Origin of the sequence: Aestuariivirga sp. (assembly GCF_020252405.1) — a bacterium.
Lineage (GTDB): Bacteria > Pseudomonadota > Alphaproteobacteria > Rhizobiales > Aestuariivirgaceae > Aestuariivirga.
Genome location: NZ_JADCDA010000065.1, coordinates 1 through 46,484, shown reverse-complemented (window position 1 = coordinate 46,484; position 46,484 = coordinate 1). Strand labels below are relative to the sequence as shown.

The following is a 46,484-nucleotide window of genomic DNA, read 5'->3' as shown; positions in this document are numbered from 1 at the left end:
GAGCATCGCGTTGAGCGTCTCCTCCACCGTTCCACGGACTATCTCGCCGAGATGGTCGCGGATCCGGGCCGCGTCGATCTTGATAACTTGCCCCATCGATCTGCCTTCGTTCTCTTCCTTCATGGCCTCTTTCCTTCTTCAATGTGAAAGATGCCGCCGTCTTTGAAAAGTGCGAAAGATTGTGTACGTTATCCTGCCTCGTCAATTTCTACCGGGGTGGGGCCAGGATGGGCCTGCACCGCGATGCGGACGAGGAGGATTTCGCGGCCCCCGTGCTCTCCATCTCGCTGGGCGACACGGCGGTGTTCCGCATCGGCGGCCCGGAGCGCGGCGGGAAAACGGAGACGCTGAAACTCCGTTCCGGCGACGTGCTGGTGATGGGCGGGGCATCCCGCCTCTGCCACCACGGCATCGACCGGGTGCTCTCCGGCACATCCAGCCTGCTGAAGGACGGCGGGCGCATCAACCTCACGCTCAGGCGGGTGACCAAACCATGAGCCACCTGCCCGATCCCGCTCTTCTCAACCGTCCACGGCGCGCACCTCTCCGGAACCGCGGAGGCGGAAAAGGCTGTGAAACTGCTCCAGCCGAGACTACTTTGGCGCTCCAGAATGCGATGCCGAGGCAGTCCTTTCCACGAGGCGGTAGTGCGCTTTTGAATCGCGCGTATAGGTCCCTGAAACGAATTCGAGAACGCCTTTTCTAACCAACCTGTCCAAGTCCTTTTTTGAAGTGGCCCATGTTCTCCCTGTCAGTCGTGAAGCATCGGACACATGGATTACTTTATTCCGATAGGCATGAGCAGCAATAGTTATCTCATAGTCTTGCAACAACTTCCAAACCTCAACACCAAAATAGACCGCCACATCTCTGTCAGATGCCCGCTTTCTTGTAAGATAATCATTGAAAAGAGTAACCTTTACGACGACCCCGTGCAGCGCCTCCTGCTTAAACACAGGTTCTGGCAAGCGGTACTTTGCCATACTTTCCCTTATGCGTCTGGTCCCCTCTCGAGCCATTTGCACATATCCGAGGTACCGCATTGCGTCCATTAAATGCGGGTTTCTAGAAGCACGCGTATGATATAGATTCATTTCATTTACGGGAGGAACAAAACCTCCAGGGCTCTCAATCTCCATTCTGTTGGGGAACAGCTTGACGGTCACGTCCGTGCCCGCAAAACTGTAGGAACGATGAACGCATGCGTTTACAAGAGCTTCGAACCAGGCCCACTTGGGATACTCCGGCGTAGTCTCAAATTTGCCATCGGAATTCAACCAAGTCACATCGTAAACCAATTCATCCAGTTCTTGAGAAGCAGACCTTATTATGGACACAACGTTTCCTTCAAAGAAACGATCCCGCAATGGTGCATAAGTATCTCCTGAACCCTCTTGTTCCGCTCCAAATCTCTGAATTCGCACTCTGCATCCGGGAATGCTCTTGCGGGGATTTAAGGCGGCAAGAAGCACAAATGCATTAGTGGGCTTCAGCTTTCCTCCATGTTCAGCAAGAAGAAACCTATCTCGCAAGATTTCTTGGTCACTCCAATTGTCCCGACGCTCTCGAGTGCGGAAACCGTCGCAGAAATCCTTCACAATCTCGGAATCAAACTCTGAGGGAAACTCGTATGGGGCATGCAAGAATTCGAAACTCAACTCATGACGTGTCGAGCGAAAGTCTTGACGCTCTTCATCACTCATCTTGTGTATCGTGTCTCCGTACCGAATGTAGGATTCCTGTTTGTTGGTCTCAACCAAGCGGCCAATACATGGCACGTATACCGCAATACAGAAGTCCGGTTTCCCTTCGACTGAGACCTCAATTCTTCTGAACTCGGGACGGGCTTCCGGGCATAGTTGCGTATGACAGGATTCGATCCTGTTCTGCACATCGACCGAAAGCAGATTACATCCGGTAGGATGTCCATGAGAGTTTGCCCCGAACACCAACACTCCGCCTTCGGGGGTATTGGAAAAAGCGCTGAGGTATTTCGCCATGTCAGCGAAATCGATCCGGGACCCGCCTTTGTAGTCGATACGCCGACCTTCCGCGAAGTACGGCATCATTTGGGGAGTAAGACGAACCCAAATCTCGCGCGGGGTCCATAATGATGGAGAATCCGACGCCGAAAAGGGTCCCTCAAAAGGCAGTTCAATCTGGCGCATTTTCCTACATGTAGTATGTCGACGCCCGTCTCGACACACTATATATAGCGGTGTACGGGGCTGACCACGACATATTACACACAAAGATTCAAAGTTTAACCCAAAATGCCTCTTCGTCTTGGAGCTACCCCTTACCACCCATTTCCGGCGTCATCCAGCCGATCATCGCGCCAAGCGGGTCCTGAAGGATGGCGATGCGGCCCACCGTCGGCACCCCGAACACCGGCATGCAGAGTTCGGCCCCGGCTTCCAGCGCGGCTGCCACTTTCGCATCGACATCATCGACCGACATATAGGTGAACCAGCCGGACGGGCCGCCGGGCTTTCCCGCCATGTCCATGATGCCCCAGGCCGGTCGGCCATCGATCTTGGCGATCCAATAGCCCGGATTGCCCGCGCCGGTGGCCTCGAAGCCGAGACCCAGGGTTGCGCCGCAGAAAGCCATGGCCTTGTCCACGTCACGGGTCATCAATTCCGACCAGACGACCGCGCCGTTCTCGATCATGGGAACCTCCCGGATGAAACCGCAAGATTAACACAAGGCCTGTGACGGATCCATTGCGGGGCGGGCTGCCCCGCACGCGACGTCTGCGCGGCCGCCGTCAGCCCTCGGCCTTGGCCACGCCCACCATGGCGGGTCTGAGGCAGCGGTCGCCGATGGCGAAGCCGGACTGCATTTCCTGGGTGACGGTGCCCGGCGGATATTCGCTGGTCGGCATTTCGAACAGCGCCTGGTGGAAGTTGGGGTCGAACCTGGCGCCCACCGTCTCCACCTTGCGGATGTTGTAACGCTGAAAGACCTTGAGCAGTTCGCGCTCGGTCATCTCGATGCCGGCAAAGAGGTTCTTCGTCTCCTCGCTGGCGGTTTCCTCGGGCTTGTGGGCCAGCGCGCGCTGCATGTTGTCGGACACGCTCAGGAGGTCACGCGCGAAATTGGTGGCGGCATAAAGCGTTGCCTCCGCCTTCTCGCGCTCGGCGCGCTTCCGGAGATTGTCCATCTCGGCGGCGGTGCGCAGCAGCCGGTCCTTCAGCAGGGCGGCCTCTTCCCTGAGCTTCGCGATCTCGAGGTCGCGTTCGTCCAGTTCCTCGGCCAGCGCCTGCTCAAGGGCGAGGTCGATATTCGGCTCGTCGCCGGGGTTCCTGTCTTCGGCCATTCCAAGGGCTTTCCAGTTCTCTGGAGCTGTCAGTTGGAAGCCATATCGGCTGCCCGGCGGCAAAAATCAAGTGAGCAGCCGCCCGATGGCCTTGGCGGTGTAATCGACCATCGGGATGATGCGGGCATAGTTCATCCGGGTCGGCCCGATGATGCCCATGACGCCCACGATCTTCTCCTCGGCGTTGCGGAAGGGCGTCACGATGATCGAACTCCCCGACAGCGAGAACAGCCGGTTTTCCGAGCCGATGAAAATGCGCACCCCCTCGCCCACCTCGGCTGCGCCCAGAAGCTGAACCAGCTCCTTCTTGTTTTCGATGTCCTCGAACAGCTTGCGGATGCGCTCGAGATCTGCGGTCGCGGTGGCGTTCTCGATCAGGTTGGCCTGGCCGCGCACGATGAGCGTCTTGTCCTCGCTGTCGCCCCCGCCGGACCATTGCCCGATGCCGGCTTCGACGATGCGGGCCGAGATTTCGTCAAGCTCGGACCGGAGCTGCGCCATCTCGCCCCGCACGAAGCGCTGCACTTCGTCGATGGTCTTGCCCTGGAACCGCGTCGAGAGATAGTTGGACGCCTGCGCGAAGGTGGAGGGCGGCAGCCCGCGCGGCACCTCGATCACCCGGTTTTCGACGCTGCCGTCCTCGCCCACCAGGATGACCAGCGCCCGGCCCGGCCCGAGATTGACGAATTCGATGTGCTTCAGCCTGGCATTCATCTTCGGCGCCAGGATGACGCCGGCGCAGTGCGACAGGCCGGACAAAAGCGTCGTCGCCTCGCCCAGCACGTCCTCCACCCGGCGCTGGCGGTTCGATGCCGCGATCTGCGCGTCGATCCTGGTGCGCTCGTCGGCGGGCATGGCGCCCACCTCCATCACGGCATCGACGAAAAAGCGCAGGCCCTGCTCGGTGGGCATGCGCCCGGCACTCGTGTGGGGCGAGAAGATCAGCCCCGCGTCCTCCAGGTCCATCATCACATTGCGCACGGAGGCCGGCGACAGGTTCTGGGGCAGGATGCGCGAAATGGTGCGCGAACCCACCGGCTCGCCGGTGGCGAGATAGGTGTCGACGAGGCGGCGGAACACATCGCGCGAGCGCTGGTCGAGCCCGGCGATGCCGGAAAGCCGCTCCTCGGAGACTGTTTTGGGCGGGATCACGCTCATGGCCGCAATGTAGGAATCAAGTTGGCGCTGGTCAATCGGCGGGGTAGAAGCCCCGCTTTCGGACAAGGAATGAGCAGAATGCGTCCCTCCGGACGGAAACCCGACGAATTGCGCCCCGTCAGCTTCACCCGCGGCTTCACCCGCCATGCCGAGGGCTCCTGCCTCGTGCGCTTCGGGGACACGCACGTCCTGTGCACCGCCTCGCTGGAAGAGCGGGTTCCGCCCTGGCTGAAGGGCGGCGGCAAGGGCTGGGTCACCGCCGAATACGGCATGCTGCCGCGCGCCACTCACGAACGCACAAGGCGGGAGGCGGCATCGGGCAAACAGTCCGGCCGGACGCAGGAAATCCAGCGCCTCGTCGGCCGCAGCCTGCGCGCCGTGGTCGACCTCGTGGCGCTGGGCGAACGCCAGATCACGCTCGACTGCGACGTGCTGCAGGCCGATGGCGGCACCCGCACCGCCGCCATCACCGGCTCGTGGGTCGCGCTCTTCGACTGCCTCAGGTGGATGGAGCAGCGCGCCATGTTCAAGACCTGGCCGCTCAAGGACCATGTCGCCGCCGTCTCCTGCGGCATCCACGGCGGCACGCCCGTTCTGGACCTCGACTATCCGGAGGATTCCTCCGCCGGCACGGATGCGAATTTCGTGATGACCGGCTCCGGCGGCATCGTCGAAATCCAGGGCACGGCGGAAGGCGAGCCCTTTTCCGAGGCAACACTCGCCGAACTTCTGGCGCTGGCGAGGAAGGGCATCGGCGAACTCGTGGCCAGGCAGAAAGAGGCCATCGCCTGATGCGCAGCCTCCGCGGCCAGAAGATCGTCATCGCCACCCACAACAGGGGCAAGCTCGCGGAATTCGCGGCACTGCTGAAGCCCCATGGGGTCGAAGCGGTGGGCGCCGGTGCGCTTGGCCTGCCCGAACCCGCCGAGACGGAGAACACCTTCGCCGGCAATGCCCGCATCAAGGCGCTCTCCGCCATGAAGGCGAGCGGGCTCATCGCGGTGTCCGATGACTCCGGCCTCTGCGTCGAAGCGCTCGATGGCGCGCCGGGCGTCCACACCGCCGACTGGGCGGGGCCGGACCGCGACTGGAACCGCGCCATGCGCCTTGTGGAAGAAATGCTGCAGGCCAGGGGCGCCACCAGGCCGGAGCAGCGCCGCGCCTGTTTCTCCTGCACGCTCTCGGTCATCTGGCCCGATGGCGGGGAGCGCCTCTACGAGGGACGCGCACAGGGAACGCTTGTCTGGCCGCCGCGCGGCGTGCTGGGCCACGGCTATGACCCGATGTTCGTGCCCGACGGCGGGACGCGCAGCTTTGGCGAACTCGCACCGGAGGAGAAGAACCGCATCTCGCACCGTGCGCGGGCGCTGGAACAGCTGGTCCGTGACCTCTTCTGACGCCTTCGGCATTTATGTCCACTGGCCGTTCTGCAAGGCCAAGTGCCCCTATTGCGACTTCAACAGCCATGTGCGCCACGAAGGCGTGGACGCGCTGTCCTTCGCGCGCGCCCTGGGCAAGGAACTCGCCTGGTTCGCGGAGCGCACGCCGGGCCGCACCGTCTCATCCATCTTCTTCGGCGGCGGCACGCCCTCGCTGATGCCGCCGCTGGCGGTGGGCCACGTGCTCGACAGCATCGCCAGGCTGTGGCCGGTGTCTCCGCAAGCCGAGATCACGCTCGAAGCCAACCCGACCTCGGCCGAGGCCGAAAACTTCCGCGGCTATCGCGCGGCGGGCGTCAACCGCGTGTCCGTCGGCGTGCAGGCGCTGAACGACGCGGACCTGAAGGCGCTTGGCCGCCAGCATTCGTCCGGGGAGGCCATCGCCGCCTTCCGGCTTGCGGCGCGGGTCTTCGCGCGCTGCTCCTTCGACATGATCTATGCCCGGCCCAACCAGACGCCGGAGCAGTGGCGCGCCGAACTCACCCGCGCGCTGGCCGAGCAGCAAGGCCACATGTCGCTCTACCAGCTCACCATCGAACCCGGCACCGCATATTTCGACCTCTTCGAGAAGGGCCGATTGCAGACGCCGGACGATGACCGCGCCGCCGATCTCCATGACCTCACGCAGGAGCTCACCGAAAAGGCGGGGCTTGCCAGTTACGAGGTTTCCAACCACGCCGTGCCGGGCCAGGAATCGCGCCACAATCTGCTCTACTGGCGCTATGGCGAATATGCCGGCGTGGGTCCCGGCGCGCACAGCCGCCTCGCCGGGGCCGAGAACCGCCGCGCGCTCATCGCCGAACGTCACCCGGAAACATGGCGCGCGCTGGTGCGCAGCCAGGGCCACGGCATCGTCTCCGACTCCGTCGTTGTGCCCGCGGATCAGGCCAGCGAATATCTGCTCATGGGCCTGCGCATCGCCGAAGGAATCGACATGGACCGTTATGCCGCGCTGGCGGGGCGCGAGATCGACCCGTCGAGGATCGCGGGCCTGAAATCCATGGGCCTCGTCCGGCGCCACGGCCAGCGGCTGATGGCGACGGCGGACGGCCGCAAGCTGCTCAATGCGGTGATTGCGGAACTGGCGAGCTGACACTACGCTTCGTTCAATGGCGTCACCCCGTCCCAACTGTTCCGTCACCGCGGCGAAAGCCGGGGCCCCGCTTTGCCGGCCCCAAGGAAGCGGGGTCCCGGCTTTCGCCGGGATGACGGCTTGTTTGGGGAGGCGGCACACATGACCGCCGCCAGCCCCACCTACATCATCGGCGCGCACCGCTTCGAGGCGGAGCCTCTGGCGCCGGGGCTCTATGTGGTGGCGACCCCCATCGGCAACCTGGGCGACATAACGGTGCGCGCGCTTGCGACGCTCGCCGCCGCCGAGACCGTGCTGTGCGAGGACACACGCACCTCCGGAAAGCTGATGGAGCGCTACGCCATCAAGACGAGGCTCGCACCCTACCATGAGCACAATGCGCGGGATGTGCGGCCCGGGATTCTCGCGCGCCTCGAACAGGGCGCCGCCATTGCGCTCATCAGCGATGCCGGCATGCCGCTCGTCTCCGACCCCGGCTACCGGCTGGTGCGGGAGGCAGCGGAGCTGGGCATTCCCGTCACCGCCTGCCCCGGCGCCTCGGCCGTCCTCGCGGGACTGGCGCTCTCCGGCCTTCCCACCGACCGCTTCCTCTTCGCCGGCTTCGTGCCGCAGAAGCAGGGCGAGCGGAAGCGGCTGTTTGCGGAGTTCGCGGCGCTCAAGGCCACGCTGATCTTCTTCGAAAGCCCGCACCGCATCGCCGGGACACTGCGCGATCTGGCGGCGGCGCTTCCCGGCCGCCACGTGGCGGTGAGCCGGGAGCTCACCAAGCTGCATGAGGAGGTGTTGCGCGGAACGGCGGATGACATCGCCGCGCAGCTTGAGGCGCGCGCCAGCGTCAAGGGCGAGATCACCCTGCTTGTCGGCCCGCCCGGAGGCGGGGACGAAATATCCGAAGCCGATCTTGACGCCGCCATATCGGATGCTCTTGCGGGCATGCCTGCCAGCAAGGCCGCCTCCGAGGTGGCCAGGCGCTTCAACCTCGGCCGCTCCGTCGTCTATCAGCGCATTCTCGCACGCAAGGATGGTTATGGCGAATGACCGCCGCCGCCGCGAGGAGCATGGCCGCGCGGCGGAATTGATCGCGCTGTGGGCGCTGCGGCTGAAGGGCTGGCGGCTGCTGGCCCGGCGCTACAAGGCGCATCAGGGCGAGGTGGACCTGATCATGCGCCGCGGCGCGGTGACGGCCTTCATCGAGGTGAAGTCGCGCAAGAGACTCGACGAGGCGATAGCCTCCGTCACGCCGCGGCAGGCCCGGCGCATTGCCGCCGCGGCGCGCCAGTTCATGGCGGAGGACCGCAAGGCTGCCCAGCAGTTCTGCCGTTTTGACATCGTGGCGGTGACCCCCTACCACTGGCCCCGGCATGTCGAGAACGCATTCGAGGGAGACGGCTAGATGGCCCTGAAGGTTGCCGTGCAGATGGACCCCGTCCAGTCCATCAACATCGCGGGCGATTCGACCTTCGCCATGATGCTCGAAGCGCAGCGCCGCGGGCACCGGCTGTTCTATTACCAGACCAGGACGCTGGCGCTGGGCGGGGGCTCTCTCTTCGCGACGGGCAACGCCATCGCCGTGCGCGACGAGCAGGGCAATCACTTTGCCCTGGGCGGCGAAGACCGCTGCGATCTGGGCAAGCAGGACGTCGTGCTGATGCGCCAGGACCCGCCCTTCGACATGGCCTACATCACCGCCACCCACATGCTGGAGACGATCCACCCCGGGACTCTGGTGGTGAACGACCCGAAGGAAGTGAGAAACGCGCCGGAGAAGCTCTTCGTCCTCAACTACCCGCAGTTCATGCCGGAGACGCTCGTCACGCGTGACCCCGTGGAGATTGCCGCCTTCCGCCGCGAGCATGGCGACATCATCCTGAAGCCGCTTTACGGCAATGGCGGTGCGGGCGTGTTCCGGCTGGGCGAGGGCGACCAGAACTTCTCCTCCCTGCTCGAGCTTTTCACGCAGACATTCCGCGAGCCCTTCATCGCGCAGAAATATCTGCCCGATGTGAGGAGGGGCGACAAGCGCATCATCCTTGTCGACGGCAAGGCGGCGGGCGCCATCAACCGCGTGCCGGCGGTGAACGAGAACCGTTCCAACATGCATGTGGGCGGCAAGGCCGAGCCCACCACCATGACGGCGCGCGAACACGAGATCTGCGAGGCGCTGGGGCCGGACCTCAAGGCGCGCGGCCTGATCTTCGCCGGCATCGACGTGATCGGCGGCTGTCTCACCGAGATCAACGTGACCTCGCCCACCGGCATCCGCGAGGTGAAGAGGTTCGGCGGCGCGGACATCGCGGCGCTGATCTGGGATGCGATCGAGGCGCGGCGGTAGTTCAGACGATTCCCGCCAACCCGCTCAGGTCCTTCACCAGCGCCGCGGGCTTTCCCGGCAGCCGTTCGTCCTTCAGCCCGAAGCGGTCGACCCGCACCGCCTGGAAGCCGAAGGTGGCAGCACCGTGGGCGTCCCAGGTGTTCGACGTCAGGAAGCACACCGACGGCGCATCGGAAATCTGCAGCTTCTGCATGGCGTGGCGGTAGACGCGGCGCGACGGCTTGTAGATGCCGACGTCCTCGACCGACAGCACCATGTCGAACAGCCTGTCGAGCCCCGCATGGCGCACGGCTGCCTTGAGCATCGACGGACTGCCGTTGGAGAGGATGGCCGTGAGCTTGCCCCTGGCCTTCACCGCGGCGAGCGCGTCCGCCACCTCCGCATAGGCATCGAGCTTGAGGTAAAGCGCCATGATCTCGTCGCGCAGGCCAGGCCCGCTCACGCCAAACTGATCCAGCGCATAGTCCAGCGCGTCACCCGTCACGCGCCAGAAATCGGCATGCACCCCCATGAGGCTGCGGAGCCAGGAATATTCGAGCTGCTTCCGCCGCCACAGCGCGGAAATTTCTTCCGCGTGAGGGCCGATTTCCGGAGCCAGCCTGGCGATCGGGGCCTGAATGTCGAACAGGGTTCCATAGGCGTCGAACACGCAGGCCCTGATGCCCGGGAGCTTCTCCATGCCGCTTCCTCTTGCCGGAACTGCCGCCCATGATGGGCGGAATTCACGGGGCTGACAAGAAGCCGGGGGCCTCGCCCGCGCCGCGGCCTGGAACCGCGCGGCCAGGGCCATGCCGCATGGGGTGCCGGTCGAACTCAGCCGAGGTTGAGAAGCACCGGGAAACGCTCGATCAGCCAATAGGACACGGCCTGCACGCCGCCGGTGATGAACATGACGCCGGAAAGAACGAGCAACGCGCCGGCGATCTTTTCCACCATCCCAAGGTGCTTCCGGAATCTGGCGAAGAAACCCATGAATGCGCCAATGCCGGCGGCCGCCAGCAGGAAGGGAATGCCGAGGCCCAGCGAATAGACGGCAAGCAGCCCCGCCCCTATCATCACGTCCTGCTCGCTCGCCGCGATGGTGAGGATGGTGCCGAGCACCGGGCCGATGCAGGGCGTCCAGCCGAAGGCGAAGGCAAGGCCGATGACATAGGCGCCGGCGAGGCCGCCGGGATGCGACTGGTGGTGGTAGCGCACCTCGCGCGAGATCCAGAACATGCGGAAGACGCCCAGGAAATGCAGGCCCATGGCGATGATGATGAGTCCGGCCACCGCGGTGATCGGGTTGAAGGAGAAACCGAAGAGTTCCGCCTGGCGGCCGAGTTCGGTGCGCAGCATGCTGCCCAGCCAGGAGGCGCTGGCGCCCAGGGCCACGAAGACCGTGGTGAAACCGAGGACGAACAGCAGGGCCGCCAGCAGCACCTGGCGGCGCTCCTCCTTCGGCTTCATCTTGTTGTCCACCAGGTCCTCGAGCGAGGCGCCGGTGATGAAGCACAGATAGGGCGGCACCAGCGGCAGCACGCAGGGGCTGAGGAAACTGATGGCGCCCGCGACCAGCGCGGCGCCCACGGAGACATCAAGGCTCATGGACCTCCTCTGGCAGGTTGACGGCGGAATCGCAATTCGCAGCGGGGCCGCAGGCGATCACCTCTCCGTCAGGCTTGACCCCTGGGCGCAATCTCCATATGTTATATTATAACATTACATAACGAGGTCCCCATGCGCCAGTTGCCCGCGTTGCTCGCCGCCGCCCTGCTGATGGCCAGCCCCGCCCTGGCCGGGCCGAGGGTGATAGCCTCGGTGGCGCCGGTCCAGTCCATCGTCGCCGCCGTGATGGGGGACACGGGCACACCGGAACTGCTGCTGCAGGGCAGCATGCCGGAGCACCGGGCGGTGTTCACGCCTTCGCAGATTGCGGCCCTGGGCGATGCCGATCTCGTGTTCATCGCCGGCCGCGGGCTGGAGGCGAAGCTCGCGCAGATCAGCGGGTCGGACGCGGTGAACGGCAAGACCTTCATCGCGCTTTCGGATGCACCGGGCATCGGCAAGCTTCCGGTCCGGGAGGGCGGCGCCTGGGAGCACGGCGATCACGATCACGATCACGATCATGACCACTCCCATGACGCCGAGGGCGTGCTCGCCTTCGACCCCCACATCTGGCTCGACCCCGGGAACGCCAAGGCCATGGCGCGCGAAGTCGCGTTCCGGCTCGCCCGGGCGGACCCCGCCAACGCCGCCACCTATGCCGCCAACGGAAAAGCCTTCGCAGCGGAGATCGACGCCACCACGGCCGCCATCGCCGCGGAACTGGCCCCGGTGAAGGACAAGCCCTTCATCGTCTTCCATGACGCCTACCAATATTTCGAGAAGCGGTTTGGCCTCGCCGGCGTGGGCTCGATCTCGGATGTTTCCGCGAGGGCCCCCTCGGCGGAGCGGCTGGCGGCGGTGCGCGACAAGATCGTCTCTGCCCGTGCCGCCTGCGTGTTCCGCGAGCCGCAATATGACGGCAAGTTGGTGCAAACGGTGATTGAGGGCACGGACGCCCGCGACGGCGTGCTCGATCCGCTGGGCGCCAGCCTCACACCGGGGCCTGAGGCCTATCCGCAGCTCCTCCGGGACCTTGCGAAAGCGCTGAAGGATTGCCTGTCCGGCGGCTGACGCCTTCACGATTTTGCCGCATTGGCGCAGCATTCCTCCAGCGAATCGGAAGGACAGTCGATGCGAGCTGCCTGTCTCAAAGCACTCCCCGCCGTGGGGCTTCTCTGCCTGGCAGCGCCGGCACAGGCCCACCCGCATGTGTGGATCCAGATGCAGTCCGGCCTGGTGTTCAACGATCAGGGCTTGATCTCCGCCGTGAACGTCTCATGGACCTTCGACGATGGCTATGCGCAGATGGCGCTCGACGGTTTGGACAAGAACGGCGACGGCGTCTACGACCCCGCCGAGCTCGAGCCGCTGACCCGCGAGAACCTCGACTCGCTGAAGGACTATAATTACTTCACCTATGTCCGCTACAACAACAAGCCGCAGGCGATCGGAACGCCCGTCGATGCCGGGCAGATCTATTCCGGGAACAAACTTCGGCTTCAGTTCCGGGTGCCGCTGGCGGCGCCGGTCGACCCCGCCAGGGGCGAATTCGTGCTCAAGACCTATGACCCGGAATTCTTCATCGCCTTTGATTATGTGAAGGATGAGCCGGTGTCGGTGATCGGCAACATGCCGAAGACCTGCGCACTCAACGTGAAGCCCGTGCCGGGCGATGCGGAGATCGAACAGACCAGGGCCATGCTGGCCACCAAAGGCGCCGACTGGAAGCCCGCGGAGGACGAAGAGTTCGGCTCGCTCTTCGCCCAGCCCGTGACCATCCAATGCAAGGCGTGAGGAGCACCCTCCTCACGCTTCTGGCGCTGCTCATCCTGTTGCTGACAACGGCGCCGCGGGTGATGGCCCAGCCCACCGATGGCGCCGCCACCCGGCAGGCCCAGCCCGAGGTGACGATCAAGCGCAGCCAGCTGCTGGCGCCGAAGAAGAATGCCGACGGGACCATCGCCGTGACGCCCTTCACCGAGGATCCGGTGATGTGGGCGCGCGACGAGCAGCAGAATTTCTATGGCCGCATGTCCTCCACCCTCAAGGCCATGCGCGGCCCAAATGCCATGGCGGCGGGCTGGATGCTGATGCTGCTGAGCTTCGCCTATGGCGTTTTGCATGCCGCGGGGCCGGGTCATGGCAAGGCGGTGATCTCCACCTGGCTGCTGGCCACGGAGAGCGAACTCAGGCGGGGCGTGCTGATCTGCTTCATGAGCGCCATCATCCAGGCGCTCACCGCCATCGTGCTGGTGAGCGCGCTCTTCCTCGTCGTCGCCAGCGCCGGCTCCACCGCGCGCGACGCGGCGGGCGTCCTCGAAAGCGCCAGCTATGCGCTGATCGGCCTGCTGGGGCTCTATCTCATCTGGACGGCGCTGCGCCTGCTGGCCGCGCGGCGCGCCGCCGCCGCGCCGGCGCCTGCCTTCGTCGCCACGCGCCAGTCGATCGCGCTGTCCGATTTCGCCAGCTTCGAGCCGGTGAGGAACGAAGCCGCCGGTCACGTGCACGGCCCCGGCTGCGGCTGCGGACACACGCATCTGCCGGAGGCCAGGGACCTCGCGGGCGATGTCTCCTTCGCCAGGGCTTTCTCGCTGGCCTTCGCGGTGGGGATCAGGCCGTGCACGGGGGCGATCCTGGTGCTCGTCTTCGCCAATGGCCTGGGGCTCTACTGGGCCGGCATTGCATCGACCTTCGCCATGGCGCTCGGCACCTTCATCACCGTCTCGGCGATCGCCGCCATGGCCGTTTATGGCAAGAAGATCGCGGCAGGCATGTTGCGCGGCAAGTCCGGCCTGCCCGGCTGGGCGGGGATCGGCTTGCGCCTGGCGGGCGGAACCGCGATAGCTTTTCTCGGAACGATTCTGTTCCTCGGCTCGTTGGGCTCCACCAACGCAATGATGTAGGCGCCATGCGGACTGACGCTCCACGCCGTCACCAATGGTTCGTTCTGGCGGGCTTCATCCTGCTCTGCCTCGCCGTTGGCTCGATCGGCGGCTTCGCGACCCAGGGTTCGATCGACACCTGGTATGCCACCCTCAACAAGCCCAGATGGAACCCGCCCAACTGGGTTTTCGCGCCGGTCTGGACGCTGCTTTACGTGATGATGGGCGTCGCCGCCTGGCTGGTGTGGCGAACGCGTGACCGGATCGGGCCCGCCATGCTGCTGTTCTCCGCTCAGCTGGGTTTCAACCTGCTGTGGTCGCTGGTTTTCTTCGGCCTGCGCTCGCCCGGCTGGGCGCTGGTCGAGGTGGTGTTCCTCGTCGGCTCCGTGGCGCTCACCATGCTGGCCTTCTTCGGCCGTCAGACCGCCGCGGGCTGGCTCTTCGTGCCCTATCTCGCCTGGGTGAGCTTTGCGGCCATCCTCAACTTCGCGATCTGGCGGCTGAACAGCTGATCAGTGAAAATCCCGGCTTTTGGGGATCACCCGCACCTGGCGCGGGTGGCGCGCCGGGGGTTGCTGCTGGTGCGGGTCCGGCCCCGGCCTTGCCACCTCGTCGGCGCGGGCCAGGGGGTTCCTGAGCAAGGCCCCCTCCTCCGTCAGGAGCGCCAGCCAGTCCGAACGATCCTCGATGGCGCCGGCCACCACATGGATGATGTCGCCCGTGCGCTGCACGCGGCCCCTGATGAGCATCAGCCGCGCGCCCATCACCACGGCGCGGTGGGTTTCCAGCACCTGCGGCCAGATGACCGCGTTGCAGACGGAGAACTCGTCCTCCAGCGTCAGGAAGACCACGCCCTTGGCCGAGCCCGGCCGCTGCCGCACCAGCACCACGCCCGCCACCGTCACCGGTGCGCCATTGCGCAGCGCCTTGAGCCCCGCCGTGTCCGTCACCTTGCGCCCGGCGCAGAGCCCGCGCAGGAACTGCATCGGGTGCGCCTTCAGCGACAGTTTCAGCGTCTGGTAATCGTGCACCACATGCTCGGAGAGCGGCATGCCGGGAAGCGCCACATGCGCCTCATCCCCCTGCTCGCGCGCATCGGCGAAGGCGAAGAGCGGCAGCGCACTGGCCTTGGTCAGCGCCTTCACCTCCCACAGAGCGGCACGCCGGTCGAGGCCCAGCGAGCGGAAGCAGTCGGCGGCGGCGAGCTTCTCGAGGCCACCGGCAGGAACGCCGAAGCCATGGAGACCGGCAATGCCGAGCGGTTTCTTCTGCGCGCGATACTGCAACAGCAACGCGGCATCCTGCGCCTTCAGCCCATCGACCTCGCGCAGGCCCAGACGGATCGCGGCGCGGTCACCCCGTGAGGATGTTTCCAGGATCGAGTCCCAGCGCGAGAAGCTGACGTCCACCGGCTTCACCTCCACGCCATGCTCGCGCGCATCGCGCACGATCTGCGCGGGGGCATAGAAGCCCATGGGCTGCGAGTTGAGGAGGGCCGCCGCGAAGACCTCCGGATAATGATGCTTGAGCCAGGACGAGACATAGACCAGATGCGCGAAGCTCGCGGCGTGGCTTTCGGGAAAGCCATATTCGCCGAATCCCTTGATCTGGCTGAAGCAGCGCGCCGCAAACGCCGCATCATAGCCGCGCTCCACCATGCGGCCCACCATCTTCTGCTCCAGCCGCCCGATGGTGCCGCGCCGCCTGAAGGTGGCCATGGCCTTGCGCAGTTCGTTGAGTTCGCCCGCGGTGAATTCGGCGGCCACCATGGCGAGCTTCATCGCCTGTTCCTGGAACAGCGGCACGCCCCTGGTGCGGCCGAGCACCTGGCGCAATTCATCCGGCGGCCCGAAATCCGGGTGCGGAGCGGGATAGTCCTCGGGTTCCAGCCCGTCGCGCCTTCTCAGGTAGGGATGCACCATGTCGCCCTGGATCGGGCCGGGCCTGACGATCGCCACCTCGATGACGAGGTCGTAGAAGCAGCGGGGCTTCAGCCGCGGCAGCATGTTCATCTGCGCCCGGCTCTCGACCTGGAAGACGCCCACCGAATCCGCCCTGCACAGCATGTCGTAGACGGCTGCATCCTCGCGCGGCAGGCTGGCCAGCGAATATTTGAGGCCGTACCAGGCCTCCATCATCCCGAAGCTCTTCTGGATGCAGGTGAGCATGCCCAGCGCCAGCACATCGACCTTCAGGATGCCCAGCGCGCCGATGTCGTCCTTGTCCCATTCGATGAAGGTGCGGTCCGCCATCGCGGCATTGCCGATGGGCGCCATCTCGTCGAGCCGCCCCTTGGCGAGGACGAAGCCGCCCACATGCTGCGAGAGGTGGCGCGGGAAGCCCTGGATGCCATCGGCGAGCTCGATCACTTTCGCCAGCAGCGGATCGTCGGGGTCGAGCCCCGCCTCCTTCAGCCGGCCATTGTGCATCTCCTCGCGCATCTGGCCCCAGACGATGCCGGCGAGCGTGGCCGTCACGTCCGCCGACAGGCCCATCACCTTGCCCACCTCGCGCATGGCGGAGCGGCCGCGGTAGGTGATGACGGTGGCGGCAAGCCCCGCCCGCTCGCGGCCATAGCGCCGGTAAATGTACTGGATCACCTGCTCGCGCCGCTCATGTTCGAAGTCGACGTCGATGTCGGGGGGTTCCCTGCGCTCCTCCGAGATGAAGCGCTCGAACAGGAGCTCGATCTGGTTGGGGTCGACCGCCGTGATCCCAATGGCGTAACACACAGTGGAATTGGCGGCCGACCCCCGCCCCTGGGCGAGGATCGGGGGATCCTGCGTCCGGGCGTAATGGACGATGTCGTGCACGGTGAGGAAATAGGGCGCATAGTTGAGCCGCTCGATCAGGGCGAGCTCCTTGGCGATGTTCTCCTTCACCTTTGGCGGAATGCCCTCCGGATAGCGTTCCTTCGCGCCCTCCCAGGCGAGGTGCGCGAGGTGCTGTTGCGGCGTCGAACCCCGCGGGACCGGCTCTTCCGGATATTCGTATTTCAGCTCCTCCAGCGAGAAGCGGCAGACCCTGGCGATGGCCAGCGTGTTGGCTATTGCCGAAGGATGGCCGCGGAACAGGCGGGCCATCTCGTCGGGCGTCTTGAGGTGGCGCTCGGCATTGGCCTCCAGCAGGTAGCCTGCTTCCGCAATGGTGACGCCCTCGCGGATCGCCGTCACCACGTCCTGCAGCACGCGGCGCGAGGCATGGTGATAGAGCACGTCATTGGTGGCCAGGAGCCCCGTCCGGTTGCGCTCCGCCAGCTCGGCAAGGCGGTTGATGCGTTCCCTGTCGTCCCCGCGATACTGGTGGCTCGCCGCGAGGTAGAGCGGCGCCCTGAGGCGCCTGCGGATTTCCGCGAGGCGATCGGCTCCGTCCGGGAGCAGCGCAAAGATCATGCCCGGGGCATGGGCATAGACATCCTCCAGCGTGATCAGGCACTGGCCCTTCTCCGCCCGGCGCTGGCCGAGGCTCAGCAGCCGGCACAGCCCGCCATAGGCCTGGCGACTGGTGGGCCAGGCGAGAAGCGAAATGGCGGGCCCGGACAGGTCCAGTCTTGCGCCAACGATGAAAGGCAGCTCCGCATCCTTCGCCGCCGCATGGGCGCGGACCACGCCAGCCAGCGTATTGCGGTCGGTGACGGCGATCGCGGCCAGCCCGAGGCGCCTGGCCTGCATGGCGATCTCCTCCGGATGCGAGCCGCCGCGCAGGAAGGAGAAATTCGTGGTGCACTGGAGCTCGGCGTAGCCGGTCATGCCGACAATCCGTGTACGTACCATTTGGGCTGCTCCTCGACGGGCTCGCCGTAGAGCCCCTCGCGATAGAGCCAGTAGCGGCGGCCCTGCTCGTCCTCGATCGCATAGTAATCGCGCGGCCGCCCGCCGGCGGCGGGCCGCCACCATTCCGGCGCCACGCGCTCCGGCCCCTGCGCCCTGACCACGCGGCGGGTGACGCGCCGCCATGTCAAGCGCATCGGCGGCCCGTCCGGCACGGCGGCCACGACCTTCGCGGGCTCCGGGGCTTCGAAGATGAGGAGCGGGCGCGCTGTGGGTGCGGGGCGGGATGGCCTGGGCTTCAGCGGCCGCGCAGAGGGCTTCATGATTTCGGCGCGCTCGGGGATGTGGCTTTCGGCGTCCTCCAGCGCCACGAAGGGCTGCTCATGCCGGTTCAGCACGCGGTCGTTCAGCTGTTCCAGCGCCAGCGTGCTGTCATCCTCGAGGAAGCCGTGCTGCTGCACGGGGCCTTCCGCCGTCTCGCGCGCCTCCAGCGTCATGGCGTCGATGCCGAAACCGGCGTCGATCGATTCCAGCTTCGGTTTCAGCACGCGCAGCATGTGGCGCGGGTCATGGGTGGGGGCGGAGAATCCCGCCGGCAAATTGGCGCGCGAGCCATCGGTGCGGAACAGCCTGAGGATCAGCCGCAGCGCCCCCTTGCCCTTGCTCTCCAGATCGCGGCAGAGCTGGTTGACCAGCCCCTCAAGAACGATCTCCAGTCCCTCCGCGTGAATGACCGGCTCCATCAACGCGCGGTGCGCCATGAAGGAGGTGGGCGGATTGAGCGGGTTCAGCGGCTCGTCCCTCACCCCCATCATCTCGTCGAGCCTGATCAGCACATTCTCGCCGATGGTCTCGCCGCGGAAGCGCCGGGCCAGCGAGGCGCGGGGGATGGCGGTGAGCGATCCCAGCGTCTTCAGTCCGAGACGCCTGAGCGTCTTCGCCGCCGTGCCGTCGATGCGCAGGGCCTCGACGGGAAGCGAGTGCAAATCCTTCGCCCCATAGCGGGCGAGCGCCCAGGCCGCCCCCACCGTGGCGCCCTGCCCGATCCTGACGCTGAAGCCATATTGGCTGAGCCGCTGGCGGATCTCCGCCATCATGCGCTGTTCGCCGCCGAAGAGATGGGGAACGCCGGTTACGTCCAGCAATATGCCGTCGGGCGCATCGGGCGCCACCCAGGGGCTGTAGCGCTCCATCCAGCGGCACAGGCCGAGCAGACTGTTCATGTCCTCCTCCGGCTCGTGCGGCTCGGTGAGGAGTTCCGGCAATTGCGCGCGCGCATCCGCCAGCCGCATGCCGCGCATCAGGCCGAAGCTCCTCGCCGCGGCATTGACCGCGATGAGCCGCAGGCCGGACTTTCCGCTTTCAACCAGCGCGAAGGGCAGGTTCTTGGCGGGCGGCTTCCGGCCCGTCTTGATCCGTGCCCGGATGAATCGCTCGACGGGAAAATCCGGGAACCAGAGAGAAACGAGACTGCGCATGATGCCATTCCAAAGTCCAGGCGCCGGGGCGGCCGCCCCTGGCGCGGGTGAGTTCGACGCTCCAGCACGGCGCGCCGGGTGCGCCCGCGTCATGGGCGGGGCTGAGCGAGGGCACGGCGGCCGCCGTCCAGCGCGTGTGGCTGGCGGTGGCGGCGCAATCCGGCCTGGCGAAGGTGAGGATGGCGGCGCATTTGCCCGCCGCCGCCGCGAGCGACAGCCGCCTTGTGGCGGTCAGGTCCGCATGCGCGGCTTCCGCATCGCCCAGCACGGCGGCCACCGCGCCGGATTTCAGCGCCTCCTCCATGGTCCACAGCAGGCTCGCGGGCTTCCTCAGCGTGATGGTCACGAAGCGGTGGCGGGGAAGACCGAGACGCTCCAGCCCATGGCCATAAAGCCGCCCATGCTCGCGCTCATGCGCCGCCAGCCGGCACCACAGCAGCGGGCGGCGTTCGCCCATGTCGTTCAACCGCCGCAGCGCCAGCGCCAGCGCGAAGCCCATGGCCGCCGGCTGGTCGCCATAGGCGCGCGGGGAAACGTCATGCAGCCCCGCCCGCCGCAGCCCTTGCGCCGGCAGATGCCGGTCGAGTTCGGGAAGCCCCGTGAGCCAGGGGGCCGCCCGGCTCTTCTGGCGCTCGAACTGAGAATGCCCCTGCTCCAGCCGCGCGATGTGGCCGCGCAGCGTGGCGAGCAGCCGGGCGGAATCTCCGCACTCTTCAGGAGTGGCGGGGCGAAAAGGCGTGACCGCGGCGCCAGCGCCCCCGCTCCGCGCAGCCTGATGTGCCGGTCCCGTACGCATGACAAGAACATGATCCAGATTGTTCACTTTTTGTTCCATAGACTGCGAACAGAGTCAAGCGGAACGGAATCGGAGAGTGGCCACGCCGTGATGGCGGGTAAAATCTGCCGAACGAAAACCCCCTTCCCCTTGCAAAAGGGGAAGGGGCGCGGATTTGCTTATCTGCCCGTCACAAATTGCCGGTGACGCATTTTTTCGCCAGCGCCTTGTACTGCCTTTCGGTGAACTGGATCGGGTTGCCGCCGGCCGACGGGTCCTTGACCGCCATCGCCGCCACCTCGTCGAGGCGCTTCGTATCGATGCCGATGTCCTTCAGCGCATGCGGAATGCCGATTTCCTTGCGCAGCGCCAGAACCCACTTGAGGAAGCCGTCGAAGCCGCCCTTGATGCCGAGATAGGCCGCGGCGCGCCCGATGTCTTTCTCGATCCTGCGGCGGTTGGCTTTGAGCACATAGGGCATGATGATGCCGTTGAGCAGGCCGTGATGCGCGTCGTAGAGGCCGCCGAACGGGTGCGCCAGCGCATGGATCGCGCCGAGGCCGCGCTGGAACGCCGTGGCGCCCATCGCGGAGGCGACCAGCATGTTGCCGCGCGCGTCAAGGTCCTTTGGCTTCTTCACCGCCTTGACCAGATTGTCCTTCACCAGCCGCATGCCCTCCAGCGCGACACCCTGCGACCAGGGGTGATAGAAGGGCGCGCAATAGGCTTCGAGGTTGTGCGCCAGCGCGTCCATGCCGGTGGCGGCGGTCAGCTTCGCCGGCAGGCCGACGGTGAGCTCAGGGTCGAGCAGCGCCACCTTCGGCATGATGGCCGGATGGAAGATGATCTTCTTCTCATGCGTGATCGGGTGGGTGATGACGCCGGCGCGGCCCACTTCCGAGCCCGTGCCCGCCGTCGTCGGCACCGCGATGATGGGCGAGATCAGCGAGGCATCGGCCCTGGTCCACCAATCGCCGATGTCTTCCAGTTCGAACACCGAAATCTTCTGCGAATGCATGAGCGCGATCATCTTGCCGGTGTCGAGGCCGGAGCCGCCGCCCAAGGCGACGACGCCGTCATGCCTGCCGTCCTTGAACACCTTGCAGCCCGCGAGAACGTTCTCCTCGACCGGGTTCGGACGCACGTCGGCGAAGAGCGCGGCCTTGAGGCCCGCGGCCTTCAGGTCCGCCATGATCTCCGCCACCATCGGCATGGCGGCGAGGCCCTTGTCGGTGACGACCAGCGGCCGCTTGATGCCATTGGCCTTGCAGAACTCCGCGAGTTCCTTGATGCGCCCGGCACCATATTTGATGGCGGTCGGATAATTGATGTTGCGGTTCGGAATGGCCATGGCGTGTCTCCTGAGTGCCGTCTGCTATGTCTTAAAGCCCAATTCCCCACCCACCTGCCGTCATCCCGGCGAAGGCCGGGATCCAGCTTTCCGCGCGTCCGATGCCCGAAGCTGGACCCCGGCCTTCGCCGGGGTGACGCAACAGGAGGTGCGGGAGCAGGGTCATGGAGTGATTCTACTCAATACCGCTCAAACCCGCGCTTCAGCTCGAGGTCGGTGATGCGGCGGTCGAATTCGAATTGTTCCCACTGCGCGGTGTGGACGTAATGGTCGATCACGTCATTGCCCATCGCCTGGCGCAGGAAGTCCGATTCGTCGAGCAGCCTGGCCGCCTCGCGCAGCGTCTTGGGGATTTCGCGTAAGCGTCGGGACGTGTCGTAGATGTCGCCCGAGACGGCGGGCTCCAGCTCCATCTTCTTCTCGATGCCGTCAAGGCCCGCCGCGACGAGGGCCGCGAAGGCGAGATAGGGGTTCAGGTCGGCGCCGCCGATGCGGCATTCGACGCGGATCGCCCTGGTCTCGGCCCCGCAGATACGGAAACCCGCCGTGCGGTTGTCGAAGCTCCACACCGCGCGGGTGGGCGCGAAGGTGCCGGCCATGAAGCGCTTGTAGGAGTTGATGTAGGGCGCCAGGAAATAGGTGATCTCGCCGGCATGCGCCAGCTGGCCAGCCAGATACTGCTTCATCAGCAGCGACATGCCGTGCTCGCCCTTTTTGTCCATGAACAGCGGCTTGTCGTCGGCGGACCACAGCGACTGGTGGATGTGGGACGAGTTGCCCGCCATGCCATAGTCCCACTTGGCCATGAAGGAGACGGACTTGCCGACGTTGTAGGCGATCTCCTTGGCGCCGTTCTTGATGATGACGTGACGGTCGGCCATTTCGAGCGCCTCGGCATAGCGGACGTTGATCTCCTCCTGGCCCGGCCCCCATTCGCCCTTGGAGTTTTCGACCGGAATGCCGGCGCCCGCGAGGCCATTGCGCAGGGCGCGCATATAGACCTCCTCCTTTGAGGTCTGCAGGATGTGATAGTCCTCGATGTAGTAACCCGCCGTCTTGAGGTTGCGGTAGCCCTTCTGGTGGGCCGCCTCGTAGGAATCGTCAAACAGAAAGAACTCGAGCTCGGAGGCCATATAGGCCTTCATCCTCATCTTCCCGAGGCGCTTCAGCTGCTTCTTGAGGATGGCGCGCGGCGAATGCGGCACGTCCTCATGGCTGTGATGATCGAGCACGTCGCACAGCACGAGCGCCGTGCCCGGCAGCCAAGGCGTGCGGCGCAGGGTCGCCATGTCGGGCTTCAGAACGAAGTCGCCATAGCCCTTTTCCCAGCCCGTCGCCTTGTAGCCGGGCACCGGCTCCATCTCGATGTCGACGCCGAGCAGATAGTTGCAGCCATGCGTCTCCTCATAGCCGCCGTCGGCGAAGAACCTGGCATGGAAGCGCTTGCCGATGAGGCGGCCCTGCAGGTCCACCATGGCGGCGACCACGGTGTCGATCGTTCCGGCCCTCACCTCGGCCTTCAGCTGTTCGAGTGTCAGCATGCCTTCGCTCATGGTCGTTCTCCCTCAATCGCTTTATGTCGTTGCGGCCTGGATCAGCGGCACGGACAGGCGCTGGGCCCATTCGTCCTGCCCGCGTTCGGTGGCGACCAGGTCATTGCGGATCTCGATCATCGCGTGCTGCAGGCCGCGGGCAAAGCCGTGCAGGTTCAGCGTGTGCAGCACGCCGTCCTTCGGGCCATAGGGCTCGTTCAAACGCGCATCGACATTGGGGAAGCTCTTGATGAGCTTCGCGGACAGCGTGGCATCCCGGTCATGCAGGATGCCAAGCTCGACGCTGCGCGGCTTGCCCTTGTAGACGGGCGTGAAGGAATGGATGGAGACGACCAGCGAGCGCTGGCCGCCGGCGGCGCGCCGGTCGAGCACGGCGGAGACGCCGTCATGAAAAGGCCGGTAGATCTCGCGTGCCCGCGCCAGCTTGTCCTCGGCGGACAGCTTCCTGTTGCCGGGAATGGCGGTGAGCTCGCTCACCTCCGGAATGGCATCGGGCGATTCCGGCGGGCGGTTGCAGTCATAGGCGAGGCGCGAATAGCGCTGCAGCAGCAGCGGCGCATCCGTGAGGCGCGAGAGGAGGCGCGCGACCTTCTCCGCGCCGATGTCCCAGGCGATGTGGCGGGCGAGATCGGCCCCGGAAAGGCCCAGCGTGCCCAGCGCCTTCGGCATGGTGTTGGAGGCGTGCTCGCAGATCAGTACGAAGGGCGAGCGGCCCTGCCCGTTGACGGCGATGAACGGGCGCTCCTCGCCCAGCTGGAGCAGCGCTCCCATGCACGAAAACTCCAGAACTTCGGTCTGTTGAAGCGATGATTTCAGATTGTCGGAAGACTGTCAAATTCGTTACAGTGGAGGTCCAGCAGGGAGAGACAGATGCCGCCGCAGCGCGCCGCCACGGTTGCCGAAAGACTGCGCCTGATGTCGGGCAAGCTGACCGCGGCCGAGCGCAAGCTGATGGCCGCGCTCTTCGCCAACTACCCCATGGCGGGGCTGGGCTCGATCACCGGCTTCGCGCGCGAGGCGGATGTCTCCACCCCTTCCGTGCTGCGCCTCGCCAAGAAGCTGGGCTTCTCCGGCTTCCCGGCCTTCCAGGACGAGCTGCGCTGCGAACTCTCCGCCCAACTGCAGAACCCGATCGCGAAGCATGACCGCTGGGCAGCCGAGGCGCCCGACACCCACATTCTCAACACCTTCGCCACGGCGGCGATGGAGAATCTCTCGGCCTCGCTGAAGCTGATGGACCACCGCGCCTTCGACGCCATCGTGGCGCTGCTGGCGGACCGCAAGCGGCAGGTCCACATCGCCGGCGGCCGGATCACCGGGGCCATTGCCGCCTATCTTTATACCCACCTGCAGATGGCGCGGCCGGGGGTGAGCCTCGTTCCCCCCACCCAGTCCTTCTGGCCGCAATATCTGCTCGATATCGGCAAGAACGACCTGCTTCTGTTTTTCGACATCCGCCGTTATGACGCCCGCATGCTCGATCTTGCCGCTTCCGCCAGAGAGCGCGGAGCGAGGGTCGTGCTGATTACCGACCAGTGGATATCCCCAATCGCGAGACTTGCCGTGCATTCGCTTCCGCTCCGCATCGAGGCCCCGTCGAGCTGGGACTCGAACATCGTGCCGCTGTTCCTGGCCGAGGCGCTGGTCGCCGCCACCGTCAACGCAACCTGGCGCGAGACGGAGGCCCGCATCGCCGAACTTGAGGCGCTGTCCGGCGCGGGAAAGCGCGGCAAATGAGCGAGGCCTTCGACTTCGTCATCGTCGGCGCCGGGTCCGCCGGCTGCGCCATGGCCTATCGCCTGTCGGAGGACGGCAGGAACTCGGTCTGCGTGCTGGAATATGGCGGCAGCGACCGCGGCCCCTTCATCCAGATGCCGTCGGCTCTCTCCTACCCCATGAACATGAAGCTCTATAACTGGGGCTTCGAATCCGATCCCGAGCCGGGCCTTGGCGGCCGCAGGCTGGCCACGCCGCGCGGCAAGGTGGTGGGCGGCTCCTCCTCGATCAACGGCATGGTCTATGTGCGCGGCCACGCCAGGGACTTCGACAGCTGGGAGGAGATGGGGGCCAGGGGCTGGGGCTTCCGCCACGTGCTGCCCTATTTCAAGCGCCAGGAATCCTGCCCCGATGGCGAGGACGGCTGGCGCGGCATAAAGGGCCCCCTTCATGTGCGGCGCGGGCCCCGCAACAACCCGCTCTACCAGGCCTTCGTCGAGGCCGGGCGCGAGGCGGGCTACCCGGTGACGGAAGACTACAACGGCCGCCAGCAGGAGGGCTTCGGCCCGATGGAGATGACCATTCACAACGGCATCCGCTGGTCCGCCGCCAATGCCTATCTGAAGCCGGCGCTGAAGCGCGGCAACGTCAGGCTGATCACCAGGGCCCTGGCGCACCGCGTGATCCTCGAGGGCAAGCGCGCCGCCGGCGTCGAATATGACGTGGGCGGACAGAAGCAGGAGGTCAGGGCGCGCCGCGAGGTCATCATCGCGGCCTCCGCGATCAATTCGCCGAAGCTCCTCCAGATGTCGGGGATCGGCGCGCCCGATGTGCTGAAGGCGGCGGGCGTCGGGGTGGCGCACGCACTGCCGGGCGTGGGCGAGAACCTGCACGACCACCTCGAGATCTATTTCCAGATCAGGTCCAGGGAACCCGTCACGCTCCATTCGAAGCTCAACTGGTTCTCCAAAGGGCTGATCGGCGCTGAGTGGCTGCTCTTCAAGACCGGGCTCGGCGCCACGAACCATTTCGAAACATGCGGCTTCATCCGTTCCGCGGCGGGCGTCGAATATCCGGATATCCAGTATCACTTCCTGCCCGCCGCCATGCGCTATGACGGCACGGCGGCCTTCCCGGGCCACGGCTTCCAGGTCCATGTGGGGCCGATGCGGGCCAAGTCGCGCGGTTTCGTCCGTGTGCGGAGCAGGCAGGCGCGGGAAGCGCCGCGGATCCTGTTCAACTACCTCACCCACCCGGACGACCTGCCCGAATGGCGGCGCGCCGTCAGGCTCACGCGCGAGCTGTTCCGGCAGCCCGCCATGCGGCGCTTCGCGGCGGAGGAAATCCAGCCGGGGCCGGCGGTGAACGCGGATGACGAGATCGACGCCTTCATCCGCGAACACTGCGAGAGCGCCTACCACCCCTGCGGCACCTGCAGGATGGGCGCGGCGGATGACCCGATGGCGGTGGTCGACCCCGAATGCCGGGTGATCGGAATCGAGGGCCTGCGGGTGGCCGATTCCTCCATCATGCCGCGGGTGACAAACGGAAATCTGAACGGCCCCACCATCATGATCGGCGAGAAGGCGAGCGATCACATCCTCGGCAGGCAGCCGCTGGCGCCCTCGAACCAGGAGCCGTGGATCAATCCGGACTGGAAGGTCAGCCAGCGGTAGGGCATGAACCGCAAAAGCGGAACCCGCTTTTGCGGTAAATCATGTTCCAGCCTGTATTCCGCGCATGTTTGTCTTCTCCCGTTTCTTTAACGGGCGAGGAAGGCCCCCGGTGCGGGCGGGATGACGGCGTCGCCCTGTGCTCCCGCGGGATGGTTGAGGTCCATGCAGTGGCGGTTCTTGATGCCGCCCAGGCCATCGCCCCCTCCACATGGCGTGAGTGAAAGGCACGATTGGCTCCCGGCCAAAAACAATCTCAAATCGAATTCCTAGAGCGGCGGGCGGTCATATAGAATCGCGATCTTTTTCCCTCCCCCTTGTGGGGAGGGAAATCCTAATGGAGGCAATTGACCGCCCGCCGCTATAAAGCATTTTCAGGTCAAGTGGACACCGGTTGACCGTCGAAAATGCGACAAAATAAATAGGTAAAGCTGGTTTCGATTCCACTGAAACGAAACCTGCTCCAATCAACAAAGCAGAAGGCCTGGAGAAACCTCCGGGCCTTTGCCTGTCAGGACTCGGTATCGGCTCAGAACAACCCGGCGATCTGGCCCTTTTCGTCCAGCCCGATCACCTCGGCCGACGGGACCTTGGGCAGGCCCGGCATGGTCATGATGTCACCGCAGATGACCACGATGAATTCGGCACCCGCCGACAGGCGCACTTCGCGCACCGGGAGCACGTGGTTGGTGGGAGCACCCTTGAGGTTGGGGTCCGTCGAGAACGAGTACTGCGTCTTCGCCATGCAGATCGGGAACTTGCCATAGCCCGCCGCTTCCCAGGCCTTGAGCTGGTCCCTCACCGATTTGTCGGCCACCACGTCGTCCGCGCGGTAGATCTCGCGGGCGATGGTCTTGACCTTGTCGAAGAGCGGGACGTTCTCGTCATAGATCGGCTTGAACTGTGCCGGGCCCTTGTCGGCCAGAGCCGCCACATGATGGGCCAGCGCCTCGACGCCCTTGCCGCCATCGGCCCAATGGGTGCAGCGGAAGGCTTCCACGCCATGGGTCTTGCAATAGTCGATCACGGCCTGCACTTCCGGCTCCGTGTCCGAGATGAAGTGGTTGATGGCCACCGCGATCGGCACGCCGAACTTCTTCACGTTCTCGATATGGCGGCCCAGATTGGCGAGGCCCTTCTTGAGGACTTCGACATTCTCGACTTTAAGCTCCTCCTTCGCCGCGCCGCCATGCATCTTCAGTGCACGGACGGTCGCCACGATGACGGTGGCGGATGGCGCGAGGCCGGCCTTGCGGCATTTGATGTCGAAGAACTTCTCAGCGCCCAGGTCGGCGCCGAAGCCCGCTTCGGTGACGACATAGTCGGCAAGCTTCAGCGCGGCCCTGGTGGCCATCACCGAGTTGCAGCCATGGGCGATGTTGGCGAAGGGACCGCCGTGCACAAAGGCCGGGTTGTTTTCCAGCGTCTGGACGAGGTTGGGCTGCAGCGCATCCTTCAAGAGCACCACCATGGCGCCCGGCGCCTTCAGGTCCCTGGCCAGCACCGGCGACTTGTCCTTCCTGTAGCCGATGACGATCTGGCCGATGCGGCGCTCGAGGTCCCCGATCGAGGTGGCGAGGCAGAGGATGGCCATGATCTCGGAGGCGACCGTGATGTCGAAGCCCGTCTCGCGCGGATAACCGTTGGCCACGCCGCCCAGCGAGCAGACGATCTCGCGCAGCGCGCGGTCGTTCATGTCCATGACGCGGCGCCAGGCGACGCGGCGCGTGTCCAGCCCAAGCTCGTTGCCCCAGTAGATGTGATTGTCGATCATCGCGGAGAGCAGGTTGTGCGCCGAGGTGATGGCGTGGAAATCGCCGGTGAAGTGCAGGTTGATGTCTTCCATCGGCACGATCTGGGCATAGCCGCCGCCCGCCGCGCCGCCCTTCATGCCGAAGCAGGGCCCGAGCGAAGGCTCGCGCAGGGCCACCATGGCCTTTTTGCCGATGCGGTTGAGGCCGTCGCCGAGGCCCACGGTGGTCGTGGTCTTGCCTTCGCCGGCGGGGGTGGGGTTGATGGCGGTGACGAGGATGAGCTTGCCGTCCGGCTTCGACGTCAGGCTGTCGATGTAGGAGAGCGCGACCTTGGCCTTGGTGTGGCCATAGGGGATCAAGTCCTCCCCGGGAATGCCGAGGCCCTTGCCGATCTCCATGATCGGCTTCATTTTCGCCTCGCGGGCAATTTCGATATCGCTCTTCACCGTGGCCATTCGTGCAGTTCCCTTGTGTGCATGAGATTTCCCATCAGTAAAAATACATTACTGCGGGGAAAAGTCGATCAGCTTTTTGGCGGCCTCGCGAAGCGGACGGGGTCCGGCACGGAACCCTGATCGGCAGGCGCGGCAGTCATGACGGCGAGTGTCTTGCTACAGGGCTCCGCGCCATGCGATGCCTTTTGCGACGTTTCCCGGAATATTCTTCCAGCGTCCCTTGTTCTCAGGATGATGAAGCATGCGTAATTTCGAACGCCCCGGCCGCTCGGCCGCTTATGGCAGCCGCGGCATGGCCGCCACCTCGGCCCCGCTGGCGACTCTCGCCGCCATCGACACGCTGCGGGCGGGCGGCAATGCAGCCGATGCGGCCGTCGTCGCCTCTGCCGTGCTGTGCGTGGTGGAACCGGCCATGACCGGCATAGGGGGAGACTGCTTCGCACTCGTCGGCGCGCCGGACGGCAAGGTTTCCGGCCTAAGCGCCTCAGGCCGGTCCGGCCTGGCGGCGGATGCCGACTGGCTGAAGACCTCCGGCCTCACCGGGATTGCGCTGCGCTCCATCCATGCCATCACCGTGCCGGGCGCCATCGACGGCTGGGACCAGCTTCTCAGGAAATTCGGCACCATGGACTTAGGCGAGGCGCTCAAACCCGCCATCCGGCTGGCCGAGGAAGGCGTTCCCGTCACCCCGCGCGTCGCCTGGGACTGGCCGGAGGACACGCCCTTCCTCGCGGCCGACGAGGGCGGCCGCATCCACTGCCTGAAGGATGGCCGCGCGCCCAGGGTGGGCGAGATCATGCATTACCCGGCGCTGGCGCGGAGCATGCGGCTGATTGGCAGGGAAGGCCGCGACGCCTTCTACCGGGGCGCCATCGCCGAGGACATCGTGGCCACCGTGCGCGCCAGGGGATCGCTCCTCACCATGGAGGATTTCGCGGCGCATGAATCGACCTGGGTGAAGCCCATCGCCACCGAATTCGCCGGCCACGAGGTGCTGGAGATCCCGCCCCCGGGGCAGGGCCTCACGGCGCTGATCGCCATGAACGTTCTCTCGCAATTCGGGCTGCGCCGCCTGGCGCCCGACTCGGTCGAGCGCCACCATCTCGAGATCGAGGCCATGAAACTCGCCTGGGAGCTGAGGAACCGCCACATCGCCGACCCGGACTTCCACGAGGCGCCGGTGGATGAACTCCTGTCGGCGAAAACCGCGCAGAAGCTGGCGGGAATGATCGACATGAACCGGGCCCTCGACTTCGGCACGGCAATGCGGTCCTCCGGCACGGTCTACCTCAGCGTGGTGGACGAGAGGCGGCTGGCCGTGTCCTTCATCAACTCGGTCTATGACGGTTTCGGCTCCTGCGTGGTGACGCCGGGGACGGGGATCGCGCTGCAGAACCGCGGCGCCTGCTTCGTCACCGATCCTGATCACCCCAACTGCATCGGCCCGCGGAAGCGCCCGCTCCACACGATCATCCCCGCCATGGTGCGCAAGGATGGCCTCGTCGACATGAGCTATGGCGTGATGGGCGGCGACTACCAGCCCATGGGCCACATAACCGTCGCCGTGAACCGCTACATCCATGGCATGGACCCGCAGGAGGCGATCGACTGGGCGCGCTACTTCCCCAAGGAGGGCAAGGTGCAGGTGGAGAGCGCCGTGCCGGAGCATGTGAAAAAAGGGCTGATCGAGAAGGGCCACGCCCTGACCTCACCGCGAGCGCCGCTCGGCGGAGGCCAGGCCATTGCCATCGACCGCGACAGCGGCGTGCTCGCCGGCGGGTCGGACCCGCGCAAGGATGGCTTCGCACTGGGGTATTGAGACGTGGCGTCTTCTCCCGCTTCAGCGGGAGAAGAAGGGCCCCGTTGCGCAAGCAACGGGTAGATGAGGGGAAGTCAATGACGATCGTCCGGTGGTCACTGCCCCTCACCTACCCCACCTGCGGTGGGGCCCCCTCCTCTCCCGCGTTGCGGTAGAGGACGAAATTGACGCGCGCCGTTAAGGGTTGCTTTCAGCCTCCCCCTTAGACTCAAAGCCGCGAATCTTTGAGGGACGGGGCATCGTGGACGATTTTTCCGGGCTGACGGACAGGGCGGCGGCAGATTCGGGGCTGGCGGCCTATCACTGGGACATTGCGCAGGATGTGATCTCCTGGTCGCCCTGGGCCGCGAAGGTGCTGGGCTGCGACCCCGGAACGGTGGCCACGGGCCGCCAGTTTGCAGCGCTCCTCGACCCCGACAATCTCACCAGCCGCCATGACACGGTGATGCACGGCGGCGGGCAGGATCCGGGCGGCGGCGTGCCCTTCCGCATCGAATACCGCTTCATGCCGCTCGGGCGCACCGGGCGGGCCAGCCAGTGGCTGGAAGACCAGGGCCGCTGGCATGCGGGCCTTGACGGCCGGCCTGCCCATGTCTTCGGCACGCTGCGGCGGATCGACGAGCGCCACCGGCAGGACCAGCAGCCAAGCCACCTCGGCCATTGCGATGCCCTGACCGGCCTGATGAACCGCGGCCGCATGATGGAGTGGCTGGGAGGCGCCATGGCGGCGGCCGAGCGCGAGGGCTCCGCCTGCTCCTTCCTCGTCATCGCCATCACCAATCTCGCGGCCGTCAACGAGGCCTATGGCTTCGAAGTGGCCGACGAGGTGATCCATGCGGTGGGCAGGCGGCTCGCCCGCGTCGCCCGCGCGGGCGATGCCGTGGCGCGCTACTCGGGATCCAAATTCGGCATCGTGCTCAACAATTGCAGCCGCGAGGACCTGGCCTTCGCCGCCGAACGCCTGCTCGGCACGGCGCGCGAGAGCATGGTTGAAACCGCATGCGGGCCGATCTGGGCGCTCTTGTCCATCGGCGCTGTGGTGACGCCGCAGCATGCCACCGGCCCCACCATGGCCATCGCGCGGGCCGAAGAGGCCCTCACCCAGGCGAGAAAGCAGCCGGCCGGCGACGTGGTGATCTACGAACCCTCCGAGCAGCGCCGCAGCGAGCGCAGCGACAACGCGCGCCATGCCGCCGAGATCATTCGCTGCCTGAAGGAGAACCGCTTCCAGCTTGCCTTCCAGCCCGTGGTCGATGGACAAACGGGCGAAGCGGCGTTTCACGAGGCGCTGCTGCGCATGACGGGCGAGGATGGCAGCATCGTGCCGGCCGGGCATCTGATCCCCGCGGCGGAGACGCTTGGCCTCGTCCGCCTCATCGACAAGGCGGTGACGGAGATGGCGGTGGACGTTCTCGCGCGGCGCCCGGCGGCGGCGATCTCGCTCAACATTTCCGGCGCCACGGCAACCGACCCGCGCTGGTACCCCGAGATCGTCTCGGTCATCGCCGGAAACCTCGAGGTGGCGAACCGCTTGATCGTCGAGATCACCGAGACCGTGGCCCTGGGCGACCTGAGCCACGTGATCCGCTTCGTCGAGGAGCTGCGCTTTCTGGGCTGCCGCGTGGCGATCGACGATTTCGGCGCGGGTTTCACCAGTTTCCGCAGCCTGCGGGCGCTCCCCGTCGAATACCTGAAGCTCGACGGCACCTTCTGCCGCGAACTCTCGCTCAACGACGAGAACCAGTATTATGTGCGCGCGCTCATCGACCTCGCCCGCACCTTCGGCATCAAGACCGTGGCCGAATGGGTCGAGACGGAAAGCGACGCGCTGCTGCTGCGCAACTGGGGCGTGGACCTGATGCAGGGCCGGCTCTTCGGCATGGCGGAACTGAGCCCGCCCTGGCCGGAAGTGGCGCCGGACGCACGCCTCACCATTGCCGGCTTCGAAAAGAACCTTGAGGGCGAACTTGCCAAGCTGAGACGCGCCATCACCCTGCTCGACCGCGCCTTCCCCGGCCGGGAGGAACCACTGCGCCCGGCGGAACCGAGCTTCGCCGACCTCGTCAGCGATACCGCGGCACGACGCAGGGCACGCTGAGCCGCAACTATTTGCTGGTGAGGGTGTCGAGCTTTTGCTGCATAGCGGCAAGCTGGTCCTTCAGCGCCTGAAGGTCATCCCGGGAGCCACCCGCCGAACCGGACTGCTGCGGCTTGGCCGGTGCTGGAGCGCCCGGAACCGCACCCCCCATGGCAGCGAAGGGGTTGAACACCTTCATCGCCTCGCTGAACATGGCCATGTTGCGCTGGGCATGGTCCTGCATCGACTTGAAGGCATCCCCCCCACCCCAGGCTTCCAGCATCTGGGCGCGCAGTTTTTCCTGCTCCTTGCCGAGATTTTCCAGCGAGAATTCAAGAAAGCCCGGCACGAAGGCCTGCATGGAATCGCCATAGAAACGGATGAGCTGGCGCAGGAAGTTGATGGGCAGCAGGTTGGTGCCCTTGTTTTCTTCCTCGAAGATGATCTGGGTCAGCACCGAGCGGGTGATGTCCTCCCCCGTCTTGGCGTCATAGACCAGGAAATCGGTGCCGGACTTGACCATGACCGACAGGTCATCCAGCGTGACATATGTGCTGGTGGACGTATTGTAGAGCCGCCGGTTGGCGTATTTCTTGATGACCACGGCGCTTTGCGGCGCTGCCTTCTCTTCGCTCACCGGCGTCCTCCTTGACAGACCTGGAATGCCCGCCGTTGACCGGCTCTTTGCATGGTTCTCTGTGCCAAGATCCTTGCTCCCCGCACTGCACAATTGCAAGCGCAAAAATTTTTCGGCAGCGCCACATTCAAGACCTATGTCGCATTGCACAAAGGGTGATATGGAAGGCATAACGCACGCCAAAATCAACAAGGAGGCATTCATGGCCGGCACTGGAACTGGAATTGTCATCGTATCGGCCGCGCGCACGCCGGTTGGTTCCTTCAACGGGTCGCTGTCGAGCGTGCCGGCGAGCTTTCTGGGCACGGTCGCCCTGAAGGCCGCCATGGAGCGCGCCAAGGTGGAAGCAGCGGAAGTGGATGAGGTGATCCTCGGCCAGATCCTGACGGCCGCTCAAGGCCAGAACCCCGCCCGCCAGGCCTCGATCAATGCCGGCATCCCCAAGGAAACCCCGGCCTGGGGCATGAACCAGCTGTGCGGCTCAGGCCTTCGCGCCGTGGCGCTGGGCATGCAGCAGATCGCGTCGGGTGACGCCAAGATCGTCGCCGCCGGCGGCCAGGAATCGATGAGCCGTGCGCCGCACGCCGCCTATCTCCGCGAGGGCGTGAAGATGGGCGACTATTCCATGGTCGACACCATGATCAAGGACGGGTTGTGGGATGCCTTCAACGGCTACCACATGGGCACCACCGCCGAGAACGTGGCGAGGCAGTGGCAGATCACGCGGGACATGCAGGACGAGTTCGCGGTGAAGAGCCAGAACAAGGCGGAGGCCGCCCAGGCCGCGGCCAGGTTCAAGGACGAGATCGCGCCCGTCACCATCTCCACCCGCAAGGGGGACGTGGTGGTGGACCAGGACGAATACATCAAGAAGGGCGTGACGCTGGAAAGCGTGCAGAAGCTGAAGCCGGCCTTTGCCAAGGACGGCTCCGTCACCGCCGCCAATGCATCGGGCATCAATGACGGTGCGGCCGTCGTGCTGCTGATGAGCGAGGCGGAAGCCAGCCGCCGCGGCTTGAAGCCGCTCGCCCGCATCGCCTCCTGGGCCTCCGTCGGCGTCGATCCGGCGATCATGGGCACAGGTCCCATCCCGGCCTCGCGCGCGGCGCTCAGGAAGGCCGGCTGGAAGGTCGAGGACCTCGACCTCGTGGAGGCCAACGAGGCCTTCGCGGCCCAGGCCTGCGCCGTCAACAAGGACATGGGCTGGAACGCCGACATCGTGAACGTGAACGGCGGCGCCATCGCCATCGGCCACCCGGTGGGCGCCTCTGGCGCCCGCGTGCTCAACACGCTGCTCTTCGAGATGGGCCGCCGCAACGCCAGGAAGGGCCTCGCCACGCTGTGCATCGGCGGCGGCATGGGCATCGCCATGTGCGTGGAGCGTTAAGAATACCTGACGTTTCCCAGCCTCTTGCGGGGCGGGGACAGGCGAACAACGATCATTCAGGAGAAGCACATGGGACGCGTAGCAGTGGTGACCGGCGGCAGCCGCGGTATCGGAGCGGCGATTTCGAAGGCGCTGAAGGAGGCGGGCTACAAGGTGGCCGCCAATTATGCCGGCAATGACGAGGCCGCCGCCAAGTTCAAGGCCGAAACGGGAATCCCCGTCTACAAGTGGGACGTCTCGAACCACGAGGCCTGTGTGGCGGGTCTGAGCCAGGTCGAGGCCGATCTGGGTCCGGTCGAGGTGCTGGTCAACAATGCCGGCATCACGCGCGACGCCATGTTCCACAAGATGACCGCCCAGCAGTGGAACGAGGTGATCAACACCAACCTCAACTCGCTGTTCAACATGACCCAGCCGGTGTGGGGCGGCATGCGTGACCGGGGCTTCGGCCGCGTCATCTGCATCTCCTCCATCAACGGCCAGAAGGGCCAGATGGGCCAGGCCAATTATTCCGCCGCCAAGGCGGGCGACATCGGCTTCGTCAAGGCGCTGGCCCAGGAAGGCGCGGCCAGGGGCATCACCGTCAACGCCATCTGCCCGGGCTATATCGCCACCGAAATGGTCAAGGCCATCGCCCAGGACGTGCTCGACAAGCGCATCCTGCCGCTGATCCCCGTTGGCCGCCTGGGCGAGCCGGAGGAAATCGCCCGCGCGGCGGTGTTCCTCGCCTCCGACGAGGCGGGCTTCATCACGGGTTCGACGATTTCCGCCAATGGCGGCCAGTACATGGTGTGATGACGGCCCCCGATCGAGCGCCTCCGAAGCCCGCGCTTGACGCGGGCTTCCTCATTTCGGAACAAGGGCCATGGAACTCCGGGGACAGGACCTGACCTGCGAGCGCGGCGGGCGCATCGTCTTCCGCGGGGTGTCGCTCTGCCTGAAGCCCGGCCAGCTGTTGCAGCTGACGGGGCCCAACGGCTCCGGCAAGTCCTCCCTGCTCCGCCTCATCGCCGGATTGAACGAGAGCGAGGCCGGCTCCATTACGCTTGACGGCGGATCGGAAGACTTGAGCCTCGGCCAGCAGGCCCATTACGTGGCGCATCAGGAGCCGGTGAAGGGGGCCTTGAGCGTTTTCGAGAACCTCGCCTTCTGGCGCGACTTTCTCGGCGGCGGCAACGTCGGCGAGGCGCTTGATGCCTTCGATCTGTTGCGGCTCTCGTCCTATCCGGCGGGCCTGCTCTCCGCCGGGCAGAAGCGCCGCCTTGCCCTGGCGCGCATCGTACTCGTGCCGCGCGTGCTGTGGCTCCTCGATGAGCCGACGGTGGGGCTGGACACGTCATCGCTCGCCCGGCTCGCCGGGGTCATGGCGAGGCAGCTCGACGCGGGCGGCATGATCATCGCCGCCACCCATGCGCCGCTCGGCCGCGAGCCCGATCTGCGCCTCGACCTCGGGGCGGCGGCATGAACCTCATCCTTGCCCTCATCAGGCGCGACCTGACGCTCACCCTTCGCCAGGGCGGCGGTGTGGGCGCCGCGCTCGGTTTCTTCCTCTGCGTGGTGGTGCTGCTGCCCATCGGCATCGGGCCGGACCAGGCGCTGCTCGCCCGCATCGCACCCGGCGCCTTGTGGATCGCGCTGCTCCTTTCCGTGCTGCTCTCCGCCGACCGCATCTACCAGCAGGACTATGAGGATGGCTCGCTCGACATCATGACCATGGGGCCTTTGCCCTTCGAGATGGTGGCGCTGGCCAAATCGGTGGCGCACTGGCTGTCGACCAGCCTGCCGCTGGCCATTGCCGCGCCCATCCTCGGTTTCCTCGTCAACCTGGAGCCGGCGGCAATCCTTCCCCTCGCCGTCGCGATGGTGGCGGGCTCCATCGCCCTCTCGCTCATCGCCTCGATCGGCGCCGCCGTCACGGTGGGGTTGCGGCGCGGCGGCTTGCTCGTCTCGATCCTGGTGCTGCCGCTCTACGTGCCGGTGCTGATCTTCGGGCTTTCCGCAAGCCAGCCCAATGCCGCGCCCGGCCTCGCCGCGGCCTCGCTTCTCATTCTCGCGGCCATTGCGCTGGTCAGCCTCGTCGTCTCCCCCCTTGCCTCGGCTGCGGCACTGAGGTCCTATCTCAGGTGACCGGCCTCCAGTAGATAAGCGGCATCATGCAGTTCCTTGCCAATCCCAACCGTTTCCTGAAGATCGCCAATGCGGTGCTGCCCACTGTCTGGGTCATCACCGTGGCGCTCTTCGCCATAGGCCTCCATGGCGCGCTGGTGACCGCGCCAGCCGACTACCAGCAGGGCGAGACGGCGCGCATCATGTATGTCCATGTGCCGGCGGCCTGGATGGCGCTGTTCGTCTACACCGCCGTGGCGCTGGCGAGCGCCGTGGCGGCGATCTTCCGCCACCCGCTGGCGGATGTCGCCGCCAAGACCGCCGCCCCCATCGGCGCGGTGTTCTGCTTCCTGTCGCTCGCCACCGGCTCGCTGTGGGGCAAGCCCATGTGGGGCGCCTGGTGGGTGTGGGACGCGCGGCTGACCTCGATGTTCGTGCTCATGCTGCTCTATATCGGCTACATGGCCGTCTGGGCGGCGATCGAGGAGCCGCACCGGGCGGCAATGGTGGCGCGCGTGGTGGCCCTCGTCGGCTTCATCAACGTCCCGATCGTCAAGTTCTCGGTCGACTGGTGGAACTCGCTGCACCAGCCGGCCAGCGTCTTCCGCATGGACGGCCCGACGATTGCCTGGCCGATGCTGTGGCCGCTGCTCGTCATGGGGCTTGCCTACAGCTTCCTGTTCCTCGGCCTCCAGCTCACCGCAATGCGCGCCGAGATTGCCGCCCGCAAGATCCGCCAGATCCAGATTGCCGAGATCGGAGAGCGCTGATGGATTTCTCCGCCAGCCACGTGGGCTTCGTCATCGCCTCCTATGCGCTGTCCCTTGTCTTCCTCGCAGGCCTCATCATCGCCACGCTGAGGCGTGACCGGAAACTCCGCGCTGAAGCGGAGCGGCTCGATGCCCATCGCGGGAGGGGCCGCTCATGAGCACGCCCGAAGGCCCTGAGAAGCGCTCCCGCCTGTGGCTGGTGATGCTGCCGGTCATCGTCTTCCTGGGTCTCGCCGCGCTGTTCTGGAAGGGCCTGTCAGGCACGCCCAATCAGATCCCATCCGCCCTCATCGACAAGCCGGCGCCGGACTTCGTGCTGAATGCAGTGCCGGGCCTGAACATGCCGGGCTTCGCCGGCGAGGACCTCAGAAAGGGCAAAGTGACAGTGGTGAATGTGTGGGCCTCATGGTGCGCCCCTTGCCGCATCGAGCATCCGCTGCTTACGGACCTCGCCAGGCGGCCGGACATTCAGCTCTTCGGCATGAACTACAAGGATGAACCGCGGAATGCGGTGGAGTTCCTCTCCACCCTCGGCCAGCCCTTCGCCGCCGTGGGCATGGACCGCGACGGCCGCACCGCCATCGACTTCGGCGTCTATGGCGTGCCCGAAACCTTCATCATCGATGGCCAGGGCATGATCCGCTACAAGCACATCGGCCCGCTCACCGCGGAGGCGATCGCCGGGGAATTGGCGCGCGAGATCGAAAAAGCCAGGACGCCGCTGCCGGCGAACGGTTCGTAAGCCTGGCGAAAAGCTTGAGCATGATCTTATCGCGAAAGCGGTTCCACTTTTGCGGACGAGCTCTGGAAAATCAGGCCCGCTTGCGGGTCTTGATCTTGCGGACGGGCTTGGCCGGTTCCTTTTCCTCGATGCGGTCCATCTCGGCGGCCAGCACGGCCAGATTGTCGATGAAGGACTTGCGGTCCGGCGACGGGATGAGGGAGAGCAGCTGCTTGTCGACCTCGTCGGCGCCCGGCTGGGCCATCTTCAGCATCTTCTTGCCCACCGTGGTGATGCGGATGGCGTTGGTGCGGCCATCGTCCCTGGTGCGCTTCCTCTGGAGGTAGCCTTGCGCCAGCAGCCGGGCCACGAGATCGGCCAGCGTCGAACGGTCGATGCCGGTGAGCTTCACGAGCTCGGTCTGGCTCTTGCCGTCATTGGCGTCGACGGCCAAGAGCACCGTGAACTGACGGTGCGTGAGTCCGGACTTGCCGACCTCGCCCATATAAATGAGGTTGGAATACTGCGCCGCCCGTTTCAACAGGTGGGATGGCGAACGCGAGAACTGCCTCACGTCCCTGGTTGTTGTCATGCGCCCCGTCTCCTGCCCCGCGCGCTGCAAGGTCACTGCCTGCGGCTTCGCGAAAAACTCTGCGCCATCTCTGGCCTGACCGATGCTCAACAGCGTGGCCCCCCCAAGCGAAGCCGCGAAGAAATAGCGGCTGGGATTTTGCGCTGCAAGCAAAAAGCGGCGTGAAAAAATCCGTGAATGCCCTTTGCCCAAAAATGAGTTAAGATGATCCGCACACAGATTTCAACACTTGACAAGCGATGACCATTCAGACTCAGAACCCCGGTTTCCGCCGTGAAATTCCCGCTGGCGACAGCCGCGAACGGGACGTTTGCGCTGCCCGCGGCTTCGTCAATGACGTGAAAGGGAAGACCGTCACAGGGTGCATCGTGCGGCCTGAGGGCAAGATCATGCTCAAGCATATATTTATATCCGGCGCATGATCCGATCAGGCGGTTCCGCCTGAACGGAACATGCGCCAGGCCGAGAGCGGCCTAACCGTCCTCTCCCGCTGAAGCGGGAGACGACGAAGGCTGTTGGGCCGTCTCGTCCTCGATCATGTGCTTCGTCATGAAGGGCGCATTGGCGATGGCGAAGACCAGGGTGATCGGCAGCAGGCCGAAGACCTTGAAGTTCACCCACTGGTCGGTGGTGAGGTTGCGCCAGACCACCTCGTTCAGCGCGGCGAGGAACAGAAAGAACAGGCCCCAGCGGATCGACAGCGTCCGCCAGGCGGCTTCCGGGAGCTTCACCGCCTCGCCCATGATCAGCTTCAGGTAACTCCGCCCGAAGGCCACCCCGCCCAGCAGGACGGCTCCGAACAGCGCGTTGATGAGCGTCACCTTCACCTTGATGAAGAGCTCGCTGTGCAGCCACAAAGTGAGGGCGCCGAAAAGGGCGACGAAGAGGGCGGAGACCAGCGGCACCATGGCGAGCTTGCGGGTGAGCACCCAGGACGCTGTCAGCGCGATGGCGGTGGCCAGCATGAAAATGCCCGTGCCCCAGAAAATGCCGGCCTTCCAGTTGGCGATGAAGAAACAGACGAGCGGGCCCATCTCGATCAAGAGCTTGGTGCCCTGCCCCAGCTTCGGGGCGGATGTGAAGCTGCTCATCTCTCCTCCAGTCCGGCGATCGCCTTGGCGAAGCCCTCGGCGTCGAAGGGTTGCAGATCTTCGATCTTTTCGCCCACGCCGACCGCATGGACGGGGATTCTGAATTTTTCCGCGATGGCGGCGAGGATGCCGCCCCGCGCCGTGCCGTCCAGCTTGGTCATGATCAGCCCGGTGACGCCCGCCACCCTGGTGAAGATTTCAGCCTGGGCCATGGCGTTCTGGCCCGTCGTGGCATCAAGCACGAGAAGCACAGCATGGGGGGCTGACCCGTCCTGCTTCTTGATGACACGCACGATCTTGTCGAGCTCGTCCATCAGATATTGCTTGTTCTGCAGGCGGCCCGCCGTGTCGATGAACAGGATGTCGGCGCCGTCAGCCTTTGCCTCGGCGATGGCGTCGAAGGCAAGCCCCGAGGCATCCGCCCCGGCGGGGCGCGACATGACCCTGGCGCCGATGCGGGAGCCCCAAACATTGAGCTGCTCAATGGCCGCGGCGCGGAACGTGTCGCAGGCGGCGAACATCACCTTGTGGCCCTCGCGCCTGGCAATCGACCCAAGCTTGCCGATGGTCGTGGTCTTGCCCGCGCCATTGACGCCGACGACGAGAATGATGAAGGGCTTCTGCGCCGCACTGAAGCTGAAGGGCGCTTCGACCGGCTTCAAAACCTTGGCCAGCTCGGAGGCGAGGACTCGCCTCACCTCCTCCGGGTCGATTTCCTTGTCATAGCGGCCGGACGACACTTGCCTGACGATGCGCTCCGCCATGGGCAGCCCAAGGTCGGCCTGCAGCAGCACGTCCTCCAAATCCTGCAGCATCGCCTTGTCGAGCTTCTTCTTGGTGAAGATCGAGGCGATGGACCCGGAGATCGAGCGCGAGGACTTGGACAGGCCTTCCGAGAGGCGCGAGAACCAGCCGCCGCGGCGTTCGGGTCCGGCTGCGGGCGGCTCTTCCGCAACGGGCGTGGTCTCAGCCGCAATCTCTGAAACGGTGTCCCCGGCAAGGGGCGGCGCCTGCTCCTGTTGCGGCGCGGAACGGTTGAACAGCTTCCGGAAAAAACTCATGCGGCGGGCCTGGCCTCGAGATGGGTTCGGCCGCGCCCGGTGACCTGGGCGGTGACGATGGCGCCGGGCGCCATGCGGCTGGCAAATTTCACCGGCGCGAAATGCTCGGTGCGGCCCATGGCTTCGGTTTCGACGAGAACCTGGCGGATCGCGCCGATCTCGGAGGCGAGGAACCGGTCGAGCCGCTGCTCGCCCTTCTGGCGCAGAAGCGCCGCGCGTTCCTTGATGATGCGCTTCTCGAGCTGCGGCATGCGCGCGGCTGGCGTGCCGGGGCGCGGAGAGAAGGGGAAGACGTGCAGATAGGTGAGGCCGCAGTCATCGATGATGCGGAGCGAGTTCCCGAACATATCCTCCGTCTCGGTGGGGAAGCCCGCGATGATGTCGGCCCCGAAGACGATGCCGGGGCGCCGCGCGCGGAGCGCCGCGCAGAAACCGGTCGAGTCCTCGCGCGCGTGGCGGCGCTTCATGCGCTTCAGGATCATGTTGTCGCCCGACTGCAGCGAGAGGTGGATGTGCGGCATCACCCGTTCCTCGCCCGCGATCACGTCCATCAGCTCCGGGTCGGCCTCGATCATGTCGATGGAGGAGAGCCGCAGGCGCCTCAGCTCCGGCACGGTCTTCAGAATGCGGTTCGCGAGATGTCCGAGTTTCGGGGCACCCTCGAGGTCCGCCCCCCATGAGGTGAGGTCCACACCCGTCAGCACCACTTCGCAATAGCCTGACGCGGCGAGGCGGCGCACTTGCTCCACCACATCGCCCGCCTGCAGCGAGCGCGAGTTGCCGCGGCCGAACGGGATGATGCAGAAGGTGCATCGGTGGTCGCAGCCGTTCTGCACCTGCACGAAGGCGCGGGTGCGCTCCTTCAGGCCGTCGATGAGGTGCGGCGTCGCGGTCTTGACGTCCATGATGCCGGACACGGAGACCCGCGCATTCGCCCCATGCCGCCAGCTTGCCGCCTTGAGCTTCTCCTCGTTGCCCAGCACGCGGGAGACTTCGGGCATCCTGGCGAACATGTCCGGATCGGTCTGTGCGGCGCAGCCCGTGACGATGATCTCGGCTTGCGGATTCCCGGCCTTGGCCTTGCGGATTGCCTGGCGCGCCTGGCGGGCCGCCTCCGCCGTCACCGCACAGGTGTTGAACACGATGGCGTTGGATTTGCCCGCGGCCGCGGCATGGTTCCGCATCACCTCGGTCTCATAGGTGTTGAGGCGGCAGCCGAAGGTGACGAATTCGGTCTCGCTCATCTCACACCGCCAGATGCCGCGGAAGATCGCCTTCGAATTCATAAGCCACCGGGCCGGTCATGATCACGTGCCCGTCGCGCCCGCGGATCGCCATGGACAGGTCGCCGCCCGGCAGCGTGATGGTGGCCTTCGGGTCGAGGCGCTTCAGACGATGGCCCGCCGCCATCACCGCGCAGGCCGCGGTGCCGCAGGCCTTGGTGAGGCCGACGCCGCGCTCCCACACCTTGATGACGGCGTGGGCGCGGTCATCGATGCGGGCCAGCGTGATGTTGGCGCGCTTTGGAAACAGCGGGTGGTGTTCCAGCATCGGCCCGACCTTGGCAAGGTCGACGACGTCGAGGTCCCTGACCCAGAAAATGCAGTGCGGGTTGCCGACGTTCACCACCGAGGGCCGGTCGATGAGCGGCGCGTCAACCGGGCCGACGTGAAGATCGATGTAGCGCGTGTCGTGGAACTTCTCCGACAGGGGAATGTCCTGCCAGTCGAAGCGGGGTGCGCCCATGTCGACCGTGACGAGGCGCTCGCCGCCCTTCTCGGCGATGAGGAAGCCGCCCTTCGTGTCGATGGTGGCGCGGGTGGACTTCTTCTCGTCGAACAGAATATCGGCGATGCAGCGCGTGGCATTGCCACAAGCTTCGACCTCGAAGCCCTCATTGTTCCAGATGCGCATGGTGACGTCGGCCTTCCCGGAAGGCTCGAGCACGATCAACTGGTCGCAACCGATGCCGGTTATGCGGTCGGCGATGGCGCGGGCCTTCTTCTCGTCCATGGCAATCGCATGCTGGCGCGCGTCGAAAACGACAAAGTCGTTTCCGAGCCCGTTCATCTTGCGGAAATGGAGGGGCGAGGCTTCTGGCATGGGGGCCTTATATGGGAAAAGCCTTGCGGATTGCTAGACCGCCGATAGGTGGTAGCTTGCGGCAGAATTGCGGAGGCAAGAATGGCGAAACGGGATTTCACGAGCGAACTGGTGGGCTCCTTTTCGGAGGGCTCGAACGGCAACCCCACCGTGGCCATGATCGAGGCGGCCTTCCGCCACCACGGCCTCAACTGGCGCTACATCAACTGCGAGGTGCCGCCGGACAAGCTGGCGGATGCCGTGAAGGGGGCGCGCGCCATGGGCTGGCGCGGCTTCAACCTGTCGATCCCGCACAAGGTGGCGGTCATCCAGCACCTCGACGGGCTGGGCGAGAGCGCGGCCATCATGGGGGCCGTCAACTGCGCCGTGAACCGGGAGGGCAAACTCATCGGCGAGAACACCGACGGCAAGGGCTTCCTCAAATCGCTGATGGAGGTGGTGGACCCGAGGGGCAAGTCCATCGTCATGTTCGGGGCAGGCGGTGCGGCGCGCGCCATCGGCGTCGAGCTGGCGCTCGCCGGCGCCCGCTCCCTCACCATTGTCAACCGCTCCGCCACGCGCGCTGAGCCACTCGTCAAACTATTGAACGAAAAAACGAAAACTCCCACCGAGCTGGTGGTTTGGCCGGCCACCTGCCGGGTGCCCGACGGCACCGGCATCGTGGTCAACGCCACCTCCATCGGCCTGGGCAATGGCGACCAGCCGCTCGACGTTGACCTTTCCACCTTCAGGCCCGGCATGGTGGTGGCGGACGTCATCGTCGACCCGCCGGACACCCGCTTCCTGCGCGACGCCAAGGCGCAAGGCTGCACGGTGATCGACGGTCTGGGCATGCTGATCAACCAAGGGGTGATCGGGGTGAAGTACTGGACCGGCATCGACGCCGACCCGGCGGCGATGCGGAAGGAACTGGAGGCAATTTTCGCCTCTTAGGCGGCTTCACCATCCAGCGCCGTCACCCCGGCGAAAGCCTGGATGGCGGAAAGAGGGGGCCGCATCCAGCCCGCCGCCGGTGCCTCACCCCCCCCTGGAAATTTGACTCCTTGCCCCGTTTCCCCTATGTCCGCGCCATCACACGGCGGCTTGAACGTCTTCAGGCGGTTTCACACATGGGGTCTGACATTCCCGGGGGGTGAGGCGGCCAACATCCGGCAGCGAGATTCGCTCCCGGGTGCATCATCCGTTTGCGCCGAGGGGAATGGAACATGTTTGACACCTTAAGCGACCGACTGTCGGGCATTCTGGACAAGATCACCGGGCGCGGCGCCCTGTCCGAGGCCGATGTCGAGGAGTCGCTGCGCGAAGTGCGCCGGGCGCTGCTCGAAGCCGACGTGGCGCTTGAGGTGGTCAAGACCTTCACCGACAAGGTGCGCGAGAAGGCTGTCGGCGCCGAGATCGTCAAATCGGTCAAGCCCGGCCAGATGGTGGTCAAGATCGTCCATGATGCAATGGTCGAGACGCTGGGCGGCGGCGAAGCCTCCGCCCTCAATCTCCGCGCCTCGCCGCCCGTCGCCATCCTCATGGTGGGCCTGCAGGGCTCGGGCAAGACCACGACCACCGCGAAGATCGCCAGGCGCCTGACGGAGCGCGACAAGCGCCGCGTGCTGATGGCCTCGCTCGACACGCGAAGGCCCGCCGCACAGGAACAGCTCGCCATTCTCGGCCGCCAGGTGAAGGTCGACACGCTTGCCATCGTCCCCGGCCAGCAGCCCATCGAAATTGCGAGGCGCGCCATGTCGGAAGCCCGCAAGGGCGGCTATGACGTGGTGATGCTCGACACCGCGGGCCGCCTTGCCATCGACGGGGAACTGCTCGCCGAGGCCGCAAGCGTCCGTGACATTGTGAAGCCCAACGAAACGCTGCTCGTGGCCGATGCCCTCACCGGCCAGGATGCCGTGAACCTCGCGCGCAGCTTCGATGAGAAGATCGGCATTTCCGGCATTGTGCTGACCAGGATCGACGGCGATGGCCGCGGCGGTGCGGCCCTCTCCATGCGCCAGGTGACGGGCAAGCCCATCAAGCTGATGGGCACGGGCGAAAAGCTCGATGGCCTTGAGGACTTCCACCCCGAGCGCATCGCCGGCCGCATCCTCGGCATGGGCGACGTCGTGTCCCTCGTCGAGAAGGCGGCTCTCAACATCGACCAGGCAAAGGCCCAGAAGATCGCCGAGCGCATGAAGAAGGGCGCTTTCGATCTCGACGACCTGGCCGACCAGCTGAAGCAGCTGCAGAAGCTCGGCGGCATGGGCGGCGTCATGAACATGCTGCCCGGCATGGGCAAGGTCAAGAAACAGATGGAAGGCCTCGACCTCGACAACAAGGTGCTGAAGCGGCAGATGGCGATCATCGGCTCGATGACGACTTACGAGCGCAGGAACCCCAAGGTGATGGACGCCAGGCGCAAGAAGCGCGTGGCGGCGGGTTCGGGCACCAAAGTCGAGGAAATCAACCGGCTCCTCAAGATGCACATCCAGATGGCTTCCATGATGAAGCAGATGGGCCAGGGCAAGGGCCTGTTTGGCAAGATGATGGGCAAGGGCGCGCCCGATGCCGCCGAACTCGAGAAGATGCAGGCAGAACTTGCGGGGCTGGACCCCAATGCGCTGCCGGAGGATTTGAAGGACATGATGAAGGGCGGCTCGCTGCCCTCCATGCCGGGTCTCCCGGGCTTGGGCGGCGGCAAGCTCCCCGGCCTCGGCGGATTGCCGGGTCTGGGCGGCGGATCGCCCTTCAGGGGATTGCCGGGGCTGGGGAAGAAGAAGTGATCCCCACCATCGAATCCTCCCGGCTGCTGCTGCGCGCGTGGCGCGAGTCGGACTTTGAGGCCTATGCGGCCTTCCGGGCGGACCCCGAGGCCTGCCGCCATATCGGCGTGCTGTCACGCGGTGACGCATGGCGGGCCATGGCATTCTGTGCCGGCCACTGGAACCTGCTTGGGTTCGGTTTTTGGTCGCTCGAACTGAAAACCACGGGCGAGAATGTGGGGTACTGCGGTCCTTACTTTCCAAAGGAGTGGCCCGAGCCGGAGATCGGCTGGGGAATCTTCCGCCCGCACCAGGGCAGAGGCTATGCGACGGAAGCTGCAGCGCGATCGCTTCTCCATGCTTATGAAGTTCTGGGGTGGAAGACCGCGATCAGCCTCGTTGCGAATTCCAATGCGGCATCAATCGCCGTTGCCGAGAGATTGGGCGCAAGACCGGAAGCGCCTTACGAATACCGCGGGGAAACCTGCACCATTTACCGGCACCTGAACCATGACGACTTTCAACTGCATTCCAAGGAGAAGATGAGATGGCAGTGAAGATGAGGCTCGCGCGTGCGGGCTCGAAGAAGCGCCCCTATTACCACATCGTGATTGCCGACGCGGCGGCGCCCCGCGACGGCAAGTTCATCGACGTGGTCGGCGCCTTCAACCCGATGCTGAAGAAGGACGACGCCAACCGCGTGAAGCTCGACGCCGAGAAGGCCGCGGCCTGGCTGAAGAAGGGCGCGCAAGCGACCGACCGCGTGCTGCGCTTCCTCGACAAGGCAGGCCTCGCCAAGCGCGACGCCCGCAACAACCCGCAGAAGGCCCAGCCCGGCAAGAAGCGCCAGGAGCGCGAGAAGGCCGCCGCCGCCGCGGCGGCTGCCGCCAACGGCTAAGCTTGTCTTATGACAATTGCGTTCGAAAGTGCGAAAAGAGATCCGCTGGACGGGAGTTATAACTCCCGTCCAGCGGCGAGGGACGGATCGTGATTTTGCTGGCCGTTTGACGGGCCGAGTTAGAGTAGGATCGCCCTCGT

The 46,484-nt window shown here is 65.5% G+C and carries 46 protein-coding genes; 27 read left to right on the top strand and 19 right to left on the bottom strand.

The window, feature by feature from the left end:
* The first annotated feature begins 143 nt into the window (after positions 1–143).
* Positions 144–497: an alpha-ketoglutarate-dependent dioxygenase AlkB gene (locus IOC69_RS10240; protein WP_290543452.1), complete on the top strand. Its 354-nt coding sequence runs from the start codon at positions 144–146 to the stop codon at positions 495–497.
* Positions 498–593: 96 nt separating this feature from the next.
* Here the strand turns inward: IOC69_RS10240 and IOC69_RS10235 are convergent, their stop codons facing one another.
* From IOC69_RS10235 to hrcA, 4 genes are all read right to left on the bottom strand, one after another.
* Complete coding sequence (locus IOC69_RS10235) at positions 594–2,168, bottom strand: ATP-binding protein (protein WP_290543451.1); 1,575 nt, start codon at positions 2,166–2,168, stop codon at positions 594–596.
* A 124-nt stretch (positions 2,169–2,292) separates the two neighbouring features.
* Complete coding sequence (locus IOC69_RS10230) at positions 2,293–2,673, bottom strand: VOC family protein (protein ID WP_290543450.1); 381 nt, start codon at positions 2,671–2,673, stop codon at positions 2,293–2,295.
* A 97-nt stretch (positions 2,674–2,770) separates the two neighbouring features.
* Positions 2,771–3,322 carry a nucleotide exchange factor GrpE gene (gene grpE / locus IOC69_RS10225; RefSeq protein ID WP_290543449.1) on the bottom strand — a complete coding sequence of 184 codons (552 nt, stop codon included), beginning with the start codon at positions 3,320–3,322 and terminating at the stop codon, positions 2,771–2,773.
* Between the two features lie 66 nt (positions 3,323–3,388).
* Positions 3,389–4,480: a heat-inducible transcriptional repressor HrcA gene (gene hrcA, locus IOC69_RS10220; RefSeq protein WP_290543448.1), complete on the bottom strand. Its 1,092-nt coding sequence runs from the start codon at positions 4,478–4,480 to the stop codon at positions 3,389–3,391.
* A 78-nt stretch (positions 4,481–4,558) separates the two neighbouring features.
* Here hrcA and rph point away from each other — a divergent pair, with 78 nt between their 5' ends.
* The 6 genes from rph (at position 4,559) to gshB (ending at position 9,344) form a co-directional block, all read left to right on the top strand.
* The gene (rph, locus tag IOC69_RS10215; RefSeq protein WP_290543447.1) at positions 4,559–5,272 is read left to right on the top strand and encodes a ribonuclease PH; all 714 of its coding nucleotides are present in this window, start codon (positions 4,559–4,561) and stop codon (positions 5,270–5,272) included.
* Entirely contained in the window at positions 5,272–5,877 is a 606-nt protein-coding gene (locus IOC69_RS10210) for a non-canonical purine NTP pyrophosphatase (RefSeq protein ID WP_290543446.1), read from the top strand. Before rph ends, IOC69_RS10210 begins: the two co-directional genes overlap by 1 nt.
* Positions 5,864–7,012, top strand: coding sequence for a radical SAM family heme chaperone HemW (gene hemW, locus IOC69_RS10205; protein ID WP_290543445.1), 1,149 nt, complete (start codon positions 5,864–5,866; stop codon positions 7,010–7,012). The genes IOC69_RS10210 and hemW overlap by 14 nt, the downstream gene beginning before the upstream one ends.
* A gap of 141 nt (positions 7,013–7,153) precedes the next feature.
* The gene (gene rsmI, locus IOC69_RS10200; protein ID WP_290543444.1) at positions 7,154–8,050 is read left to right on the top strand and encodes a 16S rRNA (cytidine(1402)-2'-O)-methyltransferase; all 897 of its coding nucleotides are present in this window, start codon (positions 7,154–7,156) and stop codon (positions 8,048–8,050) included.
* A complete protein-coding gene (locus tag IOC69_RS10195) occupies positions 8,040–8,405 on the top strand; it encodes a YraN family protein (protein WP_290543443.1) in 366 nt (121 codons plus the stop codon). Before rsmI ends, IOC69_RS10195 begins: the two co-directional genes overlap by 11 nt.
* Complete coding sequence (gene gshB / locus IOC69_RS10190) at positions 8,406–9,344, top strand: glutathione synthase (protein ID WP_290543442.1); 939 nt, start codon at positions 8,406–8,408, stop codon at positions 9,342–9,344. It begins immediately after the preceding gene.
* 1 nt (position 9,345) lies between these two features.
* On the opposite strand, the gene IOC69_RS10185 is transcribed toward gshB, so the two are convergent.
* Together IOC69_RS10185 and IOC69_RS10180 are read right to left on the bottom strand one after the other, a co-directional pair.
* A complete protein-coding gene (locus IOC69_RS10185; protein WP_290543441.1) occupies positions 9,346–10,023 on the bottom strand; it encodes a haloacid dehalogenase type II in 678 nt (225 codons plus the stop codon).
* A 134-nt stretch (positions 10,024–10,157) separates the two neighbouring features.
* Positions 10,158–10,931: a cytochrome c biogenesis protein CcdA gene (locus IOC69_RS10180; RefSeq protein ID WP_290543440.1), complete on the bottom strand. Its 774-nt coding sequence runs from the start codon at positions 10,929–10,931 to the stop codon at positions 10,158–10,160.
* A gap of 132 nt (positions 10,932–11,063) precedes the next feature.
* On the opposite strand from IOC69_RS10180, the gene IOC69_RS10175 reads away from it, so the two are divergent.
* Genes IOC69_RS10175 through IOC69_RS10160 form a run of 4 tightly spaced genes read left to right on the top strand, consistent with a single transcriptional unit; the run spans position 11,064 to position 14,325 of the window.
* Positions 11,064–12,002, top strand: a complete 939-nt coding sequence (locus tag IOC69_RS10175) for a zinc ABC transporter substrate-binding protein (protein ID WP_290543439.1) — start codon at positions 11,064–11,066, stop codon at positions 12,000–12,002.
* Between the two features lie 60 nt (positions 12,003–12,062).
* Positions 12,063–12,725, top strand: a complete 663-nt coding sequence (locus IOC69_RS10170; protein ID WP_290543438.1) for a DUF1007 family protein — start codon at positions 12,063–12,065, stop codon at positions 12,723–12,725.
* A complete protein-coding gene (locus IOC69_RS10165) occupies positions 12,722–13,834 on the top strand; it encodes a nickel/cobalt transporter (RefSeq protein ID WP_290543437.1) in 1,113 nt (370 codons plus the stop codon). Before IOC69_RS10170 ends, IOC69_RS10165 begins: the two co-directional genes overlap by 4 nt.
* A gap of 5 nt (positions 13,835–13,839) precedes the next feature.
* Positions 13,840–14,325: a TspO/MBR family protein gene (locus IOC69_RS10160; protein ID WP_290543436.1), complete on the top strand. Its 486-nt coding sequence runs from the start codon at positions 13,840–13,842 to the stop codon at positions 14,323–14,325.
* On the opposite strand, the gene IOC69_RS10155 is transcribed toward IOC69_RS10160, so the two are convergent.
* From IOC69_RS10155 to IOC69_RS10130, 6 genes are all read right to left on the bottom strand, one after another.
* Entirely contained in the window at positions 14,326–17,586 is a 3,261-nt protein-coding gene (locus IOC69_RS10155) for an error-prone DNA polymerase (RefSeq protein ID WP_290543435.1), read from the bottom strand.
* The gene (locus IOC69_RS10150) at positions 17,559–19,061 is read right to left on the bottom strand and encodes a DNA polymerase Y family protein (protein ID WP_290543434.1); all 1,503 of its coding nucleotides are present in this window, start codon (positions 19,059–19,061) and stop codon (positions 17,559–17,561) included. The genes IOC69_RS10155 and IOC69_RS10150 overlap by 28 nt, the downstream gene beginning before the upstream one ends.
* Positions 18,946–19,857 (bottom strand): hypothetical protein, encoded by a 912-nt coding sequence (locus IOC69_RS10145; protein ID WP_290543433.1) that lies wholly within the window; start codon positions 19,855–19,857, stop codon positions 18,946–18,948. Before IOC69_RS10145 ends, IOC69_RS10150 begins: the two co-directional genes overlap by 116 nt.
* A gap of 169 nt (positions 19,858–20,026) precedes the next feature.
* Positions 20,027–21,187, bottom strand: a complete 1,161-nt coding sequence (locus IOC69_RS10140; RefSeq protein ID WP_290543432.1) for an iron-containing alcohol dehydrogenase — start codon at positions 21,185–21,187, stop codon at positions 20,027–20,029.
* 179 nt (positions 21,188–21,366) lie between these two features.
* Positions 21,367–22,740 (bottom strand): glutamine synthetase family protein, encoded by a 1,374-nt coding sequence (locus IOC69_RS10135; RefSeq protein ID WP_290543431.1) that lies wholly within the window; start codon positions 22,738–22,740, stop codon positions 21,367–21,369.
* A gap of 21 nt (positions 22,741–22,761) precedes the next feature.
* On the bottom strand, positions 22,762–23,511 hold the full coding sequence (locus tag IOC69_RS10130; RefSeq protein ID WP_290543430.1) for an N-formylglutamate amidohydrolase: 750 nt from the start codon (positions 23,509–23,511) through the stop codon (positions 22,762–22,764).
* Positions 23,512–23,610: 99 nt separating this feature from the next.
* Between IOC69_RS10130 and IOC69_RS10125 the strand changes: the two genes are divergently transcribed.
* Positions 23,611–24,477, top strand: a complete 867-nt coding sequence (locus tag IOC69_RS10125) for a MurR/RpiR family transcriptional regulator (RefSeq protein ID WP_290543429.1) — start codon at positions 23,611–23,613, stop codon at positions 24,475–24,477.
* Complete coding sequence (betA, locus tag IOC69_RS10120; RefSeq protein WP_290543428.1) at positions 24,474–26,132, top strand: choline dehydrogenase; 1,659 nt, start codon at positions 24,474–24,476, stop codon at positions 26,130–26,132. Before IOC69_RS10125 ends, betA begins: the two co-directional genes overlap by 4 nt.
* 526 nt (positions 26,133–26,658) lie before the next feature.
* Here the strand turns inward: betA and IOC69_RS10115 are convergent.
* Positions 26,659–28,338, bottom strand: coding sequence for a formate--tetrahydrofolate ligase (locus IOC69_RS10115; RefSeq protein ID WP_290543427.1), 1,680 nt, complete (start codon positions 28,336–28,338; stop codon positions 26,659–26,661).
* A gap of 241 nt (positions 28,339–28,579) precedes the next feature.
* Between IOC69_RS10115 and IOC69_RS10110 the strand changes: the two genes are divergently transcribed.
* Both IOC69_RS10110 and IOC69_RS10105 read left to right on the top strand, forming a co-directional pair.
* Positions 28,580–30,157, top strand: a complete 1,578-nt coding sequence (locus tag IOC69_RS10110) for a gamma-glutamyltransferase family protein (protein WP_290543426.1) — start codon at positions 28,580–28,582, stop codon at positions 30,155–30,157.
* 241 nt (positions 30,158–30,398) lie between these two features.
* Complete coding sequence (locus tag IOC69_RS10105; protein WP_290543425.1) at positions 30,399–32,255, top strand: GGDEF and EAL domain-containing protein; 1,857 nt, start codon at positions 30,399–30,401, stop codon at positions 32,253–32,255.
* 7 nt (positions 32,256–32,262) lie between these two features.
* Here the strand turns inward: IOC69_RS10105 and phaR are convergent, their stop codons facing one another.
* Positions 32,263–32,871: a polyhydroxyalkanoate synthesis repressor PhaR gene (gene phaR, locus IOC69_RS10100; RefSeq protein WP_290543424.1), complete on the bottom strand. Its 609-nt coding sequence runs from the start codon at positions 32,869–32,871 to the stop codon at positions 32,263–32,265.
* Between the two features lie 202 nt (positions 32,872–33,073).
* Here phaR and IOC69_RS10095 point away from each other — a divergent pair, with 202 nt between their 5' ends.
* The 7 genes from IOC69_RS10095 to IOC69_RS10065 all read left to right on the top strand — a co-directional run bounded on the left by IOC69_RS10095 (position 33,074) and on the right by IOC69_RS10065 (position 37,876).
* Positions 33,074–34,258, top strand: a complete 1,185-nt coding sequence (locus IOC69_RS10095) for an acetyl-CoA C-acetyltransferase (protein ID WP_290543423.1) — start codon at positions 33,074–33,076, stop codon at positions 34,256–34,258.
* A 69-nt stretch (positions 34,259–34,327) separates the two neighbouring features.
* Positions 34,328–35,053 carry an acetoacetyl-CoA reductase gene (gene phbB / locus IOC69_RS10090; protein ID WP_290543422.1) on the top strand — a complete coding sequence of 242 codons (726 nt, stop codon included), beginning with the start codon at positions 34,328–34,330 and terminating at the stop codon, positions 35,051–35,053.
* Positions 35,054–35,123: 70 nt separating this feature from the next.
* Positions 35,124–35,723: a heme ABC exporter ATP-binding protein CcmA gene (gene ccmA, locus IOC69_RS10085; RefSeq protein ID WP_290543421.1), complete on the top strand. Its 600-nt coding sequence runs from the start codon at positions 35,124–35,126 to the stop codon at positions 35,721–35,723.
* Positions 35,720–36,385 carry a heme exporter protein CcmB gene (gene ccmB, locus IOC69_RS10080; protein WP_290543420.1) on the top strand — a complete coding sequence of 222 codons (666 nt, stop codon included), beginning with the start codon at positions 35,720–35,722 and terminating at the stop codon, positions 36,383–36,385. Before ccmA ends, ccmB begins: the two co-directional genes overlap by 4 nt.
* 26 nt (positions 36,386–36,411) lie before the next feature.
* The gene (locus IOC69_RS10075; RefSeq protein WP_290543419.1) at positions 36,412–37,134 is read left to right on the top strand and encodes a heme ABC transporter permease; all 723 of its coding nucleotides are present in this window, start codon (positions 36,412–36,414) and stop codon (positions 37,132–37,134) included.
* On the top strand, positions 37,134–37,292 hold the full coding sequence (ccmD, locus tag IOC69_RS10070; RefSeq protein ID WP_290543418.1) for a heme exporter protein CcmD: 159 nt from the start codon (positions 37,134–37,136) through the stop codon (positions 37,290–37,292). The genes IOC69_RS10075 and ccmD overlap by 1 nt, the downstream gene beginning before the upstream one ends.
* Positions 37,289–37,876: a DsbE family thiol:disulfide interchange protein gene (locus IOC69_RS10065; protein ID WP_290543417.1), complete on the top strand. Its 588-nt coding sequence runs from the start codon at positions 37,289–37,291 to the stop codon at positions 37,874–37,876. Before ccmD ends, IOC69_RS10065 begins: the two co-directional genes overlap by 4 nt.
* Before the next feature lie 70 nt (positions 37,877–37,946).
* Here IOC69_RS10065 and IOC69_RS10060 read toward each other — a convergent pair whose 3' ends face one another.
* The gene (locus IOC69_RS10060; RefSeq protein ID WP_290543416.1) at positions 37,947–38,447 is read right to left on the bottom strand and encodes a MarR family winged helix-turn-helix transcriptional regulator; all 501 of its coding nucleotides are present in this window, start codon (positions 38,445–38,447) and stop codon (positions 37,947–37,949) included.
* A gap of 239 nt (positions 38,448–38,686) precedes the next feature.
* Here IOC69_RS10060 and IOC69_RS10055 point away from each other — a divergent pair, with 239 nt between their 5' ends.
* On the top strand, positions 38,687–38,869 hold the full coding sequence (locus tag IOC69_RS10055; protein ID WP_290543415.1) for a zinc ribbon domain-containing protein: 183 nt from the start codon (positions 38,687–38,689) through the stop codon (positions 38,867–38,869).
* Between the two features lie 51 nt (positions 38,870–38,920).
* Here the strand turns inward: IOC69_RS10055 and IOC69_RS10050 are convergent, their stop codons facing one another.
* The 4 genes from IOC69_RS10050 to dapF are packed head-to-tail and all read right to left on the bottom strand — an operon-like array spanning position 38,921 to position 42,702.
* A complete protein-coding gene (locus IOC69_RS10050; protein ID WP_290543414.1) occupies positions 38,921–39,538 on the bottom strand; it encodes a septation protein A in 618 nt (205 codons plus the stop codon).
* Positions 39,535–40,599: a signal recognition particle-docking protein FtsY gene (gene ftsY / locus IOC69_RS10045; protein ID WP_290543413.1), complete on the bottom strand. Its 1,065-nt coding sequence runs from the start codon at positions 40,597–40,599 to the stop codon at positions 39,535–39,537. Before ftsY ends, IOC69_RS10050 begins: the two co-directional genes overlap by 4 nt.
* Entirely contained in the window at positions 40,596–41,843 is a 1,248-nt protein-coding gene (gene mtaB / locus IOC69_RS10040; protein WP_290543412.1) for a tRNA (N(6)-L-threonylcarbamoyladenosine(37)-C(2))-methylthiotransferase MtaB, read from the bottom strand. Before mtaB ends, ftsY begins: the two co-directional genes overlap by 4 nt.
* A 1-nt stretch (position 41,844) precedes the next feature.
* The gene (gene dapF / locus IOC69_RS10035) at positions 41,845–42,702 is read right to left on the bottom strand and encodes a diaminopimelate epimerase (RefSeq protein ID WP_290543411.1); all 858 of its coding nucleotides are present in this window, start codon (positions 42,700–42,702) and stop codon (positions 41,845–41,847) included.
* Between the two features lie 81 nt (positions 42,703–42,783).
* On the opposite strand from dapF, the gene aroE reads away from it, so the two are divergent.
* The 4 genes from aroE to rpsP all read left to right on the top strand — a co-directional run bounded on the left by aroE (position 42,784) and on the right by rpsP (position 46,344).
* Positions 42,784–43,635 carry a shikimate dehydrogenase gene (gene aroE / locus IOC69_RS10030; protein ID WP_290543410.1) on the top strand — a complete coding sequence of 284 codons (852 nt, stop codon included), beginning with the start codon at positions 42,784–42,786 and terminating at the stop codon, positions 43,633–43,635.
* 272 nt (positions 43,636–43,907) lie between these two features.
* Complete coding sequence (gene ffh / locus IOC69_RS10025) at positions 43,908–45,467, top strand: signal recognition particle protein (RefSeq protein ID WP_290543409.1); 1,560 nt, start codon at positions 43,908–43,910, stop codon at positions 45,465–45,467.
* A complete protein-coding gene (locus tag IOC69_RS10020) occupies positions 45,464–46,003 on the top strand; it encodes a GNAT family N-acetyltransferase (protein WP_290543408.1) in 540 nt (179 codons plus the stop codon). Before ffh ends, IOC69_RS10020 begins: the two co-directional genes overlap by 4 nt.
* Positions 45,994–46,344 carry a 30S ribosomal protein S16 gene (gene rpsP, locus IOC69_RS10015; protein WP_290543407.1) on the top strand — a complete coding sequence of 117 codons (351 nt, stop codon included), beginning with the start codon at positions 45,994–45,996 and terminating at the stop codon, positions 46,342–46,344. Before IOC69_RS10020 ends, rpsP begins: the two co-directional genes overlap by 10 nt.
* The last annotated feature ends 140 nt before the right edge of the window (positions 46,345–46,484 follow it).

Excerpts from the sequence above, each read along its gene's own strand:
- IOC69_RS10235 (WP_290543451.1), bottom strand. The coding sequence starts at position 2,168 with ATGCGCCAGATTGAACTGCCTTTTGAGGGACCCTTTTCGGCGTCGGAT.
- IOC69_RS10230 (WP_290543450.1), bottom strand. The coding sequence starts at position 2,673 with ATGATCGAGAACGGCGCGGTCGTCTGGTCGGAATTGATGACCCGTGAC.
- grpE (WP_290543449.1), bottom strand. The coding sequence starts at position 3,322 with ATGGCCGAAGACAGGAACCCCGGCGACGAGCCGAATATCGACCTCGCC.
- hrcA (WP_290543448.1), bottom strand. The coding sequence starts at position 4,480 with ATGAGCGTGATCCCGCCCAAAACAGTCTCCGAGGAGCGGCTTTCCGGC.
- rph (WP_290543447.1), top strand. The coding sequence starts at position 4,559 with ATGCGTCCCTCCGGACGGAAACCCGACGAATTGCGCCCCGTCAGCTTC.
- IOC69_RS10210 (WP_290543446.1), top strand. The coding sequence starts at position 5,272 with ATGCGCAGCCTCCGCGGCCAGAAGATCGTCATCGCCACCCACAACAGG.
- rsmI (WP_290543444.1), top strand. The coding sequence starts at position 7,154 with ATGACCGCCGCCAGCCCCACCTACATCATCGGCGCGCACCGCTTCGAG.
- IOC69_RS10195 (WP_290543443.1), top strand. The coding sequence starts at position 8,040 with ATGGCGAATGACCGCCGCCGCCGCGAGGAGCATGGCCGCGCGGCGGAA.
- gshB (WP_290543442.1), top strand. The coding sequence starts at position 8,406 with ATGGCCCTGAAGGTTGCCGTGCAGATGGACCCCGTCCAGTCCATCAAC.
- IOC69_RS10185 (WP_290543441.1), bottom strand. The coding sequence starts at position 10,023 with ATGGAGAAGCTCCCGGGCATCAGGGCCTGCGTGTTCGACGCCTATGGA.
- IOC69_RS10180 (WP_290543440.1), bottom strand. The coding sequence starts at position 10,931 with ATGAGCCTTGATGTCTCCGTGGGCGCCGCGCTGGTCGCGGGCGCCATC.
- IOC69_RS10175 (WP_290543439.1), top strand. The coding sequence starts at position 11,064 with ATGCGCCAGTTGCCCGCGTTGCTCGCCGCCGCCCTGCTGATGGCCAGC.
- IOC69_RS10170 (WP_290543438.1), top strand. The coding sequence starts at position 12,063 with ATGCGAGCTGCCTGTCTCAAAGCACTCCCCGCCGTGGGGCTTCTCTGC.
- IOC69_RS10160 (WP_290543436.1), top strand. The coding sequence starts at position 13,840 with ATGCGGACTGACGCTCCACGCCGTCACCAATGGTTCGTTCTGGCGGGC.
- IOC69_RS10155 (WP_290543435.1), bottom strand. The coding sequence starts at position 17,586 with ATGGTACGTACACGGATTGTCGGCATGACCGGCTACGCCGAGCTCCAG.
- IOC69_RS10150 (WP_290543434.1), bottom strand. The coding sequence starts at position 19,061 with ATGCGCAGTCTCGTTTCTCTCTGGTTCCCGGATTTTCCCGTCGAGCGA.
- IOC69_RS10145 (WP_290543433.1), bottom strand. The coding sequence starts at position 19,857 with ATGCGTACGGGACCGGCACATCAGGCTGCGCGGAGCGGGGGCGCTGGC.
- IOC69_RS10140 (WP_290543432.1), bottom strand. The coding sequence starts at position 21,187 with ATGGCCATTCCGAACCGCAACATCAATTATCCGACCGCCATCAAATAT.
- IOC69_RS10135 (WP_290543431.1), bottom strand. The coding sequence starts at position 22,740 with ATGAGCGAAGGCATGCTGACACTCGAACAGCTGAAGGCCGAGGTGAGG.
- IOC69_RS10130 (WP_290543430.1), bottom strand. The coding sequence starts at position 23,511 with ATGGGAGCGCTGCTCCAGCTGGGCGAGGAGCGCCCGTTCATCGCCGTC.
- IOC69_RS10125 (WP_290543429.1), top strand. The coding sequence starts at position 23,611 with ATGCCGCCGCAGCGCGCCGCCACGGTTGCCGAAAGACTGCGCCTGATG.
- betA (WP_290543428.1), top strand. The coding sequence starts at position 24,474 with ATGAGCGAGGCCTTCGACTTCGTCATCGTCGGCGCCGGGTCCGCCGGC.
- IOC69_RS10115 (WP_290543427.1), bottom strand. The coding sequence starts at position 28,338 with ATGGCCACGGTGAAGAGCGATATCGAAATTGCCCGCGAGGCGAAAATG.
- IOC69_RS10110 (WP_290543426.1), top strand. The coding sequence starts at position 28,580 with ATGCGTAATTTCGAACGCCCCGGCCGCTCGGCCGCTTATGGCAGCCGC.
- IOC69_RS10095 (WP_290543423.1), top strand. The coding sequence starts at position 33,074 with ATGGCCGGCACTGGAACTGGAATTGTCATCGTATCGGCCGCGCGCACG.
- phbB (WP_290543422.1), top strand. The coding sequence starts at position 34,328 with ATGGGACGCGTAGCAGTGGTGACCGGCGGCAGCCGCGGTATCGGAGCG.
- ccmA (WP_290543421.1), top strand. The coding sequence starts at position 35,124 with ATGGAACTCCGGGGACAGGACCTGACCTGCGAGCGCGGCGGGCGCATC.
- ccmB (WP_290543420.1), top strand. The coding sequence starts at position 35,720 with ATGAACCTCATCCTTGCCCTCATCAGGCGCGACCTGACGCTCACCCTT.
- IOC69_RS10075 (WP_290543419.1), top strand. The coding sequence starts at position 36,412 with ATGCAGTTCCTTGCCAATCCCAACCGTTTCCTGAAGATCGCCAATGCG.
- ccmD (WP_290543418.1), top strand. The coding sequence starts at position 37,134 with ATGGATTTCTCCGCCAGCCACGTGGGCTTCGTCATCGCCTCCTATGCG.
- IOC69_RS10065 (WP_290543417.1), top strand. The coding sequence starts at position 37,289 with ATGAGCACGCCCGAAGGCCCTGAGAAGCGCTCCCGCCTGTGGCTGGTG.
- IOC69_RS10060 (WP_290543416.1), bottom strand. The coding sequence starts at position 38,447 with ATGACAACAACCAGGGACGTGAGGCAGTTCTCGCGTTCGCCATCCCAC.
- IOC69_RS10055 (WP_290543415.1), top strand. The coding sequence starts at position 38,687 with ATGACCATTCAGACTCAGAACCCCGGTTTCCGCCGTGAAATTCCCGCT.
- IOC69_RS10050 (WP_290543414.1), bottom strand. The coding sequence starts at position 39,538 with ATGAGCAGCTTCACATCCGCCCCGAAGCTGGGGCAGGGCACCAAGCTC.
- ftsY (WP_290543413.1), bottom strand. The coding sequence starts at position 40,599 with ATGAGTTTTTTCCGGAAGCTGTTCAACCGTTCCGCGCCGCAACAGGAG.
- mtaB (WP_290543412.1), bottom strand. The coding sequence starts at position 41,843 with ATGAGCGAGACCGAATTCGTCACCTTCGGCTGCCGCCTCAACACCTAT.
- dapF (WP_290543411.1), bottom strand. The coding sequence starts at position 42,702 with ATGCCAGAAGCCTCGCCCCTCCATTTCCGCAAGATGAACGGGCTCGGA.
- aroE (WP_290543410.1), top strand. The coding sequence starts at position 42,784 with ATGGCGAAACGGGATTTCACGAGCGAACTGGTGGGCTCCTTTTCGGAG.
- ffh (WP_290543409.1), top strand. The coding sequence starts at position 43,908 with ATGTTTGACACCTTAAGCGACCGACTGTCGGGCATTCTGGACAAGATC.
- rpsP (WP_290543407.1), top strand. The coding sequence starts at position 45,994 with ATGGCAGTGAAGATGAGGCTCGCGCGTGCGGGCTCGAAGAAGCGCCCC.